General features: G+C 42.5%; 54 protein-coding genes (2 of these 54 running past the window's edge). 15 read left to right on the forward strand and 39 right to left on the reverse strand.

Going from position 1 to position 57,671, the window contains the following annotated elements; genetic code table 11:
* From hcp to NYE72_RS19335, 7 genes are all read right to left on the reverse strand, one after another.
* On the reverse strand, positions 1-307 hold the 5' end (the start) of the coding sequence (gene hcp, locus NYE72_RS19305) for a hydroxylamine reductase (RefSeq protein ID WP_036688774.1). Its footprint begins 986 nt before the window's first position; the window shows 307 of its 1,293 coding nt (coding positions 1-307); it begins with the start codon at positions 305-307; the stop codon falls past the left edge of the window.
* A gap of 93 nt (positions 308-400) precedes the next feature.
* Positions 401-1,801, reverse strand: a complete 1,401-nt coding sequence (locus NYE72_RS19310; protein ID WP_143763797.1) for an MFS transporter — start codon at positions 1,799-1,801, stop codon at positions 401-403.
* A 188-nt stretch (positions 1,802-1,989) separates the two neighbouring features.
* Complete coding sequence (locus NYE72_RS19315) at positions 1,990-2,547, reverse strand: cysteine hydrolase family protein (RefSeq protein WP_076141041.1); 558 nt, start codon at positions 2,545-2,547, stop codon at positions 1,990-1,992.
* A gap of 200 nt (positions 2,548-2,747) precedes the next feature.
* Positions 2,748-3,356, reverse strand: a complete 609-nt coding sequence (locus NYE72_RS19320) for a CPBP family intramembrane glutamic endopeptidase (protein ID WP_036688777.1) — start codon at positions 3,354-3,356, stop codon at positions 2,748-2,750.
* Positions 3,357-3,466: 110 nt separating this feature from the next.
* Entirely contained in the window at positions 3,467-4,789 is a 1,323-nt protein-coding gene (locus NYE72_RS19325) for a sensor histidine kinase (RefSeq protein WP_076100280.1), read from the reverse strand.
* Positions 4,790-5,515 carry a LytTR family DNA-binding domain-containing protein gene (locus NYE72_RS19330; protein WP_076134406.1) on the reverse strand — a complete coding sequence of 242 codons (726 nt, stop codon included), beginning with the start codon at positions 5,513-5,515 and terminating at the stop codon, positions 4,790-4,792.
* Positions 5,516-5,644: 129 nt separating this feature from the next.
* Positions 5,645-6,859: an MFS transporter gene (locus NYE72_RS19335; protein ID WP_038572114.1), complete on the reverse strand. Its 1,215-nt coding sequence runs from the start codon at positions 6,857-6,859 to the stop codon at positions 5,645-5,647.
* A 337-nt stretch (positions 6,860-7,196) separates the two neighbouring features.
* Here NYE72_RS19335 and NYE72_RS19340 point away from each other — a divergent pair, with 337 nt between their 5' ends.
* Genes NYE72_RS19340 through NYE72_RS19355 form a run of 4 tightly spaced genes read left to right on the forward strand, consistent with a single transcriptional unit; the run spans position 7,197 to position 11,327 of the window.
* Positions 7,197-8,777 (forward strand): spore germination protein, encoded by a 1,581-nt coding sequence (locus NYE72_RS19340; RefSeq protein WP_080742525.1) that lies wholly within the window; start codon positions 7,197-7,199, stop codon positions 8,775-8,777.
* Between the two features lie 5 nt (positions 8,778-8,782).
* A complete protein-coding gene (locus tag NYE72_RS19345; protein ID WP_036688784.1) occupies positions 8,783-9,952 on the forward strand; it encodes a Ger(x)C family spore germination protein in 1,170 nt (389 codons plus the stop codon).
* 2 nt (positions 9,953-9,954) lie between these two features.
* Positions 9,955-10,197, forward strand: coding sequence for a hypothetical protein (locus NYE72_RS19350; protein WP_036688786.1), 243 nt, complete (start codon positions 9,955-9,957; stop codon positions 10,195-10,197).
* A gap of 23 nt (positions 10,198-10,220) precedes the next feature.
* Positions 10,221-11,327: an endospore germination permease gene (locus NYE72_RS19355; protein ID WP_036688787.1), complete on the forward strand. Its 1,107-nt coding sequence runs from the start codon at positions 10,221-10,223 to the stop codon at positions 11,325-11,327.
* 121 nt (positions 11,328-11,448) lie between these two features.
* Here the strand turns inward: NYE72_RS19355 and NYE72_RS19360 are convergent, their stop codons facing one another.
* Positions 11,449-12,252 (reverse strand): CAP domain-containing protein, encoded by an 804-nt coding sequence (locus tag NYE72_RS19360; RefSeq protein WP_235219570.1) that lies wholly within the window; start codon positions 12,250-12,252, stop codon positions 11,449-11,451.
* 298 nt (positions 12,253-12,550) lie between these two features.
* Between NYE72_RS19360 and NYE72_RS19365 the strand changes: the two genes are divergently transcribed.
* A complete protein-coding gene (locus NYE72_RS19365; RefSeq protein ID WP_036688791.1) occupies positions 12,551-13,540 on the forward strand; it encodes a ketoacyl-ACP synthase III in 990 nt (329 codons plus the stop codon).
* Between the two features lie 17 nt (positions 13,541-13,557).
* Here NYE72_RS19365 and NYE72_RS19370 read toward each other — a convergent pair whose 3' ends face one another.
* The gene (locus tag NYE72_RS19370; RefSeq protein WP_076213374.1) at positions 13,558-14,139 is read right to left on the reverse strand and encodes a LysE family transporter; all 582 of its coding nucleotides are present in this window, start codon (positions 14,137-14,139) and stop codon (positions 13,558-13,560) included.
* A 124-nt stretch (positions 14,140-14,263) separates the two neighbouring features.
* Here NYE72_RS19370 and NYE72_RS19375 point away from each other — a divergent pair, with 124 nt between their 5' ends.
* Positions 14,264-14,818, forward strand: a complete 555-nt coding sequence (locus NYE72_RS19375; RefSeq protein WP_038572120.1) for an XRE family transcriptional regulator — start codon at positions 14,264-14,266, stop codon at positions 14,816-14,818.
* A gap of 77 nt (positions 14,819-14,895) precedes the next feature.
* On the opposite strand, the gene NYE72_RS19380 is transcribed toward NYE72_RS19375, so the two are convergent.
* Genes NYE72_RS19380 through NYE72_RS19390 form a run of 3 tightly spaced genes read right to left on the reverse strand, consistent with a single transcriptional unit; the run spans position 14,896 to position 15,578 of the window.
* Positions 14,896-15,102 carry a hypothetical protein gene (locus NYE72_RS19380; RefSeq protein WP_143767710.1) on the reverse strand — a complete coding sequence of 69 codons (207 nt, stop codon included), beginning with the start codon at positions 15,100-15,102 and terminating at the stop codon, positions 14,896-14,898.
* A 26-nt stretch (positions 15,103-15,128) separates the two neighbouring features.
* On the reverse strand, positions 15,129-15,317 hold the full coding sequence (locus NYE72_RS19385) for a hypothetical protein (RefSeq protein ID WP_038572124.1): 189 nt from the start codon (positions 15,315-15,317) through the stop codon (positions 15,129-15,131).
* 42 nt (positions 15,318-15,359) lie between these two features.
* Positions 15,360-15,578 (reverse strand): hypothetical protein, encoded by a 219-nt coding sequence (locus tag NYE72_RS19390; protein WP_155288149.1) that lies wholly within the window; start codon positions 15,576-15,578, stop codon positions 15,360-15,362.
* 118 nt (positions 15,579-15,696) lie between these two features.
* On the opposite strand from NYE72_RS19390, the gene NYE72_RS19395 reads away from it, so the two are divergent.
* Positions 15,697-16,323, forward strand: coding sequence for a glycoside hydrolase domain-containing protein (locus NYE72_RS19395; protein ID WP_036688810.1), 627 nt, complete (start codon positions 15,697-15,699; stop codon positions 16,321-16,323).
* A gap of 646 nt (positions 16,324-16,969) precedes the next feature.
* Here NYE72_RS19395 and NYE72_RS19400 read toward each other — a convergent pair.
* Both NYE72_RS19400 and NYE72_RS19405 read right to left on the reverse strand, forming a co-directional pair.
* Positions 16,970-18,799, reverse strand: a complete 1,830-nt coding sequence (locus NYE72_RS19400) for a M56 family metallopeptidase (protein WP_339210264.1) — start codon at positions 18,797-18,799, stop codon at positions 16,970-16,972.
* Positions 18,799-19,188, reverse strand: a complete 390-nt coding sequence (locus NYE72_RS19405) for a BlaI/MecI/CopY family transcriptional regulator (RefSeq protein ID WP_339210266.1) — start codon at positions 19,186-19,188, stop codon at positions 18,799-18,801. The genes NYE72_RS19400 and NYE72_RS19405 overlap by 1 nt, the downstream gene beginning before the upstream one ends.
* A 276-nt stretch (positions 19,189-19,464) precedes the next feature.
* Here NYE72_RS19405 and NYE72_RS19410 point away from each other — a divergent pair, with 276 nt between their 5' ends.
* A complete protein-coding gene (locus tag NYE72_RS19410) occupies positions 19,465-19,854 on the forward strand; it encodes a hypothetical protein (RefSeq protein WP_339210268.1) in 390 nt (129 codons plus the stop codon).
* 136 nt (positions 19,855-19,990) lie between these two features.
* On the opposite strand, the gene NYE72_RS19415 is transcribed toward NYE72_RS19410, so the two are convergent.
* The 13 genes from NYE72_RS19415 to NYE72_RS19475 form a co-directional block, all read right to left on the reverse strand.
* Positions 19,991-20,866 carry an amidohydrolase family protein gene (locus NYE72_RS19415; RefSeq protein ID WP_339210269.1) on the reverse strand — a complete coding sequence of 292 codons (876 nt, stop codon included), beginning with the start codon at positions 20,864-20,866 and terminating at the stop codon, positions 19,991-19,993.
* Positions 20,853-24,023: a GNAT family N-acetyltransferase gene (locus NYE72_RS19420; protein WP_339210271.1), complete on the reverse strand. Its 3,171-nt coding sequence runs from the start codon at positions 24,021-24,023 to the stop codon at positions 20,853-20,855. The genes NYE72_RS19415 and NYE72_RS19420 overlap by 14 nt, the downstream gene beginning before the upstream one ends.
* 223 nt (positions 24,024-24,246) lie before the next feature.
* Complete coding sequence (locus tag NYE72_RS19425; protein ID WP_038572139.1) at positions 24,247-25,266, reverse strand: LCP family protein; 1,020 nt, start codon at positions 25,264-25,266, stop codon at positions 24,247-24,249.
* Positions 25,267-25,296: 30 nt separating this feature from the next.
* Complete coding sequence (locus tag NYE72_RS19430; RefSeq protein ID WP_339210273.1) at positions 25,297-26,418, reverse strand: FtsW/RodA/SpoVE family cell cycle protein; 1,122 nt, start codon at positions 26,416-26,418, stop codon at positions 25,297-25,299.
* A gap of 99 nt (positions 26,419-26,517) precedes the next feature.
* Positions 26,518-27,051 (reverse strand): hypothetical protein, encoded by a 534-nt coding sequence (locus NYE72_RS19435; protein ID WP_036688830.1) that lies wholly within the window; start codon positions 27,049-27,051, stop codon positions 26,518-26,520.
* 90 nt (positions 27,052-27,141) lie between these two features.
* The gene (locus NYE72_RS19440; protein ID WP_038572147.1) at positions 27,142-28,527 is read right to left on the reverse strand and encodes a HAMP domain-containing sensor histidine kinase; all 1,386 of its coding nucleotides are present in this window, start codon (positions 28,525-28,527) and stop codon (positions 27,142-27,144) included.
* A gap of 3 nt (positions 28,528-28,530) precedes the next feature.
* On the reverse strand, positions 28,531-29,235 hold the full coding sequence (locus NYE72_RS19445; protein WP_036689130.1) for a response regulator transcription factor: 705 nt from the start codon (positions 29,233-29,235) through the stop codon (positions 28,531-28,533).
* A 139-nt stretch (positions 29,236-29,374) separates the two neighbouring features.
* Positions 29,375-30,457 carry a Gfo/Idh/MocA family oxidoreductase gene (locus NYE72_RS19450; protein ID WP_339210275.1) on the reverse strand — a complete coding sequence of 361 codons (1,083 nt, stop codon included), beginning with the start codon at positions 30,455-30,457 and terminating at the stop codon, positions 29,375-29,377.
* Positions 30,458-30,474: 17 nt separating this feature from the next.
* A complete protein-coding gene (locus tag NYE72_RS19455) occupies positions 30,475-31,392 on the reverse strand; it encodes an AraC family transcriptional regulator (RefSeq protein ID WP_235219571.1) in 918 nt (305 codons plus the stop codon).
* Between the two features lie 2 nt (positions 31,393-31,394).
* Positions 31,395-32,393 carry a Gfo/Idh/MocA family oxidoreductase gene (locus NYE72_RS19460; RefSeq protein WP_038572155.1) on the reverse strand — a complete coding sequence of 333 codons (999 nt, stop codon included), beginning with the start codon at positions 32,391-32,393 and terminating at the stop codon, positions 31,395-31,397.
* Positions 32,394-32,581: 188 nt separating this feature from the next.
* Complete coding sequence (locus NYE72_RS19465; protein ID WP_038572157.1) at positions 32,582-32,941, reverse strand: GIY-YIG nuclease family protein; 360 nt, start codon at positions 32,939-32,941, stop codon at positions 32,582-32,584.
* A 42-nt stretch (positions 32,942-32,983) separates the two neighbouring features.
* Entirely contained in the window at positions 32,984-33,463 is a 480-nt protein-coding gene (locus NYE72_RS19470) for a DUF6530 family protein (RefSeq protein WP_038572158.1), read from the reverse strand.
* Between the two features lie 189 nt (positions 33,464-33,652).
* A complete protein-coding gene (locus NYE72_RS19475) occupies positions 33,653-34,207 on the reverse strand; it encodes a GNAT family N-acetyltransferase (RefSeq protein WP_038572161.1) in 555 nt (184 codons plus the stop codon).
* A gap of 116 nt (positions 34,208-34,323) precedes the next feature.
* Here NYE72_RS19475 and NYE72_RS19480 point away from each other — a divergent pair, with 116 nt between their 5' ends.
* Both NYE72_RS19480 and NYE72_RS19485 read left to right on the forward strand, forming a co-directional pair.
* Positions 34,324-34,905: a LysE family transporter gene (locus NYE72_RS19480; protein ID WP_038572164.1), complete on the forward strand. Its 582-nt coding sequence runs from the start codon at positions 34,324-34,326 to the stop codon at positions 34,903-34,905.
* 19 nt (positions 34,906-34,924) lie between these two features.
* The gene (locus NYE72_RS19485) at positions 34,925-35,695 is read left to right on the forward strand and encodes an AraC family transcriptional regulator (protein ID WP_038572165.1); all 771 of its coding nucleotides are present in this window, start codon (positions 34,925-34,927) and stop codon (positions 35,693-35,695) included.
* Here NYE72_RS19485 and nagA read toward each other — a convergent pair.
* The 5 genes from nagA to NYE72_RS19510 all read right to left on the reverse strand — a co-directional run bounded on the left by nagA (position 35,684) and on the right by NYE72_RS19510 (position 41,289).
* A complete protein-coding gene (gene nagA, locus NYE72_RS19490) occupies positions 35,684-36,832 on the reverse strand; it encodes an N-acetylglucosamine-6-phosphate deacetylase (RefSeq protein WP_036688848.1) in 1,149 nt (382 codons plus the stop codon). The genes NYE72_RS19485 and nagA overlap by 12 nt on opposite strands.
* Positions 36,833-36,855: 23 nt before the next feature.
* Complete coding sequence (locus tag NYE72_RS19495) at positions 36,856-37,641, reverse strand: DeoR/GlpR family DNA-binding transcription regulator (RefSeq protein WP_038572168.1); 786 nt, start codon at positions 37,639-37,641, stop codon at positions 36,856-36,858.
* A gap of 175 nt (positions 37,642-37,816) precedes the next feature.
* A complete protein-coding gene (locus tag NYE72_RS19500; RefSeq protein ID WP_036688853.1) occupies positions 37,817-38,296 on the reverse strand; it encodes a DinB family protein in 480 nt (159 codons plus the stop codon).
* Between the two features lie 38 nt (positions 38,297-38,334).
* On the reverse strand, positions 38,335-39,801 hold the full coding sequence (locus NYE72_RS19505) for a YdiU family protein (protein ID WP_038572171.1): 1,467 nt from the start codon (positions 39,799-39,801) through the stop codon (positions 38,335-38,337).
* 198 nt (positions 39,802-39,999) lie between these two features.
* The gene (locus NYE72_RS19510; RefSeq protein ID WP_038572174.1) at positions 40,000-41,289 is read right to left on the reverse strand and encodes an L-serine ammonia-lyase, iron-sulfur-dependent, subunit alpha; all 1,290 of its coding nucleotides are present in this window, start codon (positions 41,287-41,289) and stop codon (positions 40,000-40,002) included.
* Positions 41,290-41,421: 132 nt separating this feature from the next.
* On the opposite strand from NYE72_RS19510, the gene NYE72_RS19515 reads away from it, so the two are divergent.
* Entirely contained in the window at positions 41,422-42,231 is an 810-nt protein-coding gene (locus NYE72_RS19515; protein WP_036688857.1) for a lipase family protein, read from the forward strand.
* 302 nt (positions 42,232-42,533) lie between these two features.
* Here NYE72_RS19515 and NYE72_RS19520 read toward each other — a convergent pair whose 3' ends face one another.
* A complete protein-coding gene (locus tag NYE72_RS19520) occupies positions 42,534-42,875 on the reverse strand; it encodes a DUF4181 domain-containing protein (RefSeq protein ID WP_036688860.1) in 342 nt (113 codons plus the stop codon).
* A gap of 426 nt (positions 42,876-43,301) precedes the next feature.
* Here NYE72_RS19520 and NYE72_RS19525 point away from each other — a divergent pair, with 426 nt between their 5' ends.
* Complete coding sequence (locus NYE72_RS19525) at positions 43,302-43,733, forward strand: flavodoxin domain-containing protein (protein ID WP_036688862.1); 432 nt, start codon at positions 43,302-43,304, stop codon at positions 43,731-43,733.
* Between the two features lie 56 nt (positions 43,734-43,789).
* Here NYE72_RS19525 and NYE72_RS19530 read toward each other — a convergent pair whose 3' ends face one another.
* Both NYE72_RS19530 and NYE72_RS19535 read right to left on the reverse strand, forming a co-directional pair.
* Positions 43,790-45,865, reverse strand: a complete 2,076-nt coding sequence (locus NYE72_RS19530) for a serine hydrolase domain-containing protein (protein WP_038572176.1) — start codon at positions 45,863-45,865, stop codon at positions 43,790-43,792.
* A 92-nt stretch (positions 45,866-45,957) separates the two neighbouring features.
* Positions 45,958-46,680, reverse strand: a complete 723-nt coding sequence (locus NYE72_RS19535) for an MOSC domain-containing protein (RefSeq protein WP_036688867.1) — start codon at positions 46,678-46,680, stop codon at positions 45,958-45,960.
* A gap of 197 nt (positions 46,681-46,877) precedes the next feature.
* Between NYE72_RS19535 and NYE72_RS19540 the strand changes: the two genes are divergently transcribed.
* From NYE72_RS19540 to NYE72_RS19550, 3 genes are all read left to right on the forward strand, one after another.
* The gene (locus tag NYE72_RS19540; RefSeq protein WP_036688868.1) at positions 46,878-48,341 is read left to right on the forward strand and encodes an ATP-binding protein; all 1,464 of its coding nucleotides are present in this window, start codon (positions 46,878-46,880) and stop codon (positions 48,339-48,341) included.
* Positions 48,342-48,427: 86 nt separating this feature from the next.
* Complete coding sequence (locus NYE72_RS19545) at positions 48,428-49,279, forward strand: AraC family transcriptional regulator (protein ID WP_038572178.1); 852 nt, start codon at positions 48,428-48,430, stop codon at positions 49,277-49,279.
* Positions 49,279-50,163 carry a DMT family transporter gene (locus NYE72_RS19550; RefSeq protein WP_244886524.1) on the forward strand — a complete coding sequence of 295 codons (885 nt, stop codon included), beginning with the start codon at positions 49,279-49,281 and terminating at the stop codon, positions 50,161-50,163. The genes NYE72_RS19545 and NYE72_RS19550 overlap by 1 nt, the downstream gene beginning before the upstream one ends.
* Before the next feature lie 81 nt (positions 50,164-50,244).
* On the opposite strand, the gene NYE72_RS19555 is transcribed toward NYE72_RS19550, so the two are convergent.
* From NYE72_RS19555 to NYE72_RS19570, 4 genes are all read right to left on the reverse strand, one after another.
* On the reverse strand, positions 50,245-54,726 hold the full coding sequence (locus NYE72_RS19555; protein WP_036688873.1) for a hypothetical protein: 4,482 nt from the start codon (positions 54,724-54,726) through the stop codon (positions 50,245-50,247).
* On the reverse strand, positions 54,713-55,471 hold the full coding sequence (locus NYE72_RS19560; RefSeq protein ID WP_036688875.1) for a DUF6063 family protein: 759 nt from the start codon (positions 55,469-55,471) through the stop codon (positions 54,713-54,715). The genes NYE72_RS19555 and NYE72_RS19560 overlap by 14 nt, the downstream gene beginning before the upstream one ends.
* A 12-nt stretch (positions 55,472-55,483) precedes the next feature.
* Positions 55,484-56,992 carry a hypothetical protein gene (locus NYE72_RS19565; RefSeq protein WP_339210277.1) on the reverse strand — a complete coding sequence of 503 codons (1,509 nt, stop codon included), beginning with the start codon at positions 56,990-56,992 and terminating at the stop codon, positions 55,484-55,486.
* Positions 56,993-57,363: 371 nt separating this feature from the next.
* On the reverse strand, positions 57,364-57,671 hold the 3' portion of the coding sequence (locus NYE72_RS19570; RefSeq protein WP_249267676.1) for a GNAT family N-acetyltransferase. 73 nt of this gene lie beyond the right edge of the window; the window shows 308 of its 381 coding nt (coding positions 74-381); the start codon falls outside the window, past its right edge; its stop codon occupies positions 57,364-57,366.

Raw genomic sequence — 57,671 nt, forward strand, 5'->3', positions numbered from 1 at the left:
CCGTATGCGCACGATCCAGTACATCCATGATGCGCACCGCCGCATCTCCGACCTTCATCGCCATCTCCAAATGTTCCTGCGTATTAAAGTTGGAATTGGTCAACGTCATATACAAAGCTTCGTGGGTGATACGATCCACCTCGGGGTCGCTATATCCTAGCTGCCGGGCATGTGTCGCATAAGCTGCAATTCCTTTTAATGCAAAAATCATCGTATCTTGTAAACTCGCAATGGTTTCATTTTTGCCACATACCCCTACAACGGTGCATCCGCCATTCGGTGTCTGTTCACATTGGTAACAAAACATATCGTTATCCTCCATATCTAGATAATCATTCGTTACTTCCAACGTAACAGAACACCAAACCTTGAGTTGTGATTACACACACATTTTTTTAGATCAAGCAGATTTAAATGACCTTCTATTTATAACAATCATTAGTACAATAACGCCTAAACAAATGAAAATATTAATCTCAAAAACCAATTTGTACGCCTGCAACTGACTCCCTTGTCCTGTCCCTCCACTCATCACACCAAGTCCAAGTGCTGAGCCAAAGACCATCCCCGCATTTCTTGTTAAAGCAATTAATCCGCCAATCGAACCTACGTGTTCCCGAGGCGTCTGCTGCATAATAAAGCTATTATTAGGAGAGGCAATGAGCCCCATACCAAGGCCTATAAGAGATAGAATCGCCGCGATTCCATAAACCGGTATATGGTCTAAATACACCAGCAACAAGATAAACCCGCTTCCCATACAGCTCAGTCCCATAAGCATCAGACGATGAGAGCCATAACGGTCGGAACAGTAGCCTGCGAGAGGACCTGCAAACGCCAAGGCAATGGGATAAGCCGCCATAATATATCCTGTCGTAGATGACGAGAACGGAACCGCCGCCCCCATCAAATAAAATGGAATAAGGACAAGCAATGTATTAGACAGAATAAAAGAGGCACAGCTAACGATCAAGCCTCCCGCTACAGTTGGAATTTTCAAAGCTTGTAAGGGTAGAAAAGGATTCTTTTGCTTCCGTTCCCAGAATAGAAAAGTAATCAGTAACAAGAAACCCCCCACCAAACTTGTCATCGTCCACACGGACACCCAGCCCCATTTGCTCCCATTTGTTATTACGAGAAGAACCAAGGTGATGAATGCCATAAACAAGCTGGCCCCCACGAAGCTGATAGCACCCGGTTTGCGCTCTTGCACACGGTTGGGTATGTACCGATATGCCATAATTGTAGCCACAATCGCCACAGGAACATGGATTAAAAATAACCATTTCCAGCTCAGCCACTCTGCAATCAAACCTCCCGCTATAGGTCCCGTCATCCCGCCCAGTGCGACAGCTGTACTTAAAATTCCGAGTGCACGTCCTCTTTGCTCTTTCGGCATATGAATGGTGATGAGCGCAATATTAGTTGCTTGGAACATCGCAGCTCCTACTCCCTGTATAACTCTGAGCGTTAGCAATATTGGTAAATTAGGTGAAAAAGCGACCAGGATGGAACCCACAGTAAAGATCACAAATCCAAGATTGTGAATCCGGCGAAAACCATAACGGTCGCCCAGTTTCCCCATAACAGGAAGAAGTGCCGTAATCACTAGCAGATACCCTGTTGTGATCCATAATCCCTTCCCAAGCTCTGTCTGAAAATAATCCACAATAAAAGGAAGCGACACATTCACAATTCCGGCTGTAAAATGGGAAATAAACGCCCCCATACAAATAGCCGCCATCATCCCCAGCCGCTGCCCGTGTCTGCTTTTAAACTCTATATCTTTTGCTGCTATCATGTTGATCCCGTCCCTACTCATATTGTTTAAGAATTACTAACAATTATAAGTAGATCCCTTGCAAGAACAATCCCATAAAGATGGGATGGAAATGGTTTAGGCGAATATGTCTATCAGAATAGGTGAGGAAAATCAGAGGTAATGCAAAACAGCAAAAAGCGGCACATTTAAGTGCCGCCTCTGAATTATTATCTATAAGAGTCATGCGTTGGGCGAAACAAATCTTCTTCGGAACTTCTGACCATAGAAAAATGTTCGACATTGTAGTGCCCATGTAATGTTTTATTGTGATGCTTGATGATTTGTTCTGCACTTAAAACATCATTGTCCGTTGTAGAATGACCATCTCCGACCAATGTAACATCCATGCCGCTAACCGTAGCCGTCCGAACCGCAGTATCGATGCAGTGTTGAGTTTTACATCCCATAATGACCACATGCTCAATCTGCTGATCTTTCAGATATTGTAGCAGTTCAGTTCCGTGAAAAGAATTCGTTGCCAGCTTATCAAAGATTTTGGCATTTGCAGACCTATTGATTTCATTGTGCACTTGAAAGCCTGCACCTGTTCCTTCAGCGACATCAAGATCCCTAACAAACACAACTTCGACATTGGCTTCTTTTGCTTGTTCAATCACTTTATTAATATTCCGGATAAGCTGCTCTTTATTGAATACCGCACTTTCCTTTTCGTTTCCATCCATTAATTCTTGTTGTGCATCGATGATTAATAATACCTGATTCAAATGATTTTCCCCTTTCGAATGGTGGGGAACGCTAACACGCTTGATCAGTTAAACGTTTTCCCCATATAATTTTGCAAGCTGACATTGTTTTTCATAATATCTACCTCCCAATAAAAATGGTATATAAACTTTAATCTTATAATTTAAGACTTTTTTAGTTTACCATATTTTTAAAATGTACTCTCTAAAAACTTTGATCGCTACATCCATTGATACATCATAAAAATGGAGGAAATCAGATTAGTCAGCCCGTGCAGGACCCAACCTGGAATGATCGAACCGCCGGATAACTTCTCATTCAATATTCCGATACTCCAACCCACAAGACCCGTAAGAAGCATTACAACAGCAGAATTCAAAAATCCGGCACTACTGTATAACAGCACAGCATGTACGACACCAAATAATAAAGCTTGAGCACAGTTTCCAATTCCGAATCCGAATTTCGAACTTAACCGTTTTCCAATGAAGCCGCGGAACAGAATCTCTTCGGACAAGCTAGTCTGCAACCAAGAATAAATCAATGCCGGAATCAAACCTTTAAGACCTGTACCATAAAACTGTGAGCTGGCCAAAGTATTCCTATCCAGCATGTAGATTGCTGTAAGCATTCCCAGACTGGTGAATATAGTCATCGTAAGTATAAAACATAGTATGAACTGCTTCCTAGAAATCAATTGGGGTTTCTTCCAGCCAATCCACATGGCAAAGGATGATGTTGTTCTGCTTGTAAAAAACCAGTATGTATAGGGAATGATGCTGAATAAGATGAGCTGAAGGACTGCACTGATGAGCAATGACAATGTCAACGGAATACCCTCCCTTTAATAAGAACAGCCTCAATATATCATGGACCGCTGCTTGCCCGCGGGAAGAGACCGTAACTTGCAGGTTAGGTGGAGTAGTTGGTTTCGGATTGCTACTCAGGCAGTGGTAATACCGCCAACATCATGAACTGCCCATTCTCATATCTGAAACTGACGCTTCCTTGAAGCTGTTGAACCGCATACTCAATGCTTTCGATTCCGAACCCTCTACTCCCAAAGTTCCGCTTGCTGGACAAAAAAGAGCCCTGCCCGTCCTCTGTAAGCAGAGATGCAGGATTCTTTAAAGAAATCACCAATAACCCTTCGGTATAAATTACTTCCAGCTCAATAACATTCTGCTCTGACTCTGGTAATCTCTGAACCCCTTCAATTGCATTATCTAATGCATTGCCTAGAATAATTGCAATATCAACCTCTTTGCCTGCAAGTGACAGGTCCTGCGGGATGCGAAAATGAGATTGCATTGTAACTTGATGTAGCTCAGCTTTTGCGAATTTCTCATTATAAATGGCATCAATAGCAATATTTCCAGAAGAAATAAACTTTTCTCCCGCCTCCTGTGTCGAAGCAACCTCTGCAATATATCGCTTGGCTTCTTCTAAAGCGCCTTCATCCAGCAGAGAATGAATAAGGATCAGCACATGATTCAGATCATGCCGCAAACGCTGTGCTTCCTGATTATCTTTCAGTTTACTCGTGTAATCCTTCACTTGCTGCTGAAGCACATGATTATGGAATTCGATCTGCATCCGTTTCATTAACTTTTGATATATAAACATTACAGCCACATTAATTACAAGAATCCCAAGCAGGATGAATACAAAATCAAGCGGAATATTAAAAGGTTTATCACTGGAATGTCTCAGATTCACAATAATAATAAGCAAAGAACCCGCCGAAACAAGATTCAACACAGCCCAATCCTGATTCGACAATAACGTAGTGGTGTCCACTTTGAATAACCGCAACAATAGCAGACATAACATGATGCTTAGCAAGATAACAAATAGGAAAGAAAAAGATAACCACCAAAAATTAGCTTCATTTATTCCACCGGTATTGAGCGGGATATGCTGAATCCCATACCATACCAGCATTTCAATAACAACCGTAAACACTGTATAGAAACTGCTAAAGAACAGCTTTTGTAGCACACTGCCGCGGAAATAAACAATAGTAATCAGACTATACACAATCAGGTGAAGGATGACCGAATCAACTAGAGATAAGCTAGCAGCAGTAAGCGATTTAACCATATAAAAGATAATAAGACAGCCTATAAATGACTTTTTGCTCCTGTTCAGGATTAGAAATTTCTTGAGAAAAATATAAAATGTGACCCCTTGCGGAACATATATAAGGATGAGCATAAATACACCAAAAAAGTAAGGACTAATCTCCCGGATGAAAGACATTTATCTTAAGAGCCTCTTTTCTATAAAGGCATGGTAAGACCGTAAAGAATCAGAGCTTTTACTGCGGCTGACTGGAAGTTCCACCCCGTTCTTCAGCTGAATAAGTTCCTTGCTTAAAGAACGAACATGCAGCCAATTTACTAGGAATCCCGTATGTACGCGACAGAAATCATGTGATCCCAGCTGTCCTTCCAACTCTCCCAGTTTGCCATAATACGAGTAAGTCTCTTGTTCAGTATAAAGGACCAACTTTTTACCTCGTTCTACCGTGATATACATAATATCATCTACCCTTAAATTATAGCTCATATGATGGATTGAGAATGTCAGCACATTGTTTCTTTGCAAGCATTGCTGAATGGCTTTGACTGTGGCGGTCTGCAATTCATGTTCATCAATAGGTTTCAGCAAATAGCGAAAGGGATGAACCGCAAAGCTTCTTCTCATATAACTTGTATGGCTGGTGACATAAATAATTAATACCCTGGCATCTTTGAGCCGGATCTTCTCTGCAACTTCTATACCGTTATACTCGGGCATCTCCATATCCAGATAAACTATATCGTATGCGGTAGACGTCATTGTCTGAAGCAGGGTTTGGCCTGATTCATAAATCTCAATAGAGGCGGTCATCCCTTGCAGGCTAGTCATCTGCTTCTTGAGTAATTCTTCCAACCGCGAGGCATCTTGCCTCTGATCGTCACAGATAGCAATGTTAAGATTCATATTATGTATCCCTCCAAGTGAACGTAATTCTATCATATTATAATTTGGAAAAATATGAAGAACCGCCAAAAAGCCGATCCTTTCGGACCGGCCAATAAACTCTTTTCATAGGAAAGTTTTTTACCCTAATCAATTCATCGGAATCGCGGACGCCAGCCGCCGAAACTGGATGAAAATAAACAGAGCGGTCAGCATCACCACAATTCCTGAACCAAGGAACCATAGCTGCACTCCGTATCGATCCACTACAGGTCCTGCCAACAGCAGTCCAATTGGCGAAGACAACATCATAATGCTGGTCACAAGTGAAATGACACGCCCAAGCATCTCGGGTTCAAAAGAACGCTGGATCATCGCCATGAAGGGACCATTGAAGAAGGGTGCCGCACTGCCCATGAAGAACGAGAGAATGGCAAAGATCACAAATGCATTCGGACCAATCAAACCACTGATCACACAGGTAAGACCGATGACTAGCAGACCTACGCTCATATAGCTAATGTCGCTCCATTTTGATGAGAACATCGACAATAGCAGACCACCTAAAATCATCCCGATGCTGAACACCGCTTCCACCAGGCTGGCACTGTATCCTCCACGGCCAAAATGAGACAAAGTCATATAAGGAAACAGTGTCGCCAGCGGCATAAATGCGATACTAAACACCGCAGTAGCCCCCGTAATCAACACAATGGGTTTCGCTTGAATGAGTGCGTTCCAACCCAAACGGAATTCTTGAACGAAAGACGGCGCAGCTGTAGCCTGCACTTTAGGCTGATGGATCTTCACCATGAACAGCATCAGATTCGCAATCAAAGCCCCGGCCACATCGAGTAGCAATACCGCCCCAAGCGAAGTTGCCGAGTAAACCGCTATCCCAAGTGCAGGACCAATTACATTCGAGAAAGAGAACACCATCTGCTGCCAGCCCGCGACTCTTGTCAATTCTTCTTCAGGTGCAATCAACGGAACAGCCGCCTGAAAAGCCGGGGCATGAAAGGCCGAAGCCGCCGAACGCAAGCTCAGAATGACATACACAAAACCAAGTCCCGGTTCCCCCCACATGAAATAAATACCTAATATCAGACTGAAAAGCGCTATTGCGCTATCAGCAATAATCATTGTTATTTTACGATTCCAACGGTCCAGCCAAACCCCTACGAAAGGACCCAAGACCGCTTGCGGCAAAAACGCTGCCAACCCAGCAATCATCAAAACTGCCGCTGACCCTGTCGATTCCGTCAAGTGCCAGATCACCGCGAATTGAACCATCGAACTCGTGAGAATCGAGAAAATCTGTCCGCTAAAAATAAGGGCGAAGGCTTTTTTCCATTGTATTTGCATAAGGTCATCTCCTTTGATTAAAAACTTAGATAAACTCATTCCATGAGCATAGGCACACTGAAACAGGCACATCACAAATAAACTCATTTCCTTATCTCAAAAAAATGAATGAGTCCACTTGTCTTGCACCACGGACTACCATAAACGAATGGAATGGGTCACAAGGAGCACCTCCTGAAAAAATTATGTTCATTATAACATCGCAACTCCTCCATGAGCCAGTTCCAATTGTTCATTTTGCGAAGAATTTGATCTATCTCTATCTTCCGAATAAATTCCTAAATAAGGGAGAAGATAAAAATCACACTTAACATCTAATTTATTTAAGGAGAATTGCATGCGGAAATTTTTTATCGCCAAGACGCCTCCGTCTAATCCTAAGGTGCCCCCTCAAATCGAAGCCGAAAATGAGCTTTCAATGAAGGATCTTTTTTCCCATGCTATCTCTGCGTCTCTCGAAGACAACTTGCAGATTATTAATGACTGTTTTGCCAATTGCTCAGACCTAAAGGTTATTCCATGGCATTATGGCCCGGATCTTAAGTATGAAGCCTCATCCGTCTATTTCAATACACTTACTAAGTCTGACCCTACAAATTATTTTAAAGATGTCTTGCAAAATATAGTTCCGCATGAGCTGGGGCCCACCTTGGACGTAACCGTTGAAGATGTCATCTCTTATTTTGAAAAAAATGGTGTTTCATCACCGCTGCTTGAATTAATGGACAATATCGGTCAAGCCATTAAGGGGATTCTTGATGGGAAAGTTGTCCTTTTCTTTACAGGTTGGCAAAAAGCCGTTGCCTATTATGCCTTTGATGTAGAACAGCGCCAAACCTCTGAGCCCATTTCAGAGCCTACTGTTCAAGGTCCCCACGTCAGCTTTATAGAAAGCTTAGAGCGTAATATAGGTGTTATTCGTAGTTTGCTAAAATCTACTAATCTTAAGTTCGAGTTCTTTACCTCTGGTAAGCAGGTTCAAAGAACGTTGTCCTATGGTTATCTGGATGGAGTGGTGAAACCAGAAGCATTAAATCAATTCAAACAACGTATAGCAAGTATTGATCAGGAAGAAATTCTTGACGTCTCCTATCTCGAAGAGTGGATCGGTGATTCTCTCTACTCACCATTTCCACAAGTCCGCTACACAGAACGACCGGATACAGCTATAACAGCTCTGCTAGACGGGAAGATTATTGCTATGGTTAACGGAAGTCCTTCCATTCTGATCTGTCCCGGGAATTTCATGGAGTTTTTTACGAATAGCGAAGATTATTACTACCGAACCATTTTTTCATCATTGATAAGATTGATTAGGGTCGCTGCCTTCATCATCGCCCTGCTGTTACCCAGTACCTATATTGCCTTATCCAACTTCCATTCCGAACTAATTCCCACGGTTCTGCTGCTTGCCATTCTAAACACACGCGAAGGAATCCCCTTTCCGGCTATGGTTGAAGCTTTGATCATGGAGTTTTTCTTTGAGCTTTTGAGAGAGGCGGGCATACGCTTACCCAGACCGATTGGATCGGCCGTCAGTATCGTTGGAGCATTGGTCATTGGACAAGCGGCTATTCAATCGCAGATTGCCTCTCCGGTCATGGTCATTGTCGTCGCTTTGACGGGCATTGCCTCATTTGCGCTACCTCAATACAATATGGCAATTGCGCTGCGGATTTTACGGTTTCCCTTAATGATTCTCGCGGCAACGTTCGGAGGACTTGGCATCATGGTCGGTTTTATTCTAATTTACCTCCATCTGGCTACCTTGCGCTCTTTAGGAGAACCGTATTTAGACTCGTTAGCTCCGCTAGATCTCAAAAGAGTACGTGATTCTATTTTTCTACTTCCGAGAAGACTGCTGCTTCATTCACCACGGAATCGACACCTATATAAAAAGACTTCAGGAAGGAAGTAGATATAGTGAAGCGACTTACTACCATACTAATTTCCCTTCTTGTACTCACTCTAACTAGCGGATGCTGGGATAATAAAGAATTGGACGAGTATGGGTATGTGCAGGCGGTCGCCATTGACCAAAGCGAAGACAATCGGATTGTGATCACGACACATTTCTATAATCCTTCCACCAAAATAGAAATGGGACAAGCAGGGGATCCAGCGTCGAAGGGAATTAATATTGTTACAAGTGGAGAAACCTTTTTTGAAGCAATAAGGGAGATCCCGGCAAAATTTGGTCGAAAAGCCAAATGGGATCATATGCGTGTCATATTAATCGGGGAGCAACTAGCCAGAACCTCGAACATCCGGGAGGTGCTTGATTTTTTCTCCAGAGATCAAGAACCGCGTGGTACCGTTCTTCCTCTCATCGCTGAGCAATCTGCGGCACCATTTTTAGATATCAACCCGTTTATCGAGCAGACCATTGGTCAACAGTATAAGAGAATGGAGACGAGCGGTGCTCTATATGCCGCAAAAACTTCCAAGATTCCTCTCTATGAGCTGGCTATACAAATGTGTAGCCCCTCCAATACTTCCATCATCCCTTACCTGCATAAGACCAGTTTGGATCATAAACCATTGATATCTGGGCTGGCTGTAATCCATGACGGGAAAATGATTGACATCCTAAAGGAAAAGGATACAGAAGCATTCATGATGCTGACGGATAGATATATCTATGGAGTACTAGAATTTCCTTGCCCGGATGAAACCGAAGAACCGCTGCGAAAAAAAGAAACGCTTGAAGTGCTTACCTTCAACAGTACGCTTACTCCAACCGTGAAAAATGGTTCTGTATCCGTCGGTGTAAAAATTGCTATTGAAGGGATGATCGGAGAATTACGTTGCTCACATATAAAAAACAATAAGGACATGAAGCTTTTTGAGCAGCGTGTCATAACTCAGGTTGAACAACAGGTTGAGCATGCAACCAAGTTTTTGAAAACAAAAAAGATCGACGCACTCGGAATTGGCAATCAGATTTACCGGAAAAATCCGCAGCTGTGGAAACAACTAGAGCCTCAATGGAAGGATACATTCGCCCAGACTCAGTTCGATATCAACGTTGATGTCAAAGTGTTAAGCACTGGAATGAACTCAGGTACAATATTCGGAACAAAGGAGAAGTAGCTATGGTGGGAAAAATAATCTGCGTCCTCTTATTAGCTTCCGCTATGCTAGCCCATGACATTCCAAGGTTTAGGCAAGCCTCCATCCGCGATCGAGTAGTTTATGGAGTATTATTACTACCCGTACTTTATCTCGGATTTATCTTTATTGCAGCTAAGCCATGGCCCAATTTAGACTCCATCTTCAATTTACTTACGGCTCCAGCTGAGCACATCGTCCATTGGATCAACCCAACCATTTCATAAGCTTAAAGAATGAGGAGGAACGTATGAATAAGCAAGAACGTGTTAGCTCGATCCAAATGTCCATGCTGTTTCTCTTCTTTATGACCGGTTCCTCAATCGTCATCGTCCCTGCATCATTAACTAACTTTGCCGGCAACGGAGCCTGGATATCCCTCTTAATCGCCTCGGCCATAGGAATGCTTCTGCTTTCCGGCATTCTATATTTGAACCGACGAGCGCCAGATCTTTCGCTTGTGGAACAAAGCCGCTCCGTACTTGGAAACGGACTGACCCTTGTCCTCCTAATTCCTTTCACTTGTGTGCTGTTTTGGAATGTCGCAGGAATTGTAATTGAGATCGGAACCTTTTTCAAAAGTACGATGTTAAAAGAAACGCCCACTTACGCGGTAAATACCATGTTTTTTATAACGATTGCGATGACAGCTCTAGCTGGAATCGAAGTGATTGCCCGTATGGCAGCCGTCCTAATGTCACTAATGTTCGGATTTATCATCTTAGTCTGGATACTCGTAGCAGGGTTGTATCATCCCGAATACCTACTGCCCATCATGCCTGATGGATTTAGGCCTATCCTAAGCGCTGCATATGTAGTCTATGGCTTTCCCTATTCCGAGCTTATCGTTTTTTCGATGATTTTACCGTTCGTGCGTAAAGAAGACAATTCTAAACTGGGAAAACAAATGTATCTTGCACTCATCATCAATGCCCTGACGTTAATTGCTTCTGTCATTAGCAGTATTATGGTACTGGGACCACTGTCCGGCAGCTTAAAATATTCATTATATCAGTTGGCGAGACTCATTTATTTTCAGGAAACCATTGAAAGAATCGAATCCGTGATTGGTTTTTCACTCATTATCGGCTTCTATTTCAAGGCTTCTATCCTGCTGCTTATTCTTATTAAAGTACTAAAGGAGCTTCTGAGATTGAAGGATGAACGTTTAATTGTTTTCCCTCTTGCTTTTGTTTGCCTGCTGTTATCTGTAACGACTTACACACAAGAGTCTGAGCTTGAGGAAATCGTGAATATTACATGGCCCTTGATCACTAACCTAGCTTACACCCTGCCATTTCTTCTGATTCTATTGGTCACTTTCATTCGTTATCATATAAAAAAACACAAAAAATAACCCGTTCTATACGGATTCAATATCCCCTATCTCATTTTGCAGACTTCAGAAAAGTAGGGATGCCCTACAGCCACTTTTAGCTTATTAGGACACCCCTGTTAAGTTTATTACTTTAATCGCACTAACCAATAAATTCTTGAACCCACTCGCTGTTATAGTAACCTATTCCAATTTCTGTGAAGCTGCTATTCAGGATGTTGGCACGATGGCCAGGACTGTTCATCCATTGGTTCATTACTTCTTCTGCACTCGACTGACCTTTGGCGATGTTTTCCCCTGCTGAATTGTATGAGATCCCGAAGGCTTTCATCATATCAAACGGAGATCCATACGTAGGAGACTGATGGTCAAAATAATTGTTGTCATACATATCCTGCGCTTTAGCCAAAGCCATTTTCGAAAGTTCGCTATTTAAACTAAGGGGCTTCAAGCCTGCATTCGTTCTTTCTTTATTCACCAGATCCAATACTTGCTGTACTGATTGGGATGTATTGGCGGATGGTTGTGGATTTGCAGACTTCTGCGGGACAGCAGAATGTTGCGGATTTGCAGAATATTGTGGTTTGGCCGACTGCTGCGGATACGTTGTTTGGTCTGTTGTGCCTCCTGTAGGTGGATTGGTGCGGATGAACCCATCCAGCCATTTCGTTACATCGCCAGGAACTTGTTTAGTCTTAATTGTTGAATTCCCTGCATTCTCCGTGGAAATGGAAGATGCTTGCGTTAAAGTTGACGTTGAAGTAGTTTTACGAGCATGATTGTCAACCTTCGTTTGTTGAGTAGTCATTTGGTTGTTGGCCGAGTTATTACCCGAACAAGCAGTAACGAGTAATAGCGCTACTATAACGATAAATGGTTTAATAAGAACCCCTCCTGATTTGGCAAAGTAGTGACTTAATCGAATAAAGTTTTTGTAAAGTACCACTGATTTATTCATCCCTAATTCAAAAATATAAAAAGCAAAAAAGTCCACCCGCAACATGGTTGCTGTGGACTTAATTTTAGTGGATATATTAGATTAGTTGATTTTGTTACACTTTTAGGAATTTATAGAATTTTTTACTAATTAGTGTTATGCTTTATTAAGATAATAAACTATAACATCACAAATTTTTTTGGACAAACAAGCTTATAGAAATGAGCAGGCGTTGTTAGGTAAACAGATACTTTTAGATTACTTAATGTAATGTGATTGCAAAATTATTACAAGGGGTGATCATGCTATGTTAGAAGGTATCTCGATAAAACAAGTCTCCATTTATTGTCCTGAAAGAGTGATTAACAACCAATATTTTATTGACCATTTTCAAAAGCAAGGCATAGATATTAAGCGGATTCTTAAAAAGACAGGCAGAAAAAACCGCCATGTTATTGAAGGAACGAAGGAGAACTCGTTGACGATGGCGATTAATGCCGCTCAACAAGCAATTGATGGTGCTACATTGAAATCTGCAGATATAGACCTGATTCTTTTTTCCAGCTCAACTCCGGAATATCTATCACCAACGAATTCATTGCTTATTCACAAAGCTATCAAAGGTAAAGATGATACGCTTTGCTATGACTTGAATGGGAATTGTATAGGAATGTTTATTGCGGTTGAACAGGCTGCTCGTACTTTATACGATGATCCTGATAGAGATAGAGCGTTGGTTATCGGTTCGGATTTTTTAAATTTATGGGCTGATCCATCACATCCAATAACATATTCAATTTTTGGCGATGCCGCCGTAGCCCTCATTTTAGAAAAAGACCATTCAGAGAGTGGATTAATTGACGTAAGGTATCTTTCGGACAGCCGTTTTACAGAAGAAATTGTGTACCCCGCTCAAGGATTGGCTAAGTCTTTGCGTGATGGGGCTGAACACCGCTACTTACACTGGGGGAGATTCAGCGGAATAGACAGTGTACGATTTGCGGAAACATCTATTGTTGAATTATTGAACAAACATCACCTAACATTCGAGGATATACAAGTTTTTTGTTTTTCACAATTTACATTGGCTAATATTAAATTACTTCAGGCTAAGCTGAACCTGGATCAGCATAAAATAATTTATGTAGCCGACGAATATGGCTATACTGGCACAAGCAGTCCCTTTCTGGCCTTATATTGTGCAATTGAACATGGTTTGATCAAACGTGGCGATAACTTGTTATTTTGGACATTGGGATCAGGTTATCAAGCCGGTTCAATGTTATGGCGTTATTGACATGAGGCTTCATTTATTCATCCTATCACTATCGAAACTCCACAATACACTAACAACAATCCCATCAGTATATTAAATTGACTTCTATATTTAGATATCATTTTTTTGAAAAGAGAACCACATAAACACCAACTAAAAGTGCCCATAAAACCTATGAGAGCTAAGACTATAGAGTAACTCAATAAACTAAAATAGGAAGAATGAGAGGTAAGAATAAATGTAGATGTAACTGTGATTCCATATAATATCCCTTTTGGATTAATAAATTGTAAAAGCATACCCGGAATAAAGCTGTTGTGTTTATCGCCACTTCCATCATTTTCTTGATGTTTACTTGTAATAATTTTAAATGCTAAATAAAACATGTAGACTCCGCCTATCACAGCCATAATAGATTCAATCTTTGGGATAAGATTAATCAGAAGTATATTAAAATAGCAACATAACAATATGATCACGAAAAAACCTGTGCCCACTCCTAAACAGAATTTCATTGTTTTTCGTAAACCAAACTGGTTTGCAAAAGTCATTGCCATAATGTTATTGGGTCCCGGAGTAAAGCTAGCAACAAATGCATATAAAAACAAAGAAACAATCACTAACTCATTTCTCCCCTTCCCTTTTTGTATGTTATAATGTATTTATCGAACGTTATAACGTCCTCATGTGCGTTTTATTGTATATCTTGGTCGTTATAAAGTAAATAGGGAGTGGAGAATTACCGTGGAAGAGATAAATCAAATCATTGCGGAGAATATAAAAAAGATTAGAAGAAGTAAAGATTTAAGCCTGGAAAAGGTGGCAGAATTAACAGGAGTAAGCAAAACAATGATTGGTCAAATCGAAAGAGGCGAATCAACACCTACCATTACAACCATTTGGAAGATCGCTAATGGATTAAAAACTTCATTTTCTACGCTAATAGATTACCCAAAGCCTGACACAAGAGTGATATTAAGAAATGAAATTCAACCACTGCTTGAAGACAACGGAAAATATCGAGTGTATCCATCTTTCCCATTTGATGAAAGCAAACGATTTGAGGGTTATACAGTCGAGATAGACGAAGGTGGATACCTTGATGCCAATCCACATATGGAAGGAACTGAAGAATTAATCACTGTATTTGATGGTGAATTGTCTTTGCGTGTCAATGATAATGAATATCTATTAAAATCTGGTGATTCTATCACGTTTAACGCAGACAAACCCCATGTATATTATAATCCAGGAGAATCATTGACCCGTTTAAGCATGATCTTATACTATTCTAGTTAGCAAAAAAACCAAGGTTCTTAAACCTTGGGATCAAATCTTACTATGATAACCTGCGGAGACGCCACTCAGCCTCCCCATTATGAACCGTCCAGCATAAACTTATAAACCTTACCGTCTTGTACATATTCATTATTAAAAAGCAGGGCATCCCCTTCTCTTTTCAGGAACTTCAGGTTATCTCCAAAAAAAGGAAGGTCGTTTGTTTCGGCATATTTTTGCTGCTCTACGTCAAGAAGTGCCTTGTACAACAATGTTTTGGCACTTGTTTTGCGATCTATCATCATGAGGAAACCTTGTTGATTGGACCTAATCAGTAGAAAATCCTCGTCCATTCCTGGCGAATGACCATTCCATCCTTAATAATCATCGTATACCATTTATTTTTGATATGTGGTTCTCCGTAAACATCTGTTACGGTTAGATAGATTAGACCTTTCGGCGTCTTCTGAAAATCGAATTGAACAGCATCGAATAACTGCGAACCAAGGTTCGTTAGCAAGCGAGTTTGTCCTGCGGAATCTGTTAGATATAAACCCCCTGTTTACTTCCAATACGAACGGCTATTTTTTCCCCATCCAGTAAACTCCGCTCTTTGATGCGATTTATCCCATACAACCTTCAACCCTGCCGCTTCCCAGTGACTAGCTGATACATAAGTAATCCCATCCTTTACTAGTGCAGCGCTCGTACCTTTCCCGCCTCCATCCATAATGAAAGTAAAATAAGCGATCAAAGTCTCTCCTTCTATTAATCCTCTCAATCTGCCTCTTTTTCTCTCATTTCGTGGTTCCCCCAAGAATCTGTGAAAGTTTTCTCATATATTGATAGGGAGGTTGGCGCCAAACCTTAAACAAAATAATTGAAAGAAGGCAATTACAATGGCTTTAGGTTGTGATACAGCTACAAATGTAACAGCAGCAAGATTAACTACACTTAAAAATAATAAATTCACATTCGTTTGCCGATATTTGAATCGCGTCGAAGGATATCAGGATGGTCTCACCTCAGCTGAGATTACACGGATTTCAGATGGGGGATTATATATCATATCCCTTTATCAAATCAGCAAATCGCTCGATCATTTTACGAAAGCCAATGGTGTTAAAGATGCTGAAACGGCTGTAGGCTTAGCAAGTGATTTGGGACAAACCAGCAGCACTCCGATTTATTTTGCCATAGACCGCGATATGACCTCTACCGAAATCACAAACAATATAGTACCTTATTTTCAAGGCATAAAATCAGTGCTAGACAGCAGTACTAAAAATTCCAAAGGCTATAAAATGGGTATCTACGGATCACGAGCAGTCTGCTCTCATATTCGAGGCACTAATTCCGCCACAACACGTTACACCTTCATCGTAGATAATGACTGGCAGGGAACCTTCGATGATTGGAACCTGCGACAATATAATTTCAACACTGAGGTAGGAACGAGCACTGGCAAAATCAACGTAGACTATGTAGAGTCCTCCTCACATAGCGGTGGAGGCTGGAAAAAGTAATTTATTCCTCTTTTATCGGTGACGAGGCGTTATACTAAAGCAGATGATGATAGATTCAAATAAAGTCTCGTTATTAAAAAAATAGTAAAAAGACAACCAGGCATTGACTATCCGATTATTGGAGAAGCTCTGCCTGGTGTTTTTGGTTTGTAGCGGAAGTTTAAGCAGATAATGATAAATCGTAGCTATCCGACTTTAAGGTCTTCTTTGAGCAACCCTCGGGGATTAATCCATAGAATTTTCAAATGCCCAGCCGAATTACGATAGAGCATCCGTTTCGCACTGACAGCAGCTTGCGTTCCTCACTAACAGCAGCTGGCTTTCCACTATGTTCTCCCCCTATATTTTTATCGCTCTAACTTTATGCAACCTATGAGATAACTGCACTTTATACACTTATTTCGTCTGTAAAAGGCTAACTTCTCACTTTAACTGTATTCTATACAATTAAAAATCACAGTTATCAGCTTTAGCGGCAAAAAACTAAAAAATAGGTGTACAAAATACAACTATCTTCAGGAGCGAGTTTTTCGAGCGAAAATAGCTGTACGAAATACAATTAAAAGCCACTACATATTAAAATCGTCAGCCCACCATATAAAAAAGGGGCGGGATCTTTGTAGACCACCCCCTGCTCCACTTGCTCTTATTTAGAATCGCCCAATTGATCATATGCTGAATCATACGTCCACTTCAGGCCGTTGTCCTTACTCGACAGATAGATGGTACCTACAGTGTTGCCCTCTTTGCTGAGCAGAATAGGATACAATCCTTCTTTTCCATTAAAAATAGGTGAAAGCGGCGTTTTTTGATATTCATTAAAGGTTTCCGGTAGGGATACCACGAGCTTTTCCCATGACTTACCCTTATCTTTGGTCCAATAAATAACAGGCCCATTATCTTCATAATATCTGAACCCTAAGAATCCGATATCCTTGTTAGAAAACCCTGCCCCGGCTAAACTTTCCGCGTATAAATCGTTAGGATTTCCAAGCTCCGTCCATGTCTTCCCGCCGTCAGAGGTCTGGTATACATAATTTAGCGAACGTCCCACACCTGCAGAACCTCCGGAGACGATCCAACCATTTTGCTTGTCAGTAAACCCGATGAACTTGGCATCATAACCCTTAGCACCTTCAATGTTGTAGTTATTCCACGATTTCCCCATGTCATCGCTGATTAATACATGTAGAGGGGATTCTTTACCATTCGCAAATCCATATACAATTGCAGTTTTGTCCTCGGAGATATAAAATCCGGTATCCGCTCTACCCATCCCCATTTCAGTTCCAGTCGTATCAAGTTTTAAAGGCGTTTGCGCTTGGATCTCCCCTTTCCGATATGAGACAGAGACATTACCATCCTCGTCCATGGAATACGTATTCCCAGCGTCATGCACAACAACTTGTTCGCCACTAGAGCTGTAAGAATAGATAGTACCTGGTTTGAGCGCCGCCGTATCTGTAGATTGTCCGGTTAGGTTCGTACAGGCTGCTAGCACTGCTGTTACACCAACCACCATTAAGACCGCAAGAAATGCGCCTACTCCATTTCGTTTTTCTTTCATATTTAAAATACTGCCGAATCGCTGCTTCATCGAGTGTTTTCCTCCTGCAAAATTCGTAGATAAAGCTACATGCCGAGTAGCATTACTTTGCATAACCGATAAAATAGCTTCGCAGTATTTCTTTCGATATGCTGCATTTTGCTTACGTACAACGGTGTCATCACAATAAATTTCAATTTCGCGGACAGCTTCGCGTGCCATGAACCAGACCAATGGATTAAACCAATGCAGTGCCTGCACAATCAGTAGCAGTAGCTTATATATGATGTCATGCCTTTTGTAATGGACCAGCTCATGTTTTAAGATAAACTCCAGCTCTTCCTCACTATATTGATCATGCGGCAAGAATAGTGTTGGCTTGTAAAAACCCATTAGCATCGGATTCGGAACTTTACTGCTTATCAGAACCGGAATGGCGGGTGTTACATGCATTTCTTTAGCGACTTGTTTGAGCTTGGAGAACATATCCTCTCTCTGAAGAGGGCTGCTCCAACGTAATACCTGTTTTCTGAAAAAGAAATAACTAAGCAAATGATACCCTAAAAAAAGCACAGCTCCAGTAACCCAGATGTACGCTAAGATATTAGTTATAGAAGGGATATGGCTTACATCCCCTGTCTGGACCGGCTGAGAGATTACTGACGTATCCGCCTGCAAATTCTGGGACACTGAGCTTTGAAAGACAGTTGCTATGGCCTGACCTTCGGGTAGCTGAATCGCCACAGGAGGATTGGTAAAGGAAAAGTTGAATGGCAACAATAATCGCAGGGTTAGGATCAACCATATCCAATAGCTCAACTTAGCCGAATAATGTTTTCTTAACAAGGGAGTTAATGTGATTAAGCCGATAATAACTAAACTTATGGTCACAGAAATAACCAGAAAATCTGTAAAAAGACCTGTTATCATCAGGATTCCTCCTTTTCTACTCTATCGAGCAGTTCCCGCAACTCAGCAAGATCGCTTTTATCAATCGCCTTCCCATTGTATAAGGACATCACCATATCCTGCACAGAGTTGCCAAAAAGCTTTTCAAGGGTAGACTTCCCTTCGCTCTCTTTATAATCTGTCTCAGAAATTGCAGCGAGATAACGGTTGCTCCGCCCTTCTTTTTCGCAAGATAGAAAGCCCTTTTCAACCAGCCGTGACAGCACTGTCATCAAAGTTGCAAGCGCCCACTTACGTTTGTCCCCCAGTTGATTCAAAATATAAGAGGAGCTAACCCAACTCTCGGCTCGCCAAATCACCAGCATAATTTCCAGTTCAGCATCTGGCAAGCGTTTGATTTTGTTATTCATCCCTATTTCTCCTTGTTATACATTTGTGTAATACATTCATTATACAAACGTGTAATTAAAAAGCAAGCACATTATTTCTAAAATATGTATACATTCTTAGACGTTTATTATTTTAATAAAGGTTTCACCAGTCCAGTAGCAAATAATAAATAGAACCCTAGGAATTTTTATAAGATTCCAACAATGAGATAACCAACGCACACTCAGCTGAAATTTATAACTATTTTGGAAACTAAGTGATTGGTCTGCATTATTCTTAAGTAAGGAGGGCAGGTTATGAAAAAATTTAGTATTCTATCATTTTCACTGATAATTTTACTGATTTTATTATTTGTATTAGTCAGACCCACGCAAAAGATCGTTAGTGTCAATCTTGTATCCGAAACAACAGAAATCACTTATACTGACCGTGAAAGCCTTCAAATCTTCGAAGATGCTATAAGAACTGTAAAAAAAGTACGCGGGTCTGTTGATGTCGGTCAACCAACTTATCGAATGACTGTTACTTACGCTAATTCAAAGGTGGTCGGATTTAGCCTTTATATGGATTTTAAAACGAAAGATGGTTTCCTGATTAAAGCTAGCAATAGCGAAAAGATGCTGGATTTAAGAAATAAGAATTCAGTAGAGCTAGCTGATCTGTTAAGTAAAGAAAAGGAAGATTAAAATTTGGAACCTCAATCTAAAAATAGGCATGGTTTCATACAAATGTAAAAACAAGCCATCCTTTAGTACTAACAAAGGATGGCTTGTTCGTAATTATATTATTTTCCTGCGCTTAAAATATACTGTCCCGCTCCGCTCAGAGCGCTGCAATTCTCTGCTGGATGCGTGGGAATAATGCAAAGGCATTCTCATAAAATACTTTCTCGTGGTGCTGCTCAGGCACAAGTCGGCGGACGAACTCCGCATACAGGTCAATAGGCGCGAGTGGCCAATCGGTACCGAACAGCATTTTCTCATAGTGATCAGAGTATACCAGCGCCCGGCGAAAATGATCCATAAACAGGGGTTCATTCATGAACCGCTCAAAATGAGGCCGATCACCAACAACGAGACCAGATAAATCGGCATAGACGTTCGGATTCTTGGCGACCACTTCGGCAGCATCCATCACCCATGGATCGCCTAAATGGCAGATCATAAAGTTCACGTCGCGCCGTTGGAACGCTAGTTCGTCCACGGTAAGCGGATGCGCATACTTAAGCAATCCATTCATCGAATACGTATCACCGGTATGAATAACCACAGGCGTGCCGTACTTGGCTGCCAGCTCATAGATCGGCGAGTAGATTTTGTCATAAACGTAATGATGATAGTACCCGGCATAGAGCTTAATACCAGCTACCTCAGGAGCTTGCAGCCGTGCCTCAATTCGGTCCAGCTCATCCAAAGCATCCTTTCCTCCGAGCATATTCGGATTAATGCCCACGCATTCCATTAAGAACGGCGGTACACTGGCTTCCAAGTCGAGACCCATCGGATTGGGAGAGGCAGAGTCAGGAAAGGCTCCCTTCGTCTGCTCCGTGACCCCCATTCCAATGCCGAGAACAACGTCGTTCTTGTCAAACTCCGCTTTGAGCCCAGCAGCTGTGTAATCAACTTTGGAGAGGTCCTGTGCTGTCTGATGAAAGCTATCGATGTCCGACAGATGTATGTGAATATCAATGATTGGCATTTATAGTCTCCTTTTTGTCAGAAGCACTAGCAAAGGTCACCTTCATAAGATTACGAATTACCTCTGGATCCAGAGCGAGCTCTCCCATGATCATGAAGGTCGGCTGTGTCCAAGCGGTTTCTCCGTTCAGAAGTAGTAGATGGTGATTCACACCATATGTGAATACCTTATTGTTCACGTAAGACATAGCTCTCTGATTAGGATAACTATGCACCACATGCAGCATGTCTTTACGCGAAGTTGCACCGATTCGGATAAGCCCCTTGGATTCCAGATGGGCTTCGACCTTCCCGATAGGGAAGTTGCCTTCCTCTGGGAGCTCCATCCAGCCTTCCGAATAGATTGGTGAAGGCTTAAAGTAACTATCCTCGGATAGCGAATAATGCGGCAGCGTCATTCCACTTTCATTGGTTACTGAAATCAACACACAGAGCACAGGAACTCCGGGCAGCATGAGGTAATGCTGATTGATCGTGATCCCCCGGTTTGCTTCCTGCTTCTCCATCGAAGTGGTCAGTCTCAAACCCTTCCAGACGTTGCCGTGATCATCCATCTGCTCCGTCCAAGCTGCGCTTCTTGGCTCCTGCAACCGGCTAAATCCGCCTATTCCAGAAATACCCACACCGAGTCCACCATGCCAAGGATTCCACCAGGAGCGTGGTTCTGCTTTCGGAAAGGTGCTGTCCAACCACTCTTCTCCTCGGTGCTTCAAGGAATGCACAACACTGCCGAAATCAGGAGCAGCTGCAATAGATAGAACTCCGTTGGTCACTGTGTAAATGGGACCCGCAGGTCCTTCTTCTATCCCACAAACAACGCTTGTTTCCGTTTGTGGAAACCAGAGGCCTGTTCGCTCTTGAATGCGGTCCTCACCGTGATAGACGACCCGGACCTTACGGCCAGATTCGTTGTGTTCTGGTGATTCTGTATCCTCAGTAGAGAGCTCAAAACCTGCGGAGTGCAAATTTTGTCCTCTTTGCAACTCCATCTCAGCGACACTTCGCTCCTCTTCTCCATCAGCCTGTACATACAATTCAAGGCTTCCATCAAGCGGTGTCACCTTTCGTTCGATTAGCTCGGCATGAAGTGCCCCTGCCGCAAACGGATTTCCACCGCCGAGCGTTAGCTCAAGATGGTCATCCAACACCGGTATGACCGAATTCTGCTGTTTTAGGGCAAAGGCGCGAAATTCCGACCACTTAAGGAAGGTGTTAAGAGCAAACATCATAGTTTTTGTCCGTACGACATCTCCAGCGGAGATTCGGCCAAGATTATGCTCCAGCCCAAGCGGGTATTCCGGGCGAAGTAATTTTAGCGAAGGATCCCAGCAGATTCCGCATGTGACGTTCTCTTCCTTGCAGAACAACCAGTTCTCCGTAATTTGTGCACTGTCCCAAAGACTTGGATCGCCTGAGTAAGCATCGCCCATGTCCACGTATTGGCCCTGATATGGCAAGATAAGCTGTTTACCGAAAAAGCCGAAATTCGTCAACAGATACATGTCTTCTTCCAGGATGTCACTATTGGTATTGCAAACCTCGCTATAAAACTCAGCGATTCCGTTAGCAAATAGCTTAGCCACTCTTTTTATCTCAAGACCCGGAAATTCTTCCGACTCGTAAAGAGCTTCGAGCACCTGACTCTCCCCTTCAGAATAGATCTTTACTTCTTTGGCCTGTTTCTTAGAGAATTCTTCTGCGAATGGCTTGCCTAACTTCGGATGGGTCAACCAGAAATTATGGCTCGAGCCGGGATATTCAATCCACATTCCATTGTCGGTATTATTAAGATGAATGGAGTAGGCGCCATTCACCGCCACCCACTGATCCCCGTTTTCCCCACCAAAGCGGCCATGCGTTCCCTTCATTAGAACGGATAGCTTGCTGATAAAGGTGACTGCCTTCTCTCCAACCGGAACGGCCGTTACCTCAATAGCCTGTGAATAAAGACCGTATGAATTTAGGGTAAAGGGTACTTGAATAGAAGCCTTACTCTTAGCTGGAACAGTAAAGCTTACTGTACGGTCCGCCCACATCAGGAATTCGTCTTCGGGCAAATCAAAAGAAAATTCTGCTTCTGCAGCAAAATTATTCTCCACATTAAGGTACAGTTCCGAAGGAAGACCCAGATACAATTCCCGGTGTGGCAGCGCTATCTTCATTTTGAGTGGAAATTTAGGAGCAACGCCAATGCGGAATTCCGCACGCTTGCCACCGATGATCCACTTGCTCATAACAACGGGGTGTGTCTTCTTATCGTTCTGTTCTTCCCGAACTGAATCAAGCTCAAAATCACCTTCCACGATAACCGTTTCACCTGGAGCGAGTATTCGCGCAGCAGATAGAGCAAAACGGATATTTTTATCGTTCTGGCCTTCGATCTCAATGGCCAGCTCAGACGTCGAACGATTCTTGATGCGATAGCGAATCTTGTAGGTCGAACCAAACACAAGATCATGATCATCAATTTCCGTAGAGATTTCATAGTCTGGTGTATCAAGAGCGGTCAGACCGCGGCCAGTCTTCTCGAATTCCGCCCGCAAGGAGAGTTTTCCCTTTTGCCAAGTGTAATCAAAGAAATCAAAGCCACGCTCCTGGCGGCCATCTGGCTGGATGGGAAGATCACGGGTACTGTCTGCATACCAATCCAGTTCTTCAAAATAAGGAGCAAGTGCTTCCGTTTGCAGTACTGTTGGAATGAAGTTCATCAGATGGACGTAATCTTCATTTTTCTCCCAAAAAAATCCGCATTTCTTATACATCGGTACGGCTTTCGTATTACCTGCCCAAGTGAACAGATCAAGACGTGGCCAGCCCGCTTCTATTGTTTGGCGAACAGCGTTCAGAATCAGATTACGGCCAACCTTGTATCCGTGATAATCGGGGCGTACATTCAATAGCGGGACATACAAAGCCCCTTCATCTTGACGGTAGTGGGCGAAGCTGCAGAAGCCGACTACCTCTTTGCCATCAACGGCAAGAAAGGCATTAAGATTGGACGAGATCTCCATCTCACGGCGCACACTGTCCTCAGTTCTTTGATTGGTGCCTCCGCCCCAGCTTTCGTTGCTGCGGTTCCACATTTCTGCGACCGCCCCAGCATAAGAAGAATCGTATTCGATAATGCGGATTTGTTCCGCTGTAGTTTTTACAGTCATGCTCTCATCTCCTTATTCCTCAAAAAAATATGAGTATGTATTCGCATAAAGTTATTGTGGATAAGCTCTCTACAACATATTGAAATAACTCCTACGAGTTCTTATTATACTATTAATTGGAAGCTCAATACGAGGTAAAAAACTCTTTCACCTTATTTTCTACATAAACTCACAGCCGGCAGAAAGCTACAAAAAAACTGCTCCTAAGAGCAGTTTGTTGATGTTAATCCACAGTCCCAACATTCTCCAAGTGTAATGAGCTTTCGGAGCTGACGCCTGCTTCCGTACTCAGAGTAGTAAGTGCTTGTTTTAGATCCTCTTTATTCACATAGACATACGGACTCTTCCAAAGAGATTCCACATGTAAGGAATTAATATGCTCTGGTTTAAGTTTAGGGAAGTTGAATAACCACTGCTGCAGATCTGCTTGAGGAATATCCGTCTTCACATTTTCACCAATGATATCCAATACATTTCCCCATTGGGACACGCCTTGGAAATTTCCTAGCTTATCCAGAATCTGCTTGATTACTTGCTGCTGCCGATCATTGCGCTGGAAATCGGAGGATTCAGCCGTTCCTTGATTCGATTTACGGTACCGTACAAAATCAAGAACTTGTTTGCCATCCAGCTTCTGCAAGCCTTTCTTTAAATCGATGTGTGTACCATCTGCCGTATCGGTATATTTCATATCCATATCGACATCTATAGTCAGTCCGCCAAGCAAATCCACGGTCTTCTGCAACACATCAAAATTCACCACAACCATGTGCTCAATCGGCAGACCGAGCAAATTACTGAAGAACTCTTTTGTATTTGGAATAGCCTCTGTTTTGTCTTTTATGTAATGATAAGCATAATAATAATTGGCTTTGCGGGAAGGCAACGATTTAGGTTTTAGCAACAAATCCCGTGGTAAAGATAAGAAACTCGTCGACTTCGTGTCCGGATTGAAGCTGACAAGCATCAGAACATCGGTATTCATTACTCCACCACCGCCATCCCGGCTATCTACCCCGGCTAGCAGAAAAATCATAGGTTCAACCGATACCGTCTCCTTTTTTTCCTCTGGAACAGCTGTGGGCTGGATGGTGACTGGAGCTGCCATACGCTGTATCGCATCATCCGTCTTTTTATATAAATACCCTGCATATACTCCAATCCCTATAATAGCTGCGCCTAAGACAAGACCAATGCTCGTCAGAATTTTACGGGTTGTTGTCCACTTGCGTTTGTTAGACATAATTTCCTCCACTCAGTTCCAATAGCTAATTCAATCAGTGCTTTCATCCTTATGAACTTTAACACTTAACACCATGCCAATCGCAATCATATTAGTTAGCAATGAGCTGCCTCCATAACTAATAAAAGGCAATGAAATCCCCGTCAGGGGCAGCAACCCAATATGCATCCCAAGATTAACGGTAACTTGAAAGATGAACATGGCGATAAACCCGGTGACAATATAGGTACCCGCACGGTCCCTACTATCCAGCGCAATAAAGATCATTCGGTACACGAGCAGTAAATAAAGCATCAGCAGCACGGATGAACCTATAAAACCGTATTTCCCCCCGATGACTACATAGATCGAATCGGAATACGCATATGGAATATATCCTTTTCGCAAAAAAATACCTTCACTGCCCGATAATCCTCCGGAGCCAATGGCTATCATTGCGTTTTTTACATGCCAAGATTTATCAGGATCGCTTTGCGGGTCCAAAAAAGCTTGGATTCGTGACAATTGATGGGGTTCGACAATCTTGGATAACAAGTCGAAGTTGGCATAATACAGCCATAGTATCGTGCCGATCGAAATAATCACAACACCAAGGATCAGAATCATATATAGAGCACGGATGTTACCAATCCACAGCATACTAAGTAATATGCCAGCAAAAACGAGCGCTGTACCCAAATCGGGCTGATCCATTATTAAAATAAAAGGAATTAAAAAAACGAAACAAACCGGTACTAAATCTTGAAAAAACCGCAGCTGCTGGCCCTCTCGTGTACCTAATAGATGAGCAATGAGCAGCACCGTACATATTTTAGCCAACTCGGAGGGCTGAAGCTGAAAGCTCCCAATGCTTAACCAACGCACGGCACCATTGAGGTTTTCTCCAACCAGCTTGACCAGTACGAGTAAACCTATGCCCACGCCATAAAAGAGATACGCTAACCTGCCTAATAGAATCTTATAATCTACCAAAGCAATGAATAACATGGGTAGGCAAAATAAAGCAAATAAATACAAATAACTTATGTAAAGACCGTCTAACCGCGTATCCGTAGTCGCTTCATAAATAGCAACAGTACCCACGCCAACTAAGCAGGTGGTGAGAAAAAGTACGGATCTGTCCAGCTTTGCAATTTTGGTAGAGATGAGCATAAAACAACCTCTATTTAATTTCTGTAGTTTTCTTGTTGTGCTGAGCACTTTTACTTCTTTTTTTCACATTGAAGCGCTACGGATGACTAGATTGAATGATTACCTCAGATCAAATTTGCCCTGATACGCTTTCTTCGATAACAGCTTCAGTTTATCTTCACTTAGCGTATAGATATCCAGACCATTCCCAGCCTCACCCAATGACCAGCCCAGCGCGAGCTCCTTATGGCCATCTTCATCAACATCAAAGAATCCGGCATAATCTAGACCATACCCAAACCCCTCAACCTCGGAAATCTTCTGCCAAGCTTCATTTTCCTGCCTCAACAACATTGCTTTTATAGTATATCCTTTGTTTTTACTGTACTCATACACAACTACGGCTTCGTCAATTCCGTCTCCATCCATATCGCCAAAAGAGATGGCATTATCCTCTTGTCCCTTCATCGGAGTTATCAATTGAGCTTTGTCTGGAAGCCACTTAATAAATTCCTGGCTCGTTTTGTCTCGCTGCAGGCTTGCTTCTGATGATGGAGGTTTAATCAGCTCTCCGGGTGTTGCCGGGACTCCGCATCCTCCGAGCAAAAATAAAGTTGTAAACAGGGTACCAATTTTTATGAATTTGCCCGGCATTTGGATCATCGACTCCTCGCTTGTCCGCATATATAGTATTTTATCTTTGAAAGAGGTGAAAGTGGTTATGAAATAGTTAAATTTGAATTCTTATTCTATCGGTAAGTCAAATTGGACAATCGTTCCTTTGCCTAAAGTGCTGCTTATTCGCAGCTCTCCATGATGCAATTTAATGATCTGTTCCGAGATGGATAAACCCAGGCCACTGCCCGAAGCCTGTTGATCCCCTTTGTAGAATTTTTGCCGCACATTCTCTAAATCCGTCTCTGCGATACCTGAGCCTGTATCCTCTACAGAAATCACGACTTTCCCTGGAACCGTATGGGCGCTGATTAAAATCCGATCTGATGAACCAGTAAATTTGAGTGAATTATCAATGAGATTAATCATGACTTGCTTCACACGATTCTCGTCAGCTTGAATCACTGGCAGATGTTCTTCTATTTTCACTTCTAGTGAGATGCCTTGTCGGGTCGCTCTAGGGGTAAGTTGTCTGCCGATATGCTGCAGCAGTTCTGTTAGATCCACTGATGTGAAGTGAACGGCGATTCTTCCGTTATCCAACTTAGAGAAATCCAACAATTCATCCACCATATGAGTTAACCTGTCACTTTCGGATTCAATAATATCAAGCCCATCATAAAATAGAGGTTGATTACTCACCTCACTCGCCTTTAAGGTAATTGCCCAACCTTTGATCGAGGTCAAGGGTGTTCGCAGTTCATGGGATACGGAAGCAATAAAATCATTCTTAAGCTGTTCACTCTTGGAGATTCGGCTTGCCATCATATTTAACGTATCCGCCAATGAACCAAGCTCATCTTGATAGCGCTTATGCACTCTGATGCTGAAATCTCCTTCGGTCATCTGGTCTGCTGCCTGCTTCAGATCTTTAATTGATCTGGTTATGGTCCAAGACAGCAATAATCCAAGTAAGGTGACAATGCCAATAACGATTATCCCCACCCCGATCAGTAAAACCGTAATATGTTTAACTGTATGTATAGTTTCCGTTAAGGACGTGATAAATCTGACTCCCCCCACGATGTTTCCATTAGCCTGCAAGGGATAAGATACCGCGTAAATTGCTTCCTCTGTGTTAGGGTCCGCACCTTTCCAACTGCCGGGCTGCCCTTTTATTGCTGCTTGTACATCTATGTACTCAGTCATAGTTAGATCGCCTTGAAGTCCATTTGAGTCCTGCAACAGCCAGCCTTCAACATTAATAATCTGCACCTGTGCATCAGAATGACTCGCAAAACCCTTCAGTAACCTATCCGATTGTTCCTCCAGATCCTGGTCCCCAAAGTATTGCTGAAAAAAAGAAGCCGATAGCTCTGCTTGATTCATCAAGGTTTCCTCTATGTTATGAAAATAATAATATCGCACAGATACATTAAGAATGATTTCAAGAATGAGCACAGTAAGACAAATGAGTATAAAATAGCTTCCTACTAATCTTTTCTGAATCCCCATTCTTCAACCATCCTTTCTAAAGCGGTAACCGAGCCCCCATACCGTCTCAAGCCAATGCGGATTAGAAGCATCAACCTCAATTTTCTCTCTTAACTTACGCACATGAACATCCACCGTTTTGGGATCTCCAATATAATCCTCTCCCCAGACAAGATTCATTAATTCATTTCTAGAGAGTGCTGTATCCGGATGCTCCAGAAAGGTTTTCATCAACTGAAATTCCTTCGGAGTTAATTCAATGCTGTCATCCTGCTTAAACATCTTGTTCGCGTTCAAATCCAGCCGGATCGGTCCAGCTTGAAGTATAGTTCTTTGCGGCTTTAGAGCGGATTCTGTACGGCGCAAAATAGCTTTAATACGTGCTACCAATTCTAATGGATTAAAAGGTTTAACAATGTAATCGTCAGCACCCATTTCAAGGCCATTGATTTTGTCCAAATCCTGTCCACGTGCGGTTAAGAAAATGATGATGACCCCAGCGTCTTTCTCTCTTAGCTTTCGGCATATTTCGAACCCATTAGAATCAGGCAACATGATATCCAGAACCATAACATCTGGACGGCTCACCTCAAAGCTCTGCAATGCTTCTTCTCCACAAGCAGCTTCACTAACCACAAACCCATTATTCGTTAAATTTATAGATATAAAACGTCTAATATTATCGTCATCTTCCACAATAAGCACATGATTGCGATCAACAGTATCCACGATTTCCACCCCTATTACCCAGAGTCTAAACAAGTAAAAAAACAAAAAAACTCTCCCGGTAAAGAGAGAGTCTTGTCTCGGATCCCTATAATTAAATCACAAGTGGATATTACTCTAAATCGCTATAGTTGTCAAAAATCTAATCCAGATACACAGCCTTGCCGGTCTGCGCCGATTCATAAATAGCTTCCAATATTTGCGAAACGACAAAAGCCTGTTCAGGAGTTACAACCGGGTCTTTATCCTGTTCAATCGCTTCAATCCACTTTCTTAATTCTATATCCGGAGCACTTTCAGCTTTTCCTTCATAATAGGCAACACCGCCTGCCCCAAGCTCAATTTTATTAGTGTACAGCTTGCTGAATTTCTCTCCGTTAATTCTAAGTCCGTCCTTCATATCTGCGCCTGCTTCCGTCCCACTTAAGCTGCATTTCGCTTCATGTACGTCTAGTGAATTGAGAGCCCAGCTCGCTTCCAGCATGATTGTTGCGCCATTCTCCATTACGACCATTCCAAAGGCTGAATCCTCTACGGTGAACTTTTTAGGGTCCCACGGTCCCCATGCGTTGGCGGCTTCTTCTTTTTGTGAAAGTTCATGATATTTAGTGCCCAGCACAACTTTTGGTTTATAGTTATCCATCATCCAAAGGGTTAGATCCAGCGCATGGGTTCCGATATCGATAAGCGGACCGCCGCCTTGTTTCTCTTCATCAAGAAATACTCCCCAGGTCGGTACGGCTCTTCGTCTGATGGCATGTGCTTTTGCAAAATAAATATGACCAAGCTCTCCGGACTCACAAGCTTTTTTCAAATATAAGCTGTCTTCTCTGTACCGGTTGTCATATCCAATGGTCAGCTTCTTGCCTGTACGTTTCGCTGCTTCAACCATTCGCTTGGCATCTGCCGCCGTCTTAGCCATTGGTTTTTCGCACATCACATGTTTTCCGGCTTCTAGAGCAGCGATTGATATTTCCGCATGGACATCATTAGGCGTAAGCACATGAATAATATCAATGGATTGATCTTTTAATAGTTCAGTGTAATCCGTATAGACAGTAGCTTTATTATTTCCGTATTTCTCCGCTGCCTCATCAGCACGTTCTTTAATAATGTCACAGAAAGCCACGATCTCAACCTTACTTTGTCTGCTCAAGCTTGGAAGATGTTTGCCATTCGCAATACCACCACATCCAATAATCCCTACACGAAAAACCTTACTCATATCCTTCACCCTCACCTCTAATGGATTTGTTTGCTGTTTCGATAAGTTGCCGGTGTCATACCTAACCGCTTGCGGAAGACAATATGCAAATAGGTAGCATTGGTAAACCCTTCCGACTGTGCGATTTGTTCTATCGGATAATTGCTTTCTTCAAGCTTTCGGCAGACCGCTTGCAATCGAATATCCTCAAGCGCCCTACTGAATGATTGTTCTGCATTTACTTGCTTAAACACCCGCTGCAGCTGCCTTGAACTAATATTTAGCTTTTCCGCAACATTTTCTAAGGTAACCGTTCCTGAATAATTCGCTTCCATATATTGCATTGCGTATTGATACCGGTAAGTCAGCATATCTCTAACCGGCGCCTCCGTGCGGATCCCGCCTGAATCATACGCTCTAACGGCCTTTAGTAAAATACTGATCACAAGATGCTTAATTGAAGTATAATATCCGGTCAACTTCCCATCGCATGCTTCGTACGCTTCTCGAAAACACTTCATAGCCCCGTGATAGTCTTGTGCTGGAACCAAGGGTAAACACTTCAGCTTCTCCACACAGGTCTCAGCTTCCGCAACCTCCCAAAGATCAGCATCATCCCTGATCCTCTTTTTGATGTCAACATGCAGACATAGCTCTTCCATGGATTCATCAGCATCTGCCTCTTGACGATGCATAACACCTGGTCCGGTTAGATAGAACATTCCTTCTGAAAGAGGATATTTTTGATCCCCAAGAATGACTTCTCCCTTCCCGCGCGGAATGAAATGAAATTCAAATTCAGAATGATTATGGAACTCGACTACTCTGCCCGGTGGAAAAGATGTCAAATGAAATCTAAACACTGTAATCTCGTAATGTCCCCATAGAATCGTGATATCCAATCTTTCAAGCATGTCCTGCTTCTCAAACATCATCTCATAGGGAAAGCTGCTCAACGTTAAGTCCTCCCAATCGGAATTACACAGCCTTCTTTAGCCGAGCGGTTCGCCACCTCCATTAATCTGGTAAGCTCAACTGCCATTTCAACATTTTGAGTGGCAAGTGTATTATTTTGAATATGATCAACCCATTGATGGAAGGCGCTTTCACGATTGCTTTGCAGGGCTACTTCTTTCCAGCCTTCTTCTTTATCCGTGGATTTGTTCGTTCTAAGAAGAAGCTTATTCTCTGGTGTTCCGTAAAGCAGCGTTCCTTCAGTTCCATGCACCTCGATAGTAAACGGCGAATGACTATTCACGAAACCAGCCTCCACCACACCAATTGCTCCTGAATCCGTAAATAGTGTCACTACGGCATTATCTTCCACTTCTTTACCGGTTACATAACCAAAATTAGCACTTACCCCAGTCACATCTTGATCTAAGAAAAGCTTCGCCAAATACATGGGATGACAGCCAAGATCAATCAAAGCTCCGCCTCCACATTGCTCCAAGCTAAAGAAATGATCAGGAAGCCAGCTTTCCGTTGCTCCGTTATGGGATAAGCGAACTCTAACGTAAGTAATCTTGCCGAGCAGTTCCTGACTTAGAATCTCTTGAATAGTTAGTGTATAGCCGTCATTTAAACGAGGCAAGGAGACCGTTAGCTTCACTTTGTTCTCGTTAACTTCTGCGATAATTGCGTTAACTTCTTTTAACGTTGGGGCAATAACTTTTTCTGTGAAAATATGTTTGCCCGCCTTGGCTGCAGCCACGATTACGTCTCTATGCATATTCGTTGGTGCATCCACGATAACGGCATCTATATCCTCTTGCGCAAGCAAATCATCCAGTGATTCAAAAAAAGGAATATTCAAGCTTTCCGCAGCTTTGTTCCCACGCTCTACGTTTTCGTCCCAAACTGCAGCTAATACGGTATCTTCATGCTCCTGAGCTTGCTTGGTATAATCCCATGCATGCACATGCCAATAGCTGAGCTTACCAATTCTAATGGTCATTTACTTGTGCCTCCCGTATATATGTTATTCTGACATCTGCTATAAAAATAACACATAATAAACAGCTTTTTTAGTAGGAAAATGCGACAAAACATATATAATATTACGACACATAAAATCCGGAGTGAAATACGATCCAAAAAAAAGAAACCCTTGCTATGAAAGCTAAAGGTTTCTTTATACTTGGCTTAATGGGTAAGTGGCTTATTATATCCTTTGTCATCAAAGGGTTGCAATTTCTCGAACCACTTCTTTTTCAATAGTTTAAGCTCCCAGCGCACGTCGGTTACGTCTTCTGACTCCTTCTGCTCTAACACCTCATAGCTGAAGGCTTCTGCTCCAAGTTCCTTCCAGTCCTTTTGCAGCTCTGCATTCGCAAATCTGCCCATATCTAATTGCATCTGTATAGTCATCCATTTATTCTTCAGGTTGGGATAGCTGTCAACGAATATTTTCCCGCTTCTTTTGTTTGTAATTTGAATAGCACCCATGTACGTCTTGAGCTGCTTATATTGCTCCTGAAGTTCTTTACGTTTACTTTTGTCCATTATAATTTATGATTCTCCTTTCACAGGCCATTCTGCTAAATTTCAGTACCCCATTTCTTTCAATAAACGGGACAATACCGAAAGTCGTTCTCCGATCATTTCACCATCATCACTAAGCGCCTGAGCGAACAGCTTAATATCATTATCAATCATGGGATTATCTGCACATACAGATACACTCATTGCATCTCCCTGCAGTCCAATACGATCAATCATAGGGCTCTCGGGATCATACATTTTTGGAAAACGATAGGCCTCTTGAAAATACAAACTACTTCTGCAAATCAAAATTGCCAGGTCAAGCACTCTGTGCATTGGCAGCTCTTCGGACTGTCTCGACCATTTGTCCCCTGTATGTCTCCATACCTTTGCTGAGATGTCGACCTTTCCTCTATCGTTCCATTGTGCTAATCCTAGGGATAGACCTTTTGCATCTGTGTCCCCGGCGTAGCGGCCATCAACCTGCTCGTAATTTTCTGACACGACTACAGGTTTATGTTTTAGAGTTGTTGGAATTTTCATGTTAGTCACTCTCCATTTTATGATTTACTAATTTACTCATTTACTAAATTACTAATTCACTAAATCTAAGATTCATATTACCCGGCAAAAGATCATCTGTCAAACGACATTACACCCGTTTTATCCAACAAAACAAAAAATCCCTCTGCGCGCAGCAAAGGGACTGTTATTTTTATGAAAAATATATCTCTAGCTTAAATGATCACTCACATTACACAACCAAACCATATGTACGGAATCAGGTCCCCAATAGTCTTCCACTACTTTATAAGGTTTTCCAAATTTACGTTGCCACCTGACTTGTGCACGTTTATAACCGCTGTCCAGACAAAACCGCTCTACCCCTTGCTTTTGTAGAAATATCATCATTTCCTTAATTAAGGCTGAACCTACACCTTGACCCTGATAACTTGGCATGATGTATAGACTGCCCAATTCCCCTATTTCATCTAACTGATGATCCGTGCAGGTTTGAATATCTTCGCCACAAGCTCCAAAGGAAATCGTACCGACCACCTGCTCTTCTATTTTTGCAAGAAGGAAGTAAGGCTCCCCAGTCGTAGTATCCAGTGAAGTCATCACCATTTGCTTTTTATGATCTATTTCACTTTGGATATCGTCTTGTAAATGATCAAGCCCTTCTTTTTCAAAAGCATCTGGGATTGAAATTTCAAAAACAGAGCATGTGGATTCAAAATCATCTGGAGAAAGTGTGCTTATGGCCATTTGATTACTCTTATTCATTGATTCGTACACCTCTTCTATTCCCGGCCGGAATTCTTAAAAATCCTGCAATAATATACTATCAGCATTCAGACTGAAAGGTTTATATTCATAGAACTACTTTACTGGAGGTCATCATGAATATATTGTCCTTTCTGATCTATTGCGTTGTCGCTACATTTACACCCGGTCCTACCAATATTGTTATTCTTTCTTCCGTGCAACATTCCGGGGCTAAAAAATCAATGGGGTATGTATACGGATCCACGCTGGCTTTTGGCTTATTACTTATCCTTTCTACTCTGCTGAACCGTGTTCTAGTAGAAATCATCCCAAATATCCTGATCATTATGCAAGTCATTGGGAGTTTATATATGCTCTACCTTGCTTATAAAATCTTTAAAATGGGTTCAATGGAAGACCAGCCTGACCCCAATGCCAATTTCCGCTCAGGCGTGCTTATGCAGCTTGTGAATCCTAAAGTGCTAGTATTTACACTAACGGTCATTCCCAACTACGTAATGCCATTCTATACCTCTTCGCTTGCCTTGTTTATGTTTGTTATAATTATAACTGTGATCGGATTTTTTGCATTTACGACATGGGTTGTATTTGGGACAATCTTCAGAACATTTATGAAAAATCATCAAAAAGTTCTAAATACCGTGATGGCACTGTTTTTAGTATACTCAGCCATTATGATATCGGGAATCCTATAAAGTCGCGGAGGTTAAGAACGTGGAGAGATTTAACTATAAAAAGTCAGCAGAGATCCTGTCCTTATCCGCCAGCCTTACTGATTTCACCTATAAAAAACATTGCCATGAGGAATATGCACTCGGTGTGACCCTTCGTGGCATTCAGCAATATAATCTTGACGGTAGTTTGCAATCCTCACATAAAAATGGCGTAATGTTGTTTAATCCAGAACAAACACATGATGGCAATGCGTATGATAAAGGTGGCATTGATTATGTCATGCTTTATATTAAGCCAACCCTAATGCGAGAGATACTAGATAAAAAAGAACTCCGCTTCGCCACTCCTATCTTATACGATGACAAATTGGCGCAGTGCATATTAGCCCTAAACCATGCCATCCAGAATGGCAAAGAGGAGTCTTTGTGCAGTGAACTGTTATTCACTCTGGTTCATTTAGTATCTAATACTGAAATAGTTACCGATCGTAGAACGAATAATAAATTTCTCAAAAAAGCAAAGGAAATGATGTACTGCAGTTTAGACCATGTGCTGAAGCTGGACGATCTCTGCACAGAATTTGGTCTGTCCAAATATCAGTTTATTCGCGAGTTTAAGACACATACAGGAATATCGCCCTATCAATTTTTCTTAAATTGCAAGGTAGAGCGTGCCAAGCAGTCCATTGAGAGAACCAAGGATATCTATGCAGCTGTTGTAGATTGCGGATTTGTGGATCTAACTCATCTGAACAGGCATTTTAAGAGCGTGTTCGGAATAACCGCACATGAATATCGGTCACAGCTGTAAGATTTGCCCTCCTACCATTGTCCAGAGCACTTTAAATTCATCATCCATGAGGACCAGGTCAGCATCTAAGCCAGTGATTATCGTCCCCTTTTGTTGAAGTTCAAGAATATTAGCAGGTGTAGTTGAAGCCATTTGTACGGCATCTGTCAGCGAAATTCCAGTTTCGACAGTATAACGTAAGGCTTCATTCATGGTAACTGTACTGGAGGCCAGCGTGCCATCTTCCAATCGCGCTATGCCCCCAGATACCGTAACCTGATGTCCTCCAAATATATAGTTCCCATCCCCTAACCCCATTGCTTGTAACGCATCTGTGATCAAGACCATTCCTTCTGGTCCTTTCATGGTATGCATCAATCGGATAATTGCAGGATGCAGATGGACATTATCCACAATAGCTTGCAGGCTTACATGTTTCTCTTCGAAAGCGGCAACCACAATCCCCGGATCTCGATGATGGATCGGCCGCATGCCATTAAAACAATGCGTAACATGACTTGCCCCAGCGGCAAAAGCTTGTTTGGATTCCTCATATGTGGCATCCGAATGAGCAATTGCTATCACCACTCCCCGTTCCTTCAAAAAGGAAAGAAGCTCCATGCCTCCCGGCAGCTCAGGAGCAATCGTAACCATTTTAATGAGTGATCCAGCTTCTTGGAAAATGAGCTTCATTTCCTCTAAGTTAGGATGCCGCAGATACTTTTCATTTTGCATTCCTTTTCTCTTGGGGTTTAGATAAGGTCCCTCTAAGTGAATGCCTGCGATCTTTGCTCCCACTTCATGCCCAATTACACGTTTGACACTACGAATCATCTCTAAAAGATCTTCCATCGTAGAACTCACAGAGGTAGCCAGAAATGAGGTGCAACCAGATGCTGCGCAAGCCTTCGATACTTCTTGAATACTCTCTTCAGTACCGTCCATCATATCAAACCCGTTAGCACCATGAATATGCACATCTATCATTCCGGGCACTAACAAATGCCCTCCGCCATCAATCCGTTCATACTCACCCTCTGGGATAGAGGTATCTCCTGAGTCTATCCTCATCACTTTTCCTTCAGAAATCCATACATTGGCCGCTGAAACTATACTATTCTGAAGCACTACTTGTACATTTTGCAAAATATAAGTCATAAACGTTCTCCTCCATTTCGTTATCACTCTTGATTTCGAACCTCTTCAGCTTCATCTTGACACTCAATAACTGTGATGTTCTTCTGATCTAGAACTTCTCTGATCTCGATTGGAAGCTCTCGATTTGTAATTAAAATATCAATGAAGTCAAAGTCTAGCCGATAAAAGGATTTGGCATTAAATTTGGTGTGATCGGCTACTAAAATCACTTGATCAGATCTTCGAGCCATTTCTCTTTTTACCCGCGCATCTTCTTCATAAGGATAATAGAGCCCATCAGCACAGATCGCCGACGCTCCAATAAAGGCTTTATCCGCACGAATTTCACTAAGTTTATCGATAATGGAAGAACCATATAACAAGCGGTTTTTCACATTCAAGTAACCACCAAGTACATAAATTTGCAGATCCTCACGATGGGATAAAATCCCTACATTATCTATTGAATGCGTGACAACCGTAATATCCTGTGCACTAATTTGTTCAGCAACAAACTGTACAGTGGTCGATACGTCTAAAATCACAGTCTCACGATCTTGGATAAGCGCGGCTCCGATCTTCCCTATTCTCTGCTTACTCTCGGATTCATCGATCAAACGATCCTGGTAAGATAATAATTCTTTTTGCAATTCAGGTAACGCTAGACCGCCATGCGTCCGAACAACGACGCCCTCTTGTACTAACCTAACAATATCCCGTCGGGCAGTATCTCTTGAGACTTCAAATTGCGTACAGATATCTTGAACACTCATTGCTTGGTGTTGTTTCAAATATTCGAGTATTTTTAATAATCGTTCCTCTTGATACATAATGAAATTCACCTCCTAAAGTCATCATAAGTCATTTTATAAGTATTTACAAGCGTTTATGAGTATATGATTAAGCATATGTAAGTATTAATACGTAAAAAAAGACGAAAGCCAGATGAATGTGCATCCGCTAACGCCTTTTTAATTTTATTTTTTTAGGATTTACTTCACAATGTCACTTCACATTGCGGTTCCAGCTTTTTTGTATTTTTCGAATAAAAACAATCTGGCCCACATGATAAGCATTATGGGTTGTTACATTTCCGAGTACTTCCCACCATTTACTGTCTGGGAATCCTTGAACATCAGCTTCCAATTGTTCTTTCTTAATCAATTCCTGCCAATGTAAAAGAACCTCTAAAAGTTGTTTTTGCAACGCTTCGAACGTTTTCTCTTCTGCAACGACAAAGGTATTATTATTATCCACTGAAGGAACCGCATGAACACTGGCTTCTTTATACCTTGTTTGCCAAGTTTCATTCCAGTAAAGCAGATGCTGCACAATCTCAGCAATACTATTGCTTTCTTCCGTTACCTTCCAAAAAGCTTCTTCTTCACTTAAGTCTTTAACCGCCACTTCAAAGGGCACATACCAACTCGGATCATTTGCATTGGCCAGCAACTGGTTGGCTAGAACATCATAAGCATGAAACATTCTTCCTTCCCCCATTTTCCAGATAGATTATAAGCAATTTAAGTACCGCAGAATGTACGATATGGACATGCGGATTCCTCAGGAAGTGCCGAGTATTCCTCTTGTTCAGGGGAGTAGGCGTATGGGTTAGACAATGCTTGAAGTAACCTCTCCATCACATCGTAATCTTTCCGCTCTACCGCCGCCTCAAGCGCTTCTTCCACACGATGATTCCGCGGAATAATCGCAGGATTACTGGTACGCATCAGCTCCTGTGAAAAGGATTGTGATTCCTGCTGCCTGCTAAGGCGCGCCTGCCACAGCTCATTCCATTGCTTAAATTCAGGAGTGCCAAACAGATCAGCATCTTCCATTACGCCTAAAGTTAAAGACCGAAATGTATTAGTGTAGTCAGACCGATATTTTTGCATCAGTTCAAGGAGGGTATCAATCAGAGCAACATCCTCTAACTCTTCGTTAAAGATTCCCAGCTTCGCTCTCATTCCCGTTAGCCAATATTGATAGGACCGCTCCGAAAAATCTGAAATTGCCTCCTCAGCCAGCTTAATCGCCTGTGCCTGATCGTCAGCCAGCAATGGCAAGAGAGTCTCGGCAAATCTGGCGAGATTCCATGCGCCAATCCCGGGCTGATTATGGTAGGCATAACGACCTTGCTGGTCTATGGAACTAAATACTGTCTCAGGATTGTACACATCCATGAAGGCACATGGACCATAATCAATCGTTTCTCCGCTAAGGGCCATATTATCGGTATTCATCACTCCGTGAATAAAACCTACAAGCTGCCATTTGGCAATTAGCGCTGCTTGACGTTCCATTACTTCCCGAAGCAGAACAAGATATGGATTATCTTCCACAGGAGCTTCTGGATAATGTCTTTGCAATGTGTAATCAGCCAGAATACGCAGATCCTCCACAGTCCCCCATGCAGCAGCATATTGGAAAGTTCCAACACGCAAATGACTCGCCGCGATCCGGGTCAAAACAGCCCCCGGCTGTTCCGTTTCTCGAATTAGCGACTCCCCTGTAGCTACCACCGCCAAGCTGCGAGTCGTAGGAATCCCGAGTCCATGCATAGCTTCACTGATGATATATTCGCGTAACATCGGTCCAAGCGCTGCCCGGCCATCGCCACCACGAGAGTATGGGGTTCTTCCCGCACCCTTCAACTGAATATCTACACGATCACCTTGAGGGGTGATCTGTTCGCCCAGCAGCACTGCTCGACCGTCTCCCAACATGGTAAAATGTCCGAATTGATGTCCAGCATAAGCTTGCGCAAGCGACACGGTACCTTCAGGAACTTCGTTGCCGGCAAGAATCCCAAGACCCTCCTTGCTCTGTAGTGCTGTGCTATTCAGCCCTAGAGTAGCAGCCAATGGTTCATTAAAAATAATCAGTTCCGGTTTACGCACAGGCGTTGGCTTAATTCTTGTAAACATTGATTCCGGCAGATGAGTATAACCATTCGCAAAATTCCAGCCTATATCTATTTTCTCTGTCATATTATCTCCTTTTTATACCCTCAGTCTCTATGCCTTTATTAACTCAGAATAAGTTATGTTAAAATTTAATGCAAATCTTCTCGCAGACCTATGTTTTGCCGAAGTGTTACAAAGACCGCCCGGCTTCCTGCCATTTTATGCAGGGAACCGGGCGGTCTTAATTATGATGTTCTATCTTGTTTTCAACTTATTTGGAAGCTAATTCGCTCCGCCTTTGGAGAGCATAATATTGAGAATGGTCTTGTCAGTTTCCGCCAGCCCTTCCTGAACCAAACGCTCCATGTTGCGGATGGTATCTTCCACCTCTTCGAAAATCACACCATCCTTGGTTGTAGGAGCAATGTTGTTCATAGCCAGTGTGGCTGCCTGGATCGCCGTATTGGTGGAGGTGGAAATTTTCAGCGCACAGGTAGAATTCGCACCGTCACAGATCATCCCTGACAAAGAAGCTATCGTATTCTGTATCCCATGCTTGATCTGCTCAAGACTGCCGCCCATGAGATAAATGATCCCGCTATTTGCTCCTACTCCTCCTGCAATCCCTGAACCACATAATGGGGACAAACGCCCGATATAATGTTTGATGTGCACAGTGACCAGATTGCTCAGTGCAAGCGCCCGAGCTAGCATTTCTTCATCTTTGCCCAGCAATTCCGCCAGAGCTATAACGGGTAGTGTACAGGCGATGCCTTGATTACCGCTGCCCGCAGTTGTCATCACAGGCATTGCACTGCCATCCATTCGAGCATCTGAAGCCGCTGCAGTGGCCGCGATAATTCTGTTCGCTACATCATTGCCGAACAGATTCACCGCAGATTGCTGATTCATTTTCTTGCCTACTTGCAAGCCATAATCGCCTCGCAATCCCTCATCAGAGATCGCTTTGTTCATCCGCGCTCCTTCCAAGAGAAAGCTAAGCTCTGAAAAAGGAGCGTTACAGATAAACTCGAATATCTGGTCTACTGAGCCCGCATACTCTTCCGTGTCGGAAAGACTAGGCTTGCCACAGTCGGCTTTTGAATTCCGGGGTGTTATTTTCTCCCCGTCCAGAGCCAAATATTCTATATGGGTGTGCTCTCTGGCAATAATGGCAGTCGCCGTATGGTTCTGCGTAAACAACTGGGCTTCAATATATAATTTCTCAGGAGTGTCCTTTATCTCCACTTTTAGCAGCTTTCTATCCAGCAGGTCATTTGCCATCTTCAACTCAGCCTGTGTCAGACCTGACAGAATTTCCAGTTCCTTGTGAGAACGGCCGACCACCGCTCCAAGGGCTGCTGCGATGGGCAGGCCTGTCTGGCCTGTCCCGGGAATGCCCACTCCCATTGCATTTTTGATAATATTACCGCTGAGATGCAGCTGAATCCCCGTAATTTCTTCCTCGAGAAGCTCTGCCGCCAAGGAGACGGCATACGCAACTGCAATCGGCTCCGTACAGCCTTCTGCCGGTACGACTTCCTTGTGTAAAATTTCCAATAAGTTGCTCATGTATGCATTTCCCCCTTCTCTCTCCTGTTGGAGTTATTTATATATAGTAACTCAGAGAGAAGTTTCAGGGAATCCTTTTTCTTAGGAATCACTCCTTCATCCCCCTAATATAGTGTAGGAAAGAAAGGCGGGATGCACGTGAGTAAGAGGAATGAGCAAGGGCAAAGGGCGATCTTTCTAGCTGCAGTCTGCGGGCAGACCTATACACAATTTTCAAATATAGATGGAGTTTTCGTCATTCCATTAGATTATCAGCTATGTCATCCCATTGAAGCACAATCCTTCAATAATGTATGGGAACGTTTCGGCTTTATTTTGGAGTCTTCACAAGAGATTATTATTGCCTTTCGGGGAACCAGTACGACGACCAATTGGATATCCAACGTCCTCGCTTCACAGGAACGGTTCAAATATCTTAAAGAAGACTCTCTCACCCATCGTGGCTTCACCAACATTTATTCTTCAGCTCGGGATGGCATCTTCTCTACGCTCTCCAAGCTATCTCCCGACAAGACCTTATACATTACGGGCCACAGCCTCGGTGGAGCGCTCGCCACCTTATGTACCTTAGATATTGCGGCAAATACCTCTTACACCACACCTAACCTCTATACTTATGGTTCCCCACGGGTAGGCGATCTGGACTTCGTTAATATTTTCAAACAATATGTGCGGAAGAGTTACCGGTATGCCAATCTTTTTGATGTTGTAACCTACGCACCTCCACATGTCTATAAGCTCCCCAAACGGGAAAAAAAGTATTATTACAATCATGTCCACACTTTTAACTCACTGTCTTTCCAAAATGGATCTACAAGTGGTAATCACGTAATCAGCAGCTATTTCGCCGAGCTCTCCAAGCTCCAACCGGAATTCGCTCAAGAATTATGTATAACGAACCCTGGATTCTGTCCACTCGTGGCTACGAAAGCAGAAGTATAATGTGAACACAAAAAGGAGGTGCCCAACAAGCCATAAGCTGGCTGCCGAAACACCTCTTTTCTTCGTATGATTCGATGCCATCAGCAGTTACAAAGTCACTAACGGACTCCATTGACACTAACAGCAGTATATTTCCACTTTAAGAATTCCATCGGACTCCATGGCCACTATTGGCATAAAAAACACCTAATATAAGTCACTTTCTAACGAATAGCTGCACTGGAGTCCGAAACGCTGCCCAAAAGGCGATTATTCAGCAATTAACGTCATCTGGGTCCGAAGCCGGTACGAATGAAACTAGATCAGAATATAAAATAAACTAATACCACACCCAGGACTAACAGAATAAGTGAAACTATGTGCTGTTTCGTATGTTTTAGAAATTTCCAGTCGATGAACGACTGAAACCCTATTGCTACTACTATAACTACAATCCAAAACCATTTTATAACCGTACCCTCTGGGCCATCGGCAATTATTATCACAATCCCCGTAATTAATCCCACAAGTGCAAGTATAAGCTTCCCTTTTATATTAAGCTCATAACCGTCTTCAGGAAGTTTTTCTTTGTCCGGGCCAACAATCCATATCCTTAGAAATAGATTAGAAAAAGCAAGTATTATAAGTATAAGTCCAATTTTCACTTTCGTTCACCTCCACCCTTATATAGAATTCATTCGTATTTATTTCTGATCATTAGTTCTTTGATTTCTTTTAACTCATTTAATATTTCTTTTGATAGTTGCGTACTTCTAGAGTTATCGATGCCTACTTTAATCACAAATATTCCAAGCAACAAATAGATGATTAGCATTACGATGATCCCCAATTTACGTTCACTCCTCTTTTTTTGTATATTTCATTAAAGATATAGTTAGCATTAGATTAATATTATTCCCATGATACCATAATAAGGATATCTAATTAACACTCAGGAGCTTGCCGTTGGCTTGACAAATGATCAGTATATTCGATAAAATATATTATATCTTGATTGTCGAGATAATGGATTTCCAAGATTTTTTACAATGCGGGAACGCGATTAATCTTAACTGAAAAGAGGGAACACAATGGCAGTACTTATTCTATACGCTACAAAATCTGGAGCAACAGAACAATGTGCAAAAGTATTATCAGAAGAGCTACCTCAGAGCAAAATTTGCAATATAGAATTAGAGAAGCCAAATATCGAGGCATTTGATAGCATTATTTTAGGGGCAGGAGTAAGAGATGAAAAAATATATAAAGCCATTCGTGACTTTATCAAAAAAAATAAAGATGAGTTACTGACTAAGAAGATGGGCTACTACATTTGCAACGAGAAACCCAAGAAAACCGAAGAATTAATAGAGAAAAATTTCCCTGATGATCTGAAAGAAGCTGCGATTTGTATTGAATCTTTTGGAGGTTATAAGGCCTATAAGGCTCCAAAGGAAGGTACTAATCAGCTCAAAGGGATATTGGTAGATAAAATAAAAGAATTCTCACAAAATTTCAAATAAAAAATCCTGTTACCAAGACGAAAATCTTGATAACAGGATTCTTTTTTTATATACGTTTATTGCGCCTTGAGGGTCACTTCAAACTTCGCACCGACATCACCTACAAATACAATTTTGCCGTTGCTAGGAAGTTTGACTTGCTTAAGACCGCTAATGGTAAAGTAATTCACACATACACCATTCTCATCATAGACGGCAAAGGAACTCTTGGTTGGCAGCTCTACTGTCATTATCTTACCTGTTGCGGTTTCAGGAACTCCATACCATCTAGCATATCCATCTGATTGGATCGTTACCATAGATTGCGGGCCTGCATAAATCGGTTTAACCGCATCTTGATGTATAAATAATTGATTGCCAATCTTTAAATACTCCACACCCTTTTTCTCTTCAAAAATAAGATCCGCAAGATCGCGTCCAGCGATGGTTGGGATTTGCACGGTCATTTCTGCTTTATTAGGTCCAGTTATTTTATTCGAGCCCATATAACCAGGTGCGTCAGGGAACATAGCGATTCCAGCTACCGGCATACTCATGTAATATTGGGAGCTGTACTTCTCGCTGACATCAAAATACAATTTCCCTTGACGCTGCTGCCATGCAGTAATGACCTCTTGAGATAGGGCATTAGGTTCAAGCTTCTCAGCTGCATATTGGGTAACGGCAGTTTCACCAAGTCCTGGAATTACCCCATACCCTTGACTCCAAAGATAGATACGGCCATTGCTCTCCTTCACAAAGCTAACTTTACTTGTACCCTCGGCATCTAAAAATTCACCGTTCGAATTATATGAAAATTTCTGCGCTGGCATTGTAGGAGCTATAATCGAAGATATACTCAATTCCCCAGCTTTACTAACTTCTATCTTCATTAGTTGCGTAGAATCACCATAGACACCCGCATAGTTTACCAATTCTTGCGGCATATCCTCTTTGTTCGAAGCTTTAAAGGTAGGTGTAGCTTTCAGTTCCTTAATAACTCCCTTTTCCTGTAAGGCACTGAGTAAAATTTCGTTGGCAAGCATCTGGTCCGTTGTACTTGCTCCGCCAGAAGATATTACTGCTGCTGCCATCCGTTGTTCGGGCAATACAACTAATGAGGTATGATACAGACCCGTATCTCCCCCCTTTGTCAAAGCCTTGATTTCGTACTGGTTAAATGGATATAAGTTCACACTGTCCCAGCCTAATCCATAAGCTAACGAATTATCTGTTCCCTTAGGCCATATTCCACGCTTATATTCCTCTTGTTCCATCGCTTTCACAGACTTTTCTGACAAAATGCCAGTCGATTGGCCCGTAAAAATAGTTGCAAAGCGCACCAAGTCCTCTGCAGTGGAATAGATACCACCTGTTCCAATCACGTTAATGGTTTCTTTGGGTAAAGCTGCTGAGTAGGTAGCATTGTAGACACTAGCCAGCTGAGAAGAAGCTACAGAATCTACAGGCGTTTTCGTATGTTCAAGCCCTAGAGGTTCTGTGAAATTTTGATGAATGAATGTGGTAAAGTCCGTACCGCTGACCTTTTCAACAATCAACTCAGCCAGCGTAAATCCATCATTACAATATACTGAGTAGGCACCTGGATCGGCCTTCAGACGTTGTGTTGACAACGTTTCTAGTAAACTATCTTTTGCAATAGGATCAGAATCATTAAATAAGAAAGAATTGGATAAGTTGGAGCCAGCAAGACCTGAGGAATGATTCAACAGCATCCGTACAGTGATTTGCTTATAACGAGGATCTTCCATCGTAAAATTATTCAAATAAGATACGACTGAACCGTCCAAGTCTACTTTCCCTTGCTCAACAAGCTTCATAATAGAAGCTGTTGTATACATTTTACTCGTTGAGCCAATTCCATACATCGTTGTAGCGCTTGGTGCTGTCTTACTCTCCACATGACTATATCCAGATTGACCGCTCACAACGATATTATCGCCATCAATAAGAGCATATTGGAGACTAGTCGTTCCCAGCTTTTCCGTTAAGAATGCTGCCTTCTCTGCTGCCACCTTCTGAGTGTTCACATACGTTTGCCCTTTGCCGCTATCTGCTGCTAATGCACTCGTAGGGACATACATTACCAGTAGAAGCAAAGCAACTAATAGGGATGCCAAATTCTTCTTCATACATAACCTCCCGATATGAAATCGTCATCCTTTAAAGGATAATTTATCCATGGAGTAATGTAAAGGAAGTTTGCAATTTTGGGACCATGTATCTAATCTACTAATTCTACTTTATCTCCGATTCGAATTTGCCCAGTTTTGATTACTGAAGCATAAACTCCAAAATGCAAATCAAACTCTTTATGCAGTTTTTTCAAAAGTACTGGGTCCTTCTGGAGACTATCCGGATCCATCGTAATCACAACACATCTCTCGCAAAAACTATCTACCTGTAGCTGTGCATCCCCAATGTTGAGCCGGCGTCCAATCCAATCTCCTTCAAAAAGAGAATCATCATTCAGCGCAATAACAAAATTCCCGCGAAAGCGCCGTGGGTCCAAGGAATGCCCCCAGGTTGCCTCCAGTTTTTTTAAGCTGGCATCCGTAATGAGTAGAATACTAGCGCCATCCACGGATAGGAGCTGCGGATGTTCTAGCTGAGGATGTACAGCTTTTAGACCAGACATAGTGATTGGAGTTTTGGTTTGGCTTTGGATTTCTTCCAATAGATTATCATCCCATCCAAAGGTTCGCCCGTCTGATGCCGTTACATGGATTTGTCCATCTATAAATTGCGCTTGATAGGTAAGCATATTCGGAATATTTCTAGCGGTGATATATTTTCGCCAGCCCTCTTTTGACTCATCGTAAAAGGAGCAAAAACGGTCACCAAGCATTCCATACGGTTCAATCATACAGCTTTCTAAATTCTCACCCGCAAATGACTTGACCGGGTAACGATTAATTCCTTGAATTTCACCAACAACTGATAACATGATACAACGCCTCCACTTGTCTTAAAATGCAACGTATCTTCCCATTCTACCTGATTTTATTTAACTGTTGTATGAATATCTAATAACCCAGAAATTTTATATGTTTTATTGAGTTATATGTTTTATACTATGACTGTTGGATATATTGCATTTTGAGATAACACTCACTCCCCTATAAAGAAGAGAGGTAACCTGCTGTGCGGACAAATGATTTTCAAGGTTTTGACTTTGTTTTTACCCAAGCCGTGATGGGTATGGCCCTTATTTCGCTTGATGGAACGTTCCTAAAACTGAATTCAGCATTATGCGACCTCTTGGGGTATGATGAAAACGAGTTAACGACACCCTCTCCAACCGTCCGTACCCTTCTAGATCAGATTCATAAATTCATTTCATTAGGAAGCTCTCTTCCATCTACGAGTACTGATCCGCAGAGACTCGAATTAGATTATTTCCATCCAACCGGACACCGGTTATCTTTAAACGTCTCCATATCTATCCTTCCGGATGACAATGGTGAACCCATATTTTATCTTACTCAATTCGAGAATAAGACCCTGATCAGGGAGATGGAGACTCAGCTTCAGGTTGTGAAGACCCATCTACTTGAAAAAGAGAGCTCTTTTCTACAGCTGCTGGAGGAACTGCCTCAGCCCGTGCTTATCACTAGGGGAGGGATTGTTCTATATGCAAATTCGGCAGGTTTACAATTAATCCATGCAGAAAGCCTAGATCAAGTGCTTGGTCTATCGACTATGGATATTGTAGACTACTCTAATTATGAAATTCTCTCAGAACGAAGAAAGAAATTCAACACTGATAGAACAACAGGTTCTGTCTGCTACCTGATTAATTGTTTAAATAACCAGCAGAAATATGTGGATGGAATTACATTGCCAATCATTTATGAGGGAAACGAAGCGTACATTGGCATATTCAAAGATATATCCGAGCAAGTATTGGAAGATGAACGACTGATACAGTCCGAGAAATTATCTACAGCAGGACAGTTAGCCGCTGGAATCGCTCATGAAATACGGAATCCTCTTACAGCCATTAATGGCTTTATGAAGCTACTGCGCTCTTCCGAGCGGATGAATGATAAATATATTTCCATTATTGAGTCAGAATTGAAACGCATCGAGTTCATCGTCAACGAACTGCTTGTCTTATCTAAACCCCAAACCACTCATATTAGTAAACCAGTGGATTTATTGTCTTTGCTGGAACAAGTCACCACACTAATGAATGGACAAGCTGCCCTAAAAAATCTCAAGATCCTCCCTGTCTGTACTGATCAATCCATTTGGATTAATGGTGAGGCTTATCAGATGAAGCAGGTATTTATTAACTTACTTAAAAATGCGATGGAAGCAATGAATCATGGGGGAAACATCTATATTCATGTGCAAACCTATGACAGAGAAGCCCGAATCAGTGTGCAGGATGAAGGCTGTGGGATGACAGAGGAACAGATCAATGCCCTCGGCAAACCATTTTATACGACCAAAGAAACAGGAACAGGCTTAGGTTATATGATCACACAAAATATTATACATAATCATGGCGGAGCGATCTCTATAGAAAGTATTCTGGAGCAAGGAACAACTTTTACTGTGAGTATTCCAACGATCATTACACCTGAGGAACCTATCATGTAGAAGATGAGGTATCGCAACATCATGCAAGAATGCCCCTAATTTTCACATTATAATGGTTATACATAATTGGAAAAGAAGGTGCAGCAATGACTCGTGAAGTTCGAACAGTAGTTTTCGATCATGACTTAAAATTTGAGGCCTATCGATTCGAAGGTATTATGCAGAAGTTTCCCAACCATTTTCATGACTATTATGTCATAGGTTTTATTGAACAAGGAAAGAGACATCTGCTATGTAACCAAGAAGAGCATATTCTTAACAGCGGAGATGTGGTCATCTTTAATCCGGCGGATCCCCATGCCTGTGAACAGATAGACGGGAGAACGCTTGACTATCGCTGCATCAATATTCAGCCGGAAGTCATGCGTGAGTATGTGCTAGAAATTACCGGCATAGGCTACTTACCGCGGTTCACACACAACGTTCTCTACCAAAGTGAACTGTCGAACCCTTTACACGACCTGCACCAAATGATATTAGAGGATCAATCCGATTTTCAAAAAGAAGAATTGTTTCTATTTCTCCTGGAGCAGCTTCTGAGAGAATACACGGAGACAGAAACCCCCTATCCAGCTCAAGAGCCTACTTCTGAAATTAAAATCATTTGCGATTACATAGAGTTACATTATGCGCAGAACATTACGCTGAACCAGCTAAGTGAATTGAGCGGCTTAAGTAAATATCACTTGCTGCGTTTATTTACCAGACAGAAAGGAATATCACCTTACCGTTACTTGGAAACTATTCGCATCAACCACGCCAAAAAGCTTTTAGAACAAGGAATATTGCCAATAGAAGTGGCCTCTTTAACCGGATTCAGTGATCAGAGCCATTTCACAAATTTTTTCAAAAGACTCATAGGCTTAACCCCTAAGCAATATATGCGTATATTTGTTCAGCAAACGGGAGTAAAGTCATCAATGGAACTTACGAAATGATAAATCAACGCAAGATTAACACAGGACATCTGCTGGCATTACTTACGATTTTAATCTGGGGAACCACCTTTATCTCCACTAAAATACTGTTAAAAGACTTTACGCCTGTGGAAATTCTGTTCTTCCGTTTTCTTATTGGGTACTTTGTACTGTTACTGATCTATTCACGTCCAATCCGAACTACATCTTTTAAAGAGGAATTACTCTTTATCTCAGCAGGTCTTTGTGGGGTCACGTTATATTTTCTTATAGAAAATATTGCCCTAATCTATACCCTTGCATCCAATGTAGGTGTGATTGTCTCCATCGCTCCATTTTTCACGGCGGTGATCGCTCATTTCTTTTTAGAACAAGAGAAATTTCATAGGCAGTTTATTATAGGATTTTTGATAGCCTTGGCAGGAATTATATTAATTGGGCTGAACGGGAGTTTTCTTCTGCAGCTGAACCCCATCGGTGACTTGCTGGCATTGCTGGCACCTGTGGTTTGGGCAATTTATTCAGTGTTGATGAGAAAAATAAGCGTATTAAAGGTTCATACTATAGGGGCTACCCGCAGAGTATTTTTCTATGGTCTGCTGTTTATGCTGCCTACTCTGTTTCTGTTTGATTTTCAGCTAGGTCCGAGTAGATTTAAAGAAATTTCAAATGTAGCTCACCTGCTTTTCTTAGGTCTGGGTGCCTCGGCACTGTGTTTTTTGACTTGGAATAAAGCTGTAGGGATTCTAGGGGCTGTAAAAACAAGTGTATATATCTATATTGTTCCTGTAATTACAGTGGCAGCTTCCGCCCTTGTTCTGAATGAAAAGATCACCTGGGCAATCCTAACGGGAACTTTTTTAACGCTCACCGGTTCTTATATTTCCGAACGCAAACCTAAATAAACAAAATATCTTTAACATTTAATAAAAAGAAGCCCCAGCAGCGTGATGCATACTGGAGCTTCTTTAAGTTTCATTCCATACTCAGAACAACGAGACAGGAATAAGCTTTCTTCCTCCCTTGATCAGGGTTGATTCCAGCATGTCCCCTTTGACGCCTCCAAAATAAAGCTGCCAATACACGCCAAAACGCACGCTGACATCATTCTTGACAAGCTCCGGCGGCGTAACAATCAGCCATTGGAATTTGAGTGCCTTGGAAATTTCGAAGACGGGGTCAAGCACGTTATTGGAGACCATTTCTCCGAAAGGATTGTCATATAAAAAGACCGTCCAGCCTTTATTCTCACGATTCACCCGTTTATGCGTCATGATCATCATTGCGACCAGCAGCTGTACAGATTGACGTTGCCCCCCACTGCCGACAGCTTCATCCAGTGCGCCGCGATTAATAATCTCCCAGTCCGAATAATGATAATCTTCCGGTGCGGCGTAGAGGAAATAATTCTCCGTTACCGGTTTATACACCTGAAGAACTGGAAAGCGGTTCTGCAGCGCCGCATAGACAATTCGTCCGTCATTAATAACCTCTTTGATTACCAGTGCCGGCACTTGTTCTATCTTTGGATACTTTTTGAGCAATTCATTGATACATTGATTGAAGTAGTCACTCACCATCGGCTCTACCTCATCGCTTGTTCTTGGCACATTGATATTCTTGTAATTCAGACGTACCAGCGGGAAGGCATAATTATTCTCGTTATGAATAATCATCCGGCGTTCCATTCGCTTCATAATATCAATGATTTGTACCACACGTAGAGAAGCCCGGCCTACCCACATCTTGCGGGAGAGATCCATGCCTTCCTTATCGCTTTGAATGCTCTCGATCTGATCACGCGAACTGCGTAGCATGGAATCTAGGACTTGCAGTGCAATAGCGAAATTATCCCAATGGACCGTATTCAATCGATCTAGAATCTTGGTCTCCAGTTCGGAGTTCCGTTCATTTTTCGCAAGTTTTTCGGTTAATGAATTTTTCTCTTCCTTCACCTTTTTGGAGATTTCATCCTGTCTAATCCGGCTATCCTTGATGCGGAGAAGCCAGTCGGCTACTAGAGGCTCGCAGCTTTCTCTAACCCTCAGCGTTATTTCTTCTGGTACACTCCGTAGGTTGACGCGATCCTCAATATGCGCATTCATTATTTTGATTTGATTGGATAAAGTCTGGATGAGGACATCCATTCGATCCAAGGATCTTTTACACTGGTTAAGCATAAGCTCATTCGCTTGGCAGCGCTCCTGAATTTCTGTCTCCTTATCCTCTAGCGCCTCATTCCAAAGCTCCACGGCACGTTCATGTTTCTCCTTGATACCCTTCTCTACTTTGCGCAACTCTTTCTGCAAGTTCTCCAATTCAGTCTGGCAGCGGATGTAACCGTCGTGAACAATCTGATAGTCTTCCTCTAACGAAGTAGTATCCGTCTTTTGGCGATTTCTTGCAGCCATAATAGACTCGGACGTTTCCGTAGGTTCAGTCGCCTTCCGCCAATTCACATCTACTTGATTCAGGCTGGATTCAAGCTCAGCCAGATTCTCGCTTGCTGCCTTAATCTGTGCAGCTCTTGTCCGAACTTCCAGCTCATTTTCGGTAAGTGATTGCTGCAGGCTTTCAACGGTACTGAGCTGCTGCAAGAGAAGATTCTGCTCTACAGGATCTACAGGTATGACTTCTCCTTCATCAGAAAGCTGGCGATCTGTTGGGAAAACAATCTCAGGAAACCATCGTTGCAGTCTAGGGAACATCGCATATTCGGTTTCTCTCGTCCATTTATTGCGTTGTCCGCTCAAGCTTTCCATTTGCACCTTTAGGTGTTCAAGCTGCTGATCTTTACCTGCTAACTCTTTACTCACCAGATTCTTTCGTTCGATTATTTTTTGTTTTTCCTTATAATCTTGTTCCTGTTTCTTCGTCCGTTCAATCCAAGCTTGCAGAACCCCCGCTCTCTGCTCATGCTCCACACTTAGAGCTTTGTTCTCCGCGAGCTCCCGTCCGATCCGGGTAAGCGTCCCTTCGTTCTCATTCATCTCATTGCTCAGATTGATAATGCTCTGCTGAAGTTCAGCCTGCAGTTTAATAAGGGCCTCATGCTTGGTTGTAAGCGTCATGGTATTCTCGTTTTGGAATAAACGTTCATATTCCTGACGCACCGATTTTAACTTAGATAAATAAGCTTCAGAGTCCTGAAGGATCTGCTCCTGTTCTTTGAGCTTCCCCTGAATACTACTCTTCCAATCCTGGAAACGATCCGGCTGCAAGACCATTTGCGGCCCTTGATTCGCAAAAAGCATGAAGGATGCTTGATGCGAAGCTGCCATCTCTTCACGGATAAAGATCGGCACCGCTGATTTCAGCAAGGTGTCCTTCATCAGTTCCGGCTGAATTTTATCAGCTTCGCGCCGGGTCAAAATCAAACTATATGGAAGTAACGGATATTGCTCCAGTTCTTCCTCACGTTCAAGATACGGACGGTCATTTAAGTAGGAACTACCTAGCGTTGATTGAATCTTTAACGAATCGAGTGTATCTTTGACCGTCAGAATATCTGAATTGGGTAGCCAGTAGGATTGGTTCTGTAGTTCCACATCCATGAGCTGATTATAGTAATCCCTTCTGGAACGTTTAGTCTGTTGCTCTACTTCATCTATTTTTCGGATAAAACGTGCCGGGATAACATCTTGTTCTTCAAAAAGGCCAGTAGCTCCTAAACGATTATGCTCTTCATACATTTCCAGCAGTACAACGAGCTGTGACCATAATTGGGATTCTTTCTGAGTCTGTGACTCAAGCAGAACCCCAAGCTCGTCCGCTTCACGCTCATAAGAACGCCGTTTCTCACTCAGCTCAGCATGACTCTTATGCAGTGCCAGCTTCCGAATCTCTTCCTGCTTGTGCTGTTCTTCCAAGTCTCCAATGTCTTGAAGAATCGTTTTGGCCGCTGAGACCGTACGCTGCAGCGCAGCTGCCGGAGAATGGGCGGCATCCTGCCCATATTGGGCTGCGAATGCTCCGAGTTCTTCCGTATATTGCCGAATAGATAAGGTCAATTCATTGATCTGATTATCCAGCCCCGCCAGCTCTACCAAGAAACTTTCCCTTTCCTTGCGCAATTCCCTTTCTTCCGCCGTCAGGTCTTGCTGCGCTGTCTCAAACTCTCTAATCGTTTGCTGCCAGAGATTAAACACCACATCCCACTGTTTCCGCAGCTGTTCCTTGGCTGCCTGAATGACCTCTTGCCGTTCTTTCATCTCCAGAGAACCTTCGATAGCTTGAATTTCTTTTTGCCACTGCTCAATTTGCCGGGTATGGAGCAAACGTTTAGCCAGAAAATAAGCTACTTCAAGCTTCTTCTCTTGCGCTTTGGAATCCTCCAACCGACCACGCGCACGGCTCTGATCATCACTGAGCTTCTTAAACTCTTCTTGCTTCAGTTCCGTTTCTTCCTTGCTGCGTAAGTATTTAAGATTGTCTGTCTCAAAGCGCAGTTGCTTCGCATCCTGATAACGTCCAGCCAGTTCATCAGCAATCTTACTTCGCTCAACTTCTGCATTTCTCTGCTCTTCATAGATAACCGTATAGATTTGGCGTCCACGTAGTTCAGTTTCTTGTACTACGTTTTCCGCCTCCACGCCAAGTTTCACCAGCTCATAAAGCGGTGCAGCCATACCAAGAAACTCTGAATAGACCTGCTCCCGCTGTTCAAGCATCGGCAAGCGCTGAGCCACTGTTGCTGTATCGATAAACATCCGCTGCAGCGTATTGTCGTCTTCCTTTAATCCTTCATTCAGACTAGATCCGATTTCAGGAATAATCAGCTTTTCGAACAAGTTATGATTGGTGAAGGCATCATTCTTTTTAAAATAACCTTTGATACCGCCCTCTTCACCATTGATCCGCCGCATATTTCGCCACTCGGCGATATGGATATCCCGGATAGCCAGGAAGTCATAATATCTTTTCAAATCCGAGCTATGGCTGCCAAAAGGTACAATCTCCCCCCGCCGATCGCGTACAAATTGCTGGATCGTTTCAAAACTCGTAGGTTCAGCAGTCACTTCGTCAAATAACGGCAACGTTGATAGCGTAAGTTCAGCCGCTTCACCGTAATCTGTAAGTGCGTACAGCAAGTAATCCACTTTGATATCCTGCTGATCAAGCGAATTATGTGCCGTCATAGCGATTCCCGTAGTCATATACTCATTGCGCTCATTGTTGTCGAGATGCCATTCGATAGCTACGTGAAAAGTGTACGGTTTAAGTTGTTTTTTATGATTATGAAAAAAAGCCTCAACCTGGTTCTCACTGTCTTTGCCCCATGGTGTTTTGGGCATTAACAGCTGAAAAATGGATTGCAGCAGTACTCCCTTTCCACCGCCATTCATGAGCGTAATAAGCGTATTAGCGGGTCCCTCTTCGTTGCAGAGGTCCAGAATCATATCGTCGTATTTCTTGAGCATCTTCTCGTATTTAAGTCCTGTAATTCGTATGCGTTCAATCCGCGGCATAGGTAGCACCGTCTTTCTCAGCTAAAGTTCTTCCAATGAGGCTCTTTAATTCCTGGTATCGATCGACATCATGATATAAATAACGCATTCTCTCATACAGCTCTTCCCGAGGAAAGATACGCTTCTCTGTCTCAGAGATGAATACGAGCTTCTCCTCTTCCAGAAGTTTCATGCCTTCATGGATCAGTCCAATTCGTGAGCCTGCGCCTCTGGTCAGAAGATCGCTTTCTTCCTGACTCTTAGTCTGCATGTACAGACTGGTCCATACCTTAGACATCGCTTGGATATCAAGCTGCCACTGCTGGCTAAATCGCCCATCCTCATCCATCTGAATCCACGTCTGAAAGAGCGAGGACACCTGATCAGCAATTTGAATATAGGACATACTGTCCTGCCCCGACTTAAAATGAGTCTCATCCTGATCCATTTCGGCCAGAAAAACCAGAATAATAATATTGATAATATGTAAGTGTGTTTTACGCTCAACACGTGAATATTTGTTCTTTAACTGGGTGAAATTGGTTGCAAACACTGACCCCAGCGGATTAACTAGCAGATGGAGACGGTGCCCGGAATTCATCACCCGACAGCCCCCTTCTTTGGCAACATACTGAAGTGCATCATAAGTTCCTGCATCCTGAAGGCATTCTGCCGCTGCAGGGTCATCAAGAGGAATTACTTTTTTACGGAGCAATTCAAAAAATAGCCGCGAAGCTTGCTGTACCTGTTCTAATGTATAACTCATGTTAGTAACTTCTCACCTCTCCACAATCGTAATCATATATGGACTCATATCCAGACCAGGACACCGTACCCTTGAGGCTGGTTCTGGAGCAATGCTCGTCCGCAGCGTTTTGCCGCGTAAACTCTCCAACAGAAGATCTTCTGCAAGCACATATTGGATTAGCTGTTGGCATTCATCAGAAACGCCGCTACCACCTTCTGGTGCCTGTTCCTGCACTAAAAAATCTGTATGAAAAAACTGCACCCACAGATCAACAGCATCCGGTGTGTTTGCCCACCCTGTCAGTTCTTCGGCGGAAAAAGCGTCTGCAGTAAAGGTAAAGCTTCCCTTCTCAGCCAAGGCAGTAAAAACCGGCTTCCACAGATCCACTACTTTTGCCCATGGGATACCTTTAGGAATATATTGAACAGGCTCTGCGTCCACCTCATCTTCGAAATCATCCATCACTAAGTCAGGGATAAACCCTACCTCTTGTTCCTCCCAAGCCCAAGGAAGCGGATAAACGAAGTCCTGATTCGGAGCGAATAATCCGCTGAGCAGCAGTTCAAGACTGTCACCGCTTGGCAGACCCTCTTCTTTCACCCATTCCTCCCATACGTGAGTACGGAAGTTAAACCCGGCTGCTCCCCAGAATAATTCAGGAAAGTTCAATCTTAAATTGGTCTCCATCTCAAAAATATTCAACACTACCTCAGCCAGCTCATCGTGTACACGCCTAGAAAGCTCGACTCGTTCAGAGAGAATACGGATCTCATTGAAGTCGATTACGTCTTTCTCATCATTGGCCAGCCTGGCCAGAGAACGGTGAATACTATCAAAATGTTTGCGTTCCTCCTCGAACTGATGATGAATCTCTTCGAGTCGCTGATGCCGAGCCACTCCGAATTCACTAAAAATATGCTTCGGATTGCGGCGTAACGCATTGCGGTATTCTTGCTGTTGCTGGGTCATCTTACGGACACGGGAGATCAGTTCATTAACATCCTGAAGAGCCCGAGTTACGCGCCCATGTTTAATATGCATTTGAATCTCGAGCAGTTTGATGCTGATCTGAAATTCATCAATAATCTCATGGCTCATAAAAATAAGCTCCATTGCATATTCGGAGAGACGATAGATGGTTCTTCCATTCTCTTCCCAACTGCTGCGGGTCGCATCCTCGTCCACCGTGAAATACTTATATTTCTGCACGGACATTTGCCGGGTCACATCATCATAGAAAAGGGATTCGAAATCTCCACCATTCCCGCTCCACAATAAACCGTCCACGAGACGCTCTACGGATTCGGTAGTCCCAAGATTGGCGATATTAAAACGTTCCAGTGCAGTCCAAGTAAGTTCTATAATATCCTCTTTGGATCTTCTCTCATTCGATTCTAACTCCAGATAATAGACTTGCAGCAGAACGCTTAAAGATACCATTTCTTTGTAAGGTTGGATTTCGCCAAGGTTCATGCCAGCCCCCAAATTCCACAGGGGATTCAATCGTTTGTTTCGTTCGCCAAAATCCGACCAATTCATCTTTCTGCTAACCTCGCCATCACTTCATAATTTAAAATTTCCTGCGGAACTCTCCGGTCCTCTTCTCCCTGTACGGACAACGCCATACTTATTCTCGATCACCCTCACTAAAAGAAATAAAACCCCTATACATCCTGTATAGGGTTCTGAAACACGGGAATATATGTTTCTATTATAACAATCCTTCGAAGCTTATGCTATTTTTGTTAAACAAAATAATAGATTCTAGCCGGATGACAAAAGATCGCAGAATTACAGGGAGAAATCCCCTGATTTTTCTCTTGAAGCTTCATTAACCCTTATGGACTAAGCAAAAAAAGGCTGCCCCAAAAACCATGAATTGGCTGAATGAGACGGCCCTTTTTTATTAACTACTCAGCAACTCCTTGCGTAAACGCCATACAATACTGCTCAAGTGGGCTATTAGGTAGAGGAATGACTTTAACCGTACGGAAATGATAATGCTCATAAATGGGCAAGTTGCTCGGCGTCTGTGTCTCTAACGTGCATAATGTATTGTTCACACGACATTCCGCGAGCAGCGGTGTCATGATTTTTGATACATATCCTTGGCCTCGATATTGTTCTTGCACTGCAAGCATATCCAAATGTTTAACCTTCTGATCCCCAAACATTGATAACCATAAAGAACTCATACTACGCAAAATAGATAAACCAC

This window comes from Paenibacillus sp. FSL L8-0333, from assembly GCF_037965665.1.
In the GTDB taxonomy this organism is placed as follows: Bacteria; Bacillota; Bacilli; order Paenibacillales; family Paenibacillaceae; genus Paenibacillus_AQ; species Paenibacillus_AQ odorifer.

Excerpts from the sequence above, each read along its gene's own strand:
- NYE72_RS19310 (WP_143763797.1), bottom strand. The coding sequence starts at position 1,801 with ATGATAGCAGCAAAAGATATAGAGTTTAAAAGCAGACACGGGCAGCGG.
- NYE72_RS19325 (WP_076100280.1), bottom strand. The coding sequence starts at position 4,789 with ATGTCTTTCATCCGGGAGATTAGTCCTTACTTTTTTGGTGTATTTATG.
- NYE72_RS19330 (WP_076134406.1), bottom strand. The coding sequence starts at position 5,515 with ATGAATCTTAACATTGCTATCTGTGACGATCAGAGGCAAGATGCCTCG.
- NYE72_RS19335 (WP_038572114.1), bottom strand. The coding sequence starts at position 6,859 with ATGCAAATACAATGGAAAAAAGCCTTCGCCCTTATTTTTAGCGGACAG.
- NYE72_RS19340 (WP_080742525.1), top strand. The coding sequence starts at position 7,197 with ATGCGGAAATTTTTTATCGCCAAGACGCCTCCGTCTAATCCTAAGGTG.
- NYE72_RS19350 (WP_036688786.1), top strand. The coding sequence starts at position 9,955 with ATGGTGGGAAAAATAATCTGCGTCCTCTTATTAGCTTCCGCTATGCTA.
- NYE72_RS19355 (WP_036688787.1), top strand. The coding sequence starts at position 10,221 with ATGAATAAGCAAGAACGTGTTAGCTCGATCCAAATGTCCATGCTGTTT.
- NYE72_RS19365 (WP_036688791.1), top strand. The coding sequence starts at position 12,551 with ATGTTAGAAGGTATCTCGATAAAACAAGTCTCCATTTATTGTCCTGAA.
- NYE72_RS19380 (WP_143767710.1), bottom strand. The coding sequence starts at position 15,102 with ATGATGATAGATCGCAAAACAAGTGCCAAAACATTGTTGTACAAGGCA.
- NYE72_RS19395 (WP_036688810.1), top strand. The coding sequence starts at position 15,697 with ATGGCTTTAGGTTGTGATACAGCTACAAATGTAACAGCAGCAAGATTA.
- NYE72_RS19400 (WP_339210264.1), bottom strand. The coding sequence starts at position 18,799 with ATGATAACAGGTCTTTTTACAGATTTTCTGGTTATTTCTGTGACCATA.
- NYE72_RS19405 (WP_339210266.1), bottom strand. The coding sequence starts at position 19,188 with ATGAATAACAAAATCAAACGCTTGCCAGATGCTGAACTGGAAATTATG.
- NYE72_RS19410 (WP_339210268.1), top strand. The coding sequence starts at position 19,465 with ATGAAAAAATTTAGTATTCTATCATTTTCACTGATAATTTTACTGATT.
- NYE72_RS19415 (WP_339210269.1), bottom strand. The coding sequence starts at position 20,866 with ATGCCAATCATTGATATTCACATACATCTGTCGGACATCGATAGCTTT.
- NYE72_RS19420 (WP_339210271.1), bottom strand. The coding sequence starts at position 24,023 with ATGACTGTAAAAACTACAGCGGAACAAATCCGCATTATCGAATACGAT.
- NYE72_RS19425 (WP_038572139.1), bottom strand. The coding sequence starts at position 25,266 with ATGTCTAACAAACGCAAGTGGACAACAACCCGTAAAATTCTGACGAGC.
- NYE72_RS19430 (WP_339210273.1), bottom strand. The coding sequence starts at position 26,418 with ATGCTCATCTCTACCAAAATTGCAAAGCTGGACAGATCCGTACTTTTT.
- NYE72_RS19435 (WP_036688830.1), bottom strand. The coding sequence starts at position 27,051 with ATGCCGGGCAAATTCATAAAAATTGGTACCCTGTTTACAACTTTATTT.
- NYE72_RS19440 (WP_038572147.1), bottom strand. The coding sequence starts at position 28,527 with ATGGGGATTCAGAAAAGATTAGTAGGAAGCTATTTTATACTCATTTGT.
- NYE72_RS19450 (WP_339210275.1), bottom strand. The coding sequence starts at position 30,457 with ATGAGTAAGGTTTTTCGTGTAGGGATTATTGGATGTGGTGGTATTGCG.
- NYE72_RS19460 (WP_038572155.1), bottom strand. The coding sequence starts at position 32,393 with ATGACCATTAGAATTGGTAAGCTCAGCTATTGGCATGTGCATGCATGG.
- NYE72_RS19465 (WP_038572157.1), bottom strand. The coding sequence starts at position 32,941 with ATGGACAAAAGTAAACGTAAAGAACTTCAGGAGCAATATAAGCAGCTC.
- NYE72_RS19470 (WP_038572158.1), bottom strand. The coding sequence starts at position 33,463 with ATGAAAATTCCAACAACTCTAAAACATAAACCTGTAGTCGTGTCAGAA.
- NYE72_RS19475 (WP_038572161.1), bottom strand. The coding sequence starts at position 34,207 with ATGAATAAGAGTAATCAAATGGCCATAAGCACACTTTCTCCAGATGAT.
- NYE72_RS19480 (WP_038572164.1), top strand. The coding sequence starts at position 34,324 with ATGAATATATTGTCCTTTCTGATCTATTGCGTTGTCGCTACATTTACA.
- nagA (WP_036688848.1), bottom strand. The coding sequence starts at position 36,832 with ATGACTTATATTTTGCAAAATGTACAAGTAGTGCTTCAGAATAGTATA.
- NYE72_RS19495 (WP_038572168.1), bottom strand. The coding sequence starts at position 37,641 with ATGTATCAAGAGGAACGATTATTAAAAATACTCGAATATTTGAAACAA.
- NYE72_RS19500 (WP_036688853.1), bottom strand. The coding sequence starts at position 38,296 with ATGTTTCATGCTTATGATGTTCTAGCCAACCAGTTGCTGGCCAATGCA.
- NYE72_RS19505 (WP_038572171.1), bottom strand. The coding sequence starts at position 39,801 with ATGACAGAGAAAATAGATATAGGCTGGAATTTTGCGAATGGTTATACT.
- NYE72_RS19510 (WP_038572174.1), bottom strand. The coding sequence starts at position 41,289 with ATGAGCAACTTATTGGAAATTTTACACAAGGAAGTCGTACCGGCAGAA.
- NYE72_RS19515 (WP_036688857.1), top strand. The coding sequence starts at position 41,422 with ATGCACGTGAGTAAGAGGAATGAGCAAGGGCAAAGGGCGATCTTTCTA.
- NYE72_RS19525 (WP_036688862.1), top strand. The coding sequence starts at position 43,302 with ATGGCAGTACTTATTCTATACGCTACAAAATCTGGAGCAACAGAACAA.
- NYE72_RS19530 (WP_038572176.1), bottom strand. The coding sequence starts at position 45,865 with ATGAAGAAGAATTTGGCATCCCTATTAGTTGCTTTGCTTCTACTGGTA.
- NYE72_RS19535 (WP_036688867.1), bottom strand. The coding sequence starts at position 46,680 with ATGTTATCAGTTGTTGGTGAAATTCAAGGAATTAATCGTTACCCGGTC.
- NYE72_RS19545 (WP_038572178.1), top strand. The coding sequence starts at position 48,428 with ATGACTCGTGAAGTTCGAACAGTAGTTTTCGATCATGACTTAAAATTT.
- NYE72_RS19555 (WP_036688873.1), bottom strand. The coding sequence starts at position 54,726 with ATGCCGCGGATTGAACGCATACGAATTACAGGACTTAAATACGAGAAG.
- NYE72_RS19560 (WP_036688875.1), bottom strand. The coding sequence starts at position 55,471 with ATGAGTTATACATTAGAACAGGTACAGCAAGCTTCGCGGCTATTTTTT.
- NYE72_RS19565 (WP_339210277.1), bottom strand. The coding sequence starts at position 56,992 with ATGAATTGGTCGGATTTTGGCGAACGAAACAAACGATTGAATCCCCTG.